This window comes from methanotrophic endosymbiont of Bathymodiolus puteoserpentis (Logatchev), assembly GCF_900128525.1.
Classification (GTDB): Bacteria; Pseudomonadota; Gammaproteobacteria; order Methylococcales; family Methylomonadaceae; genus Methyloprofundus.
This window is the reverse complement of record NZ_FQTQ01000061.1, coordinates 1-57,671: the sequence shown is the minus strand read 5'-3', so window position 1 is coordinate 57,671 and position 57,671 is coordinate 1. Positions and strand designations below refer to the sequence as shown.

46 protein-coding genes, 4 tRNA genes and 1 pseudogene (1 of these 51 running past the window's edge) are annotated in these 57,671 nt (G+C 38.8%); 15 read left to right on the top strand and 36 right to left on the bottom strand.

The window, feature by feature from the left end:
- On the top strand, positions 1 to 417 hold the 3' portion of the coding sequence (locus BQ7314_RS04115) for an ABC-type transport auxiliary lipoprotein family protein (RefSeq protein WP_174482437.1). It extends 144 nt beyond the left edge of the window; the window shows 417 of its 561 coding nt (coding positions 145-561); the start codon falls outside the window, past its left edge; the stop codon is at positions 415 to 417.
- 77 nt (positions 418 to 494) lie between these two features.
- A complete protein-coding gene (locus tag BQ7314_RS04110) occupies positions 495 to 1,238 on the top strand; it encodes a DUF547 domain-containing protein (RefSeq protein ID WP_174482436.1) in 744 nt (247 codons plus the stop codon).
- Between the two features lie 308 nt (positions 1,239 to 1,546).
- Here BQ7314_RS04110 and cysZ read toward each other — a convergent pair whose 3' ends face one another.
- Both cysZ and mtnA read right to left on the bottom strand, forming a co-directional pair.
- Entirely contained in the window at positions 1,547 to 2,275 is a 729-nt protein-coding gene (gene cysZ / locus BQ7314_RS04105; protein WP_174482435.1) for a sulfate transporter CysZ, read from the bottom strand.
- Positions 2,268 to 3,302: an S-methyl-5-thioribose-1-phosphate isomerase gene (mtnA, locus tag BQ7314_RS04100; protein WP_174482434.1), complete on the bottom strand. Its 1,035-nt coding sequence runs from the start codon at positions 3,300 to 3,302 to the stop codon at positions 2,268 to 2,270. The genes cysZ and mtnA overlap by 8 nt, the downstream gene beginning before the upstream one ends.
- Positions 3,303 to 3,350: 48 nt before the next feature.
- On the opposite strand from mtnA, the gene BQ7314_RS04095 reads away from it, so the two are divergent.
- A complete protein-coding gene (locus BQ7314_RS04095; RefSeq protein WP_174482433.1) occupies positions 3,351 to 4,661 on the top strand; it encodes a TRZ/ATZ family hydrolase in 1,311 nt (436 codons plus the stop codon).
- Positions 4,662 to 4,683: 22 nt separating this feature from the next.
- Here the strand turns inward: BQ7314_RS04095 and BQ7314_RS04090 are convergent, their stop codons facing one another.
- Complete coding sequence (locus tag BQ7314_RS04090; protein ID WP_217423825.1) at positions 4,684 to 4,866, bottom strand: hypothetical protein; 183 nt, start codon at positions 4,864 to 4,866, stop codon at positions 4,684 to 4,686.
- Positions 4,867 to 5,009: 143 nt separating this feature from the next.
- On the opposite strand from BQ7314_RS04090, the gene BQ7314_RS04085 reads away from it, so the two are divergent.
- Complete coding sequence (locus BQ7314_RS04085; protein ID WP_174482431.1) at positions 5,010 to 5,303, top strand: DUF6399 domain-containing protein; 294 nt, start codon at positions 5,010 to 5,012, stop codon at positions 5,301 to 5,303.
- Positions 5,304 to 5,652: 349 nt separating this feature from the next.
- A complete protein-coding gene (locus BQ7314_RS04080; RefSeq protein ID WP_174482430.1) occupies positions 5,653 to 6,387 on the top strand; it encodes a hypothetical protein in 735 nt (244 codons plus the stop codon).
- A gap of 350 nt (positions 6,388 to 6,737) precedes the next feature.
- On the opposite strand, the gene BQ7314_RS04075 is transcribed toward BQ7314_RS04080, so the two are convergent.
- Together BQ7314_RS04075 and BQ7314_RS04070 are read right to left on the bottom strand one after the other, a co-directional pair.
- On the bottom strand, positions 6,738 to 7,274 hold the full coding sequence (locus BQ7314_RS04075) for an IS4 family transposase (protein ID WP_280953862.1): 537 nt from the start codon (positions 7,272 to 7,274) through the stop codon (positions 6,738 to 6,740).
- Between the two features lie 7 nt (positions 7,275 to 7,281).
- Entirely contained in the window at positions 7,282 to 8,460 is a 1,179-nt protein-coding gene (locus BQ7314_RS04070; protein WP_174482428.1) for an ISAs1 family transposase, read from the bottom strand.
- 67 nt (positions 8,461 to 8,527) lie between these two features.
- Between BQ7314_RS04070 and BQ7314_RS04065 the strand changes: the two are divergent.
- Positions 8,528 to 9,079: pseudogene (locus BQ7314_RS04065) on the top strand (IS3 family transposase); the annotation flags it as partial.
- Positions 9,080 to 9,101: 22 nt separating this feature from the next.
- Here the strand turns inward: BQ7314_RS04065 and BQ7314_RS15985 are convergent.
- Complete coding sequence (locus BQ7314_RS15985) at positions 9,102 to 9,359, bottom strand: potassium channel family protein (RefSeq protein WP_342590393.1); 258 nt, start codon at positions 9,357 to 9,359, stop codon at positions 9,102 to 9,104.
- A 26-nt stretch (positions 9,360 to 9,385) separates the two neighbouring features.
- The gene (locus BQ7314_RS15980) at positions 9,386 to 9,667 is read right to left on the bottom strand and encodes an ion transporter (protein ID WP_342590392.1); all 282 of its coding nucleotides are present in this window, start codon (positions 9,665 to 9,667) and stop codon (positions 9,386 to 9,388) included.
- Positions 9,668 to 11,105: 1,438 nt separating this feature from the next.
- Here BQ7314_RS15980 and BQ7314_RS04055 point away from each other — a divergent pair.
- Positions 11,106 to 11,181: transfer RNA gene (locus tag BQ7314_RS04055), tRNA-Arg, on the top strand.
- Between the two features lie 213 nt (positions 11,182 to 11,394).
- Here the strand turns inward: BQ7314_RS04055 and BQ7314_RS04050 are convergent.
- The gene (locus BQ7314_RS04050; RefSeq protein ID WP_174482427.1) at positions 11,395 to 13,293 is read right to left on the bottom strand and encodes a B12-binding domain-containing radical SAM protein; all 1,899 of its coding nucleotides are present in this window, start codon (positions 13,291 to 13,293) and stop codon (positions 11,395 to 11,397) included.
- Between the two features lie 16 nt (positions 13,294 to 13,309).
- Positions 13,310 to 18,097, bottom strand: coding sequence for an NAD-glutamate dehydrogenase (locus BQ7314_RS04045; protein WP_174482426.1), 4,788 nt, complete (start codon positions 18,095 to 18,097; stop codon positions 13,310 to 13,312).
- A gap of 150 nt (positions 18,098 to 18,247) precedes the next feature.
- On the opposite strand from BQ7314_RS04045, the gene BQ7314_RS04040 reads away from it, so the two are divergent.
- Positions 18,248 to 18,865, top strand: coding sequence for a hypothetical protein (locus BQ7314_RS04040; RefSeq protein ID WP_174482425.1), 618 nt, complete (start codon positions 18,248 to 18,250; stop codon positions 18,863 to 18,865).
- A gap of 35 nt (positions 18,866 to 18,900) precedes the next feature.
- Here the strand turns inward: BQ7314_RS04040 and yaaA are convergent, their stop codons facing one another.
- From yaaA to BQ7314_RS04000, 8 genes are all read right to left on the bottom strand, one after another.
- On the bottom strand, positions 18,901 to 19,668 hold the full coding sequence (yaaA, locus tag BQ7314_RS04035; protein WP_174482424.1) for a peroxide stress protein YaaA: 768 nt from the start codon (positions 19,666 to 19,668) through the stop codon (positions 18,901 to 18,903).
- Between the two features lie 126 nt (positions 19,669 to 19,794).
- Complete coding sequence (locus BQ7314_RS04030; RefSeq protein ID WP_174482423.1) at positions 19,795 to 22,584, bottom strand: bifunctional diguanylate cyclase/phosphodiesterase; 2,790 nt, start codon at positions 22,582 to 22,584, stop codon at positions 19,795 to 19,797.
- 2 nt (positions 22,585 to 22,586) lie between these two features.
- The gene (locus BQ7314_RS04025; protein WP_174482422.1) at positions 22,587 to 23,864 is read right to left on the bottom strand and encodes a hypothetical protein; all 1,278 of its coding nucleotides are present in this window, start codon (positions 23,862 to 23,864) and stop codon (positions 22,587 to 22,589) included.
- Entirely contained in the window at positions 23,833 to 24,285 is a 453-nt protein-coding gene (locus tag BQ7314_RS04020; RefSeq protein ID WP_174482421.1) for a hypothetical protein, read from the bottom strand. The genes BQ7314_RS04025 and BQ7314_RS04020 overlap by 32 nt, the downstream gene beginning before the upstream one ends.
- Before the next feature lie 71 nt (positions 24,286 to 24,356).
- Positions 24,357 to 25,640: a TonB-dependent receptor gene (locus BQ7314_RS04015; RefSeq protein WP_174482420.1), complete on the bottom strand. Its 1,284-nt coding sequence runs from the start codon at positions 25,638 to 25,640 to the stop codon at positions 24,357 to 24,359.
- Positions 25,609 to 26,067, bottom strand: a complete 459-nt coding sequence (locus tag BQ7314_RS04010; RefSeq protein WP_174482419.1) for a hypothetical protein — start codon at positions 26,065 to 26,067, stop codon at positions 25,609 to 25,611. The genes BQ7314_RS04015 and BQ7314_RS04010 overlap by 32 nt, the downstream gene beginning before the upstream one ends.
- A gap of 270 nt (positions 26,068 to 26,337) precedes the next feature.
- Positions 26,338 to 26,664, bottom strand: a complete 327-nt coding sequence (locus tag BQ7314_RS04005) for a rhodanese-like domain-containing protein (RefSeq protein ID WP_174482418.1) — start codon at positions 26,662 to 26,664, stop codon at positions 26,338 to 26,340.
- An 18-nt stretch (positions 26,665 to 26,682) separates the two neighbouring features.
- A complete protein-coding gene (locus BQ7314_RS04000; RefSeq protein ID WP_174482417.1) occupies positions 26,683 to 27,843 on the bottom strand; it encodes a pyridoxal phosphate-dependent aminotransferase in 1,161 nt (386 codons plus the stop codon).
- Between the two features lie 113 nt (positions 27,844 to 27,956).
- Here BQ7314_RS04000 and dksA point away from each other — a divergent pair, with 113 nt between their 5' ends.
- Positions 27,957 to 28,391 (top strand): RNA polymerase-binding protein DksA, encoded by a 435-nt coding sequence (gene dksA, locus BQ7314_RS03995; protein ID WP_174482416.1) that lies wholly within the window; start codon positions 27,957 to 27,959, stop codon positions 28,389 to 28,391.
- 118 nt (positions 28,392 to 28,509) lie between these two features.
- Positions 28,510 to 29,808, top strand: coding sequence for an adenosylmethionine--8-amino-7-oxononanoate transaminase (gene bioA, locus BQ7314_RS03990; protein ID WP_245394909.1), 1,299 nt, complete (start codon positions 28,510 to 28,512; stop codon positions 29,806 to 29,808).
- Between the two features lie 137 nt (positions 29,809 to 29,945).
- Here the strand turns inward: bioA and BQ7314_RS03985 are convergent, their stop codons facing one another.
- The 4 genes from BQ7314_RS03985 to BQ7314_RS03970 all read right to left on the bottom strand — a co-directional run bounded on the left by BQ7314_RS03985 (position 29,946) and on the right by BQ7314_RS03970 (position 34,827).
- Entirely contained in the window at positions 29,946 to 30,638 is a 693-nt protein-coding gene (locus BQ7314_RS03985) for a pseudouridine synthase (protein ID WP_174482415.1), read from the bottom strand.
- Positions 30,639 to 30,846: 208 nt separating this feature from the next.
- Positions 30,847 to 31,845: a hypothetical protein gene (locus BQ7314_RS03980; RefSeq protein ID WP_174482414.1), complete on the bottom strand. Its 999-nt coding sequence runs from the start codon at positions 31,843 to 31,845 to the stop codon at positions 30,847 to 30,849.
- Between the two features lie 55 nt (positions 31,846 to 31,900).
- Complete coding sequence (locus BQ7314_RS03975; protein WP_174482413.1) at positions 31,901 to 33,499, bottom strand: ABC transporter ATP-binding protein; 1,599 nt, start codon at positions 33,497 to 33,499, stop codon at positions 31,901 to 31,903.
- On the bottom strand, positions 33,496 to 34,827 hold the full coding sequence (locus BQ7314_RS03970; protein WP_174482412.1) for an ABC transporter permease: 1,332 nt from the start codon (positions 34,825 to 34,827) through the stop codon (positions 33,496 to 33,498). The genes BQ7314_RS03975 and BQ7314_RS03970 overlap by 4 nt, the downstream gene beginning before the upstream one ends.
- Before the next feature lie 369 nt (positions 34,828 to 35,196).
- Between BQ7314_RS03970 and BQ7314_RS03965 the strand changes: the two genes are divergently transcribed.
- On the top strand, positions 35,197 to 35,967 hold the full coding sequence (locus tag BQ7314_RS03965; RefSeq protein WP_174482411.1) for a hypothetical protein: 771 nt from the start codon (positions 35,197 to 35,199) through the stop codon (positions 35,965 to 35,967).
- A gap of 105 nt (positions 35,968 to 36,072) precedes the next feature.
- Here BQ7314_RS03965 and ftsH read toward each other — a convergent pair whose 3' ends face one another.
- Positions 36,073 to 37,962, bottom strand: a complete 1,890-nt coding sequence (gene ftsH / locus BQ7314_RS03960; RefSeq protein ID WP_174482410.1) for an ATP-dependent zinc metalloprotease FtsH — start codon at positions 37,960 to 37,962, stop codon at positions 36,073 to 36,075.
- 754 nt (positions 37,963 to 38,716) lie between these two features.
- On the opposite strand from ftsH, the gene BQ7314_RS03955 reads away from it, so the two are divergent.
- The gene (locus tag BQ7314_RS03955) at positions 38,717 to 38,923 is read left to right on the top strand and encodes a hypothetical protein (protein ID WP_174482409.1); all 207 of its coding nucleotides are present in this window, start codon (positions 38,717 to 38,719) and stop codon (positions 38,921 to 38,923) included.
- Positions 38,924 to 39,201: 278 nt separating this feature from the next.
- On the opposite strand, the gene BQ7314_RS16065 is transcribed toward BQ7314_RS03955, so the two are convergent.
- Positions 39,202 to 39,339 (bottom strand): transposase, encoded by a 138-nt coding sequence (locus tag BQ7314_RS16065; RefSeq protein WP_425356632.1) that lies wholly within the window; start codon positions 39,337 to 39,339, stop codon positions 39,202 to 39,204.
- A gap of 257 nt (positions 39,340 to 39,596) precedes the next feature.
- Here BQ7314_RS16065 and BQ7314_RS03945 point away from each other — a divergent pair, with 257 nt between their 5' ends.
- On the top strand, positions 39,597 to 40,943 hold the full coding sequence (locus BQ7314_RS03945; RefSeq protein ID WP_245394908.1) for an NfeD family protein: 1,347 nt from the start codon (positions 39,597 to 39,599) through the stop codon (positions 40,941 to 40,943).
- A gap of 56 nt (positions 40,944 to 40,999) precedes the next feature.
- Entirely contained in the window at positions 41,000 to 41,695 is a 696-nt protein-coding gene (locus tag BQ7314_RS03940) for a slipin family protein (protein WP_280953861.1), read from the top strand.
- 713 nt (positions 41,696 to 42,408) lie between these two features.
- Here the strand turns inward: BQ7314_RS03940 and BQ7314_RS03935 are convergent.
- The 6 genes from BQ7314_RS03935 to BQ7314_RS03910 all read right to left on the bottom strand — a co-directional run bounded on the left by BQ7314_RS03935 (position 42,409) and on the right by BQ7314_RS03910 (position 45,513).
- Positions 42,409 to 42,828, bottom strand: a complete 420-nt coding sequence (locus BQ7314_RS03935) for an OsmC family protein (protein WP_174482408.1) — start codon at positions 42,826 to 42,828, stop codon at positions 42,409 to 42,411.
- Positions 42,829 to 43,239: 411 nt separating this feature from the next.
- Positions 43,240 to 43,315, bottom strand: a tRNA-Glu gene (locus BQ7314_RS03930).
- A 101-nt stretch (positions 43,316 to 43,416) separates the two neighbouring features.
- Positions 43,417 to 43,492 (bottom strand) — tRNA-Glu (locus BQ7314_RS03925).
- 27 nt (positions 43,493 to 43,519) lie between these two features.
- Positions 43,520 to 43,595, bottom strand: a tRNA-Ala gene (locus BQ7314_RS03920).
- A gap of 41 nt (positions 43,596 to 43,636) precedes the next feature.
- Complete coding sequence (gene gltX, locus BQ7314_RS03915; RefSeq protein WP_174482407.1) at positions 43,637 to 45,046, bottom strand: glutamate--tRNA ligase; 1,410 nt, start codon at positions 45,044 to 45,046, stop codon at positions 43,637 to 43,639.
- A gap of 8 nt (positions 45,047 to 45,054) precedes the next feature.
- A complete protein-coding gene (locus BQ7314_RS03910) occupies positions 45,055 to 45,513 on the bottom strand; it encodes a tetratricopeptide repeat protein (protein WP_245394907.1) in 459 nt (152 codons plus the stop codon).
- Positions 45,514 to 45,642: 129 nt separating this feature from the next.
- On the opposite strand from BQ7314_RS03910, the gene BQ7314_RS03905 reads away from it, so the two are divergent.
- On the top strand, positions 45,643 to 46,827 hold the full coding sequence (locus BQ7314_RS03905; protein ID WP_174482406.1) for an OmpA family protein: 1,185 nt from the start codon (positions 45,643 to 45,645) through the stop codon (positions 46,825 to 46,827).
- 65 nt (positions 46,828 to 46,892) lie between these two features.
- Here the strand turns inward: BQ7314_RS03905 and BQ7314_RS03900 are convergent, their stop codons facing one another.
- The 7 genes from BQ7314_RS03900 to BQ7314_RS03870 form a co-directional block, all read right to left on the bottom strand.
- The gene (locus BQ7314_RS03900; protein WP_174482405.1) at positions 46,893 to 47,186 is read right to left on the bottom strand and encodes a hypothetical protein; all 294 of its coding nucleotides are present in this window, start codon (positions 47,184 to 47,186) and stop codon (positions 46,893 to 46,895) included.
- A gap of 38 nt (positions 47,187 to 47,224) precedes the next feature.
- Complete coding sequence (serS, locus tag BQ7314_RS03895; RefSeq protein ID WP_174482404.1) at positions 47,225 to 48,508, bottom strand: serine--tRNA ligase; 1,284 nt, start codon at positions 48,506 to 48,508, stop codon at positions 47,225 to 47,227.
- 46 nt (positions 48,509 to 48,554) lie between these two features.
- Positions 48,555 to 48,857 (bottom strand): DUF190 domain-containing protein, encoded by a 303-nt coding sequence (locus BQ7314_RS03890; protein WP_174482403.1) that lies wholly within the window; start codon positions 48,855 to 48,857, stop codon positions 48,555 to 48,557.
- Positions 48,854 to 49,561, bottom strand: a complete 708-nt coding sequence (gene crcB / locus BQ7314_RS03885) for a fluoride efflux transporter CrcB (protein ID WP_174482402.1) — start codon at positions 49,559 to 49,561, stop codon at positions 48,854 to 48,856. Before crcB ends, BQ7314_RS03890 begins: the two co-directional genes overlap by 4 nt.
- Before the next feature lie 11 nt (positions 49,562 to 49,572).
- A complete protein-coding gene (orn, locus tag BQ7314_RS03880) occupies positions 49,573 to 50,118 on the bottom strand; it encodes an oligoribonuclease (protein WP_174482401.1) in 546 nt (181 codons plus the stop codon).
- A 205-nt stretch (positions 50,119 to 50,323) separates the two neighbouring features.
- Positions 50,324 to 54,490: a hypothetical protein gene (locus BQ7314_RS03875; RefSeq protein ID WP_174482400.1), complete on the bottom strand. Its 4,167-nt coding sequence runs from the start codon at positions 54,488 to 54,490 to the stop codon at positions 50,324 to 50,326.
- Positions 54,453 to 57,410: a hypothetical protein gene (locus tag BQ7314_RS03870; protein WP_174482399.1), complete on the bottom strand. Its 2,958-nt coding sequence runs from the start codon at positions 57,408 to 57,410 to the stop codon at positions 54,453 to 54,455. The genes BQ7314_RS03875 and BQ7314_RS03870 overlap by 38 nt, the downstream gene beginning before the upstream one ends.
- Between the last annotated feature and the right edge of the window lie 261 nt (positions 57,411 to 57,671).

Sequence of the window (57,671 nt, the reverse complement as noted above, 5' to 3'; positions counted from 1 at the left end):
AATGTGAATGCACCGAGTTGGTTATGGGACGAGCGTATCCGCTATCGCTTGCTATACAGTAACCCTACAGCTATTGCTTATTATAACTTGGATCGCTGGGAAGCACCCGTACCAGCACTGTTAGAACACCGATTAAATATTCCTGCACAAGGCCAACCGGTAAATATAAAGATACAGCTGATGCAATTTGAACAGCAATTCGAATCTACAAATGATGCTCGGGTTATTATGGTATTTAAAGTCAGTGTTTTTTCTGGTGACGGTTCTAGTTTGCTGAGCAAGCGTGTATTCAACTTTTCAAAAAGTACAAAATCACCTGATGCCATAGGAGCAATAGAGAGCTTTGTTGATTTAACTGACTTGGCAAGTAAAGAGCTTTCTAGCTGGGTAGCAAGCTTGCTGGAAACTAATCATTAGCGCTGCATTGTAAGGTTTCTGCACCCCCTTCGACTCATCGTTAGTATTATTTTTTAATTTAGCGAAATAGGTGTTGTATGAAACAGATAGTATTAAAAGTGCTTACCGGATTATTGTTAGCGAATAATGTTGCAGCGCAAGAGCCCGATTGGAAAGATTATGCTGAAGTATTGAAGTCAGTAAAATACGGTATAAAAAATGGTACGCCGCTTGCGTTAGTAGATTATGCGGCTTTAAAGCACAATGGCCTAGTAGAAAAGGTCTACCAGCAGATTTCAGCTTACCCTATTGCATCACTAAAAGGTAAGAATGAAACCTTAGCGTTCTATATTAATACCTATAACATTTTGGCTTTAAAAACAGTGGTAGATCATTGGCCTTTAGAAAGTATTAAAGATGTTGGGAGCTTCTTTAAGCCCGTTTGGGGTAAAGAGGCAGGAACGATAGGCGGAAATAGGGTTTCTTTGGATGATATTGAGAATCATATCATTCGTCCAATGGGCGAGCCGCGCATACACCTCGCAATTGTTTGCGCCTCTGTCAGTTGCCCTGATTTGAGAAGCGAGCCTTATACAGCGGCAATATTGAATAAACAGTTAGATGAACAGGCAAATGCTTTTTTAGGTAATGATAAAAAAGGCTTATATATGACTGAAAATGAAATTACCGTGTCTAAAATATTTAAATGGTTTAAGAAAGATTTTGACAAAGCCGGCGGGGTAGACCTGTTTATTCGATCTTACCGTACTGATTTACCAATAGAGTATGAAATTAATGCGGATATTGATTATGATTGGTCCGTTAATGGTATGGTTAAGTAAAAATCGGCTACCAGTTTAAGACGGGATATTAGTTATACTTGTAGGGCGTGGCTTCAGCCCGCCTTTAGAGTAGGGCATGGCATTAGCGGGCTAAAGCCATGCCCTACAGTTTTTAATACATCCCATCTTAAAGTGCTAGCCCTAAAACGTGTTACTCCTATCATTAAGAAAGTGGTTTTGATTGCCTCCTAAAAGTGTGTAATAACTAACCCCTTTAGACGGCTAGTCCATTGCCACCTAGCCTTAATTTAGAGCGCTAAGCCCAGTTCTATTTTCTCTTGAAACTTTACATATTTACGTACTCACACTTATTTCACCGCTAACTTATCTCTATAAATTGTGGCACTAATTACTGCAATCGGTGGCATCACTATATTTAATACAGGAATTGTTAAAACCAATAAAACAATGCCACCAAAACTCAGCGCACCAATACGTACTGTCTTTAATGCTTCGCGCTGTTCTTTAAATAATAAACCCTGATTTTCTAGTGGATAAGCAAAATACTCCATACTCATACCCCATGCGCCAAACAAACCCCACAATATCGGCGCAATCAAGTTCAAACCGGGAATAACCGAAATAATAGCAATAGGAATAGCACGACTTAATAAATAAACGATGCGTTTTAACTCAGAAAATAACACCTTGGATAATGCTTGCTCCTGAATTGGCACCGTATCACCACGTATAATTTGCTGTGTTTTCGCTGATAACCCACCATAAAAAGGCGAGGCAATTAAATTCGCCAATAAAGTAAAAGTAAAAAAACCTGCAACAAAAAAACTGATAAAAAATACCGGATAAATAAGCCAACTTAACCACTGCAACCAATCCGGTATAAATTGCAACATTAATGCACCAATATAAACATAGCCTAAATACAGCATAGCCGAATACAACAGAAAATTAATCAGCATAGGAATTAAGACAAATTTTCTTAATTCCTTACGCATCACCATAGACATACCTTGTAATAAGCTTTGTACGGCTAATAAAGGATTTAAACCTGCTTTTTTATCAAATTCACTATTCATTATTTAGTTCTCCAACACCCTTATCAATAGGATTAAATACTGCACCACGCTCAGTCACAATAACACTAACTAATTCCGCAGGTGTTACATCAAATACGGGGTTCCAAGCATCAATTAAGCTATCAGCTTGGGCATAACATTGTGGCAAAAATTCATTAGCAGCACGTTGCTCTATTTCAATATCATCACCTGATTGCATGGCAAAATCTATCGTTGAGGTCGGCGCGACAACCATCAATTTAACACCATGGTATTTAGCCAAAACCGCCAAAGAATATGTGCCAATTTTATTAGCCACATCGCCATTCGCAGCAATGCGATCCGCACCGACAATAATCCAATCCACCTGCCCGCTTTTCATTAACATAGCTGCCGCTGAATCCGCAATTAAAGTTGATGGAATATCATCTTCTGCCAATTCCCACACCGTTAACCGCGCGCCTTGCAACCAAGGCCGCGTTTCACCCGCATAAATATGTCGCGCTTGGCGTTGATAAGCACTACGAATCACACCCAATGCTGTACCATAACCACCCGTCGCTAATGCCCCTGCATTACAATGGGTTAACAAGCCTTGTGCATCGCGTAAAATATCCGCACCCAATGCACCCATTTTCAGGTTGGCCGCTATATCTTGCTGATGAATGTCTTGCGCTAATTGAATGACCGCCTCAACTGGCGAGCCTTCTACTTGTGTCAATTTTTTTTGCATAAGCTCTAAAGCCCAAAACAAATTCACTGCCGTAGGTCGAGAAGCGGCTAATAACTTGATTTCTGCTGCAACTTGTTGTCGCCATACACTATTATCCGGCTGATAATGTTGCTGTACAGACAACGCCACTGCATAAGCTGCTGCAATACCAATAGCAGGCGCACCACGCACTTGCATAGTTTTTATTGCTTGCGCAACATCAGGCGCAGTAACATACAGCTCATAGTGTACAATCTCAGGAAGTTGCCTTTGATCTAACACTGCTAACTGTTGACCTTGCCATACTAACGCATGGACATTGAATTTTTGTTCCATTAACACCTATACTCTCTAATCTGTTTCATTTTAATAAACCTTTTAATTATGCAAGTTGATACGCTTATTCAAGCACGCTGGATTATACCTGTAGAACCTCATAATGTAATTCTTGAAGATCATGCCTTAATCACACATGAAGGCCGTATTCTGGATATTTTACCTGTACAACAAGCCCATGAGAAATACCAAGCTAAGCAATTGGAAATTTTAGCCGACCATGCTTTGATCCCCGGTTTAATTAATACGCATACGCATTTAGCCATGACTTTATTTCGCGGCATTTCTGCAGATTTGCATTTAATGGATTGGTTAGAAAATCATATCTGGCCGCTAGAAAAAAAATGGGTTAACGAAGCATTCGTACGCGATGGCACAGATTTAGCGATAGCAGAAATGTTACGCGGCGGCACAACCTGCTTTAATGATATGTATTTCTTTCCGGAAATTACCGCACACCAAGCCATACACCATGGCATACGCGCAAATGTCGGATTAATTCTAATTGATTTCCCGACTGCTTGGGCAGATGGTCCAGAGCACTATATAGAAAAAGGACTCGCTCTACACGAAGAGTTACGCCATGAGCCTTTAGTACGTACCCCTTTTGCACCGCATGCACCTTATACGGTTTCAGATGAGCCTTTAAAAAAAATCAGTGCTTTGGCAGAAGAGCTTAATCTACCTATTCATATGCACGTGCATGAAACTCAACATGAAGTAACCCAAGACGGCCAACGTCCCTTGCAGCGCTTACATAAATTAGGTTTAATCACACCCTCGTTTATTGCCGTGCATATGACGCAATTAACCGATGCAGAAATTAAAAAATTCGCGCAAGCAGGCGCACATATTGTGCATTGCCCTGAATCTAATTTAAAACTCGCCAGTGGTTTTTGTCCAGTACAAAAATGTTTAGATGCAGGCATTAATGTTGCATTAGGCACAGATGGTGCTGCGAGTAATAATGATTTGGATATGTTCGGTGAAATGCGTACCGCCGCCCTCTTAGCCAAAGGCGTAGCAAAAGATGCCAGTGCCGTTTCTGCGGCCACGGCATTACGCATGGCGACTTTAAATGGCGCCAAAGCTCTAGGCATAGATCATATAACAGGATCACTGACCATCGGCAAAGCTGCCGATATCTGCGCTATCGATTTATCCGACATAGAAACCCAACCCATTTATAATGCCATTACACATCTAGTTTATTCCGCATCACGTCACCAAGTCAGCGATGTTTGGGTGGCTGGTAAACATTGTTTAAAAAATAAACAACTCACGACACTTAATATAGAAGATTTAAAAATAAAAGTAGCACAATGGCAGAGTGATTTGCAACAGCCTGTTGTTAAGTAACGTATAAACAAAAACTTACTCACTACAAGCAAGTACCACCTATAGAGTGGGCGGTTAATTGCATTTGACAAAGGCTAAATTGAATAAAGGCATAGCGCTCCTCCTTTTTACCTAGCAGGCTAAAGGCAACCGCTTGTGATCCATTCAAAAACGACTGTAATTCTTCCGTATTTTTTAGTGCGTTAAGATTCATGATGGCTTTCATTCCCTCATCATGAACAGATTATCTGGTTTTGTCAGTTTAGACTCATTCTATATTAGAATGCGAGGCCCTTTTCAGACTAATTCCGTATTGGAGAAAGCTTGGATTTGCTACTATAATCAACATATGATATTATAATTTATAATATGTTAAATAACATTATCGAGCAGGATCATATAGAGATTGAATCTCACCCTTTTAGCAGTCAATTATCAGTCATCGATATGGAACGTTGGCTTACATGGGCAGAAAATATGGAGAGACAGTTTCACCGTAGCGGGTCGAAGGTCGTAACGGCTGTTTATCGAAGATGTATCATAATAGCCGTGGTTTATAAGCGAAAAACGATTAAAGGCATAACGGTGAGCTATAATTATTGCATCAAACGAAAAGATGGCACGACAGCCGCTACACGCTTATTTGATATTCAGTTTCCCTGATTTTCATACACTGAAAATCAGGGAAACTGAGCGACAGGGAAATTCGCCAATCCGAAGTGCAGTGCGCGAGGGAGGCTAGAATTTTATCCCGACGCAGGGCGTACTGGGACTTATCCAATTCGCTCCGTATGTGAATGAATATTTGGCGACAGGAGTCCCAAGTGTTTCATGAGGTAGGATGGAGCTCCAATCAAGCAACGATTGCGGGAATTTAAGCAGCACATATAATTAAAAAGGGGCAGTTGTCCGAGAAAAACATTTCTTCCTATAAGCCGTTTATGGCTTTAGCAGAAAAGTTATTCTTGGAGACAAGACGTTCTTCGTTTTCAATAATAAATAGGTGAATGAAATGAAAAAATTATTAGGGGCATTAATATTATTAGCACTGTGTTCGACTTCTGTCGTCTACGCAGATTTCTCAGATGACCTCAGAAAAAAAATGAGGGAGGAAGCCATAAAATCAGCTAAAGAATATACCCGTAAAATTTTGGCCGCAATTCCCAAAGAAGAAGATCTATCCACATATGGATGGGTAACTACTCAGAAATCGGTCAATTATAGGATGCCTTGTAAGGCTAAAGATACTCCTTACTCCGCTATTTTTGCCCATGGGGCGAATCGTATGGATTTGCTGGAAGAGGATGATGACGGAAATCTCGTTTATAGTCGCGATGCAAGCATTGCCATTGATCGTATGGAGGAATTTTGTATTGCGATTGGCATACCCAAAAGCGGTTTGTCTACAACAGAACACGACGGGGTTCAGAAATGGCGGACGTGGTGGATGACCGAGGGCGTTGAAGATGGAAATTTGATCCCTGTGAGGAATGAGAAAGAAGAAATACAGCAGACTATAAAGATTTTAAAGATGGCTAAAAGTTCCCTTAAAAAACCGACTTATTTGGTTATTGGTAATGATCTGGGAGAACTTTCTGTAAAGGTGGTTCAACAACTGGGCAAGACCGGGGAAATAGAGACTATCGCAGGGATTATTTACGTGGATCGTGATACGGGCGAGTTCACTCGTTACGAACGCAACGGGGATACGTGGAAATCAAAAGATAACACACCCCCCTCACAATAATTAAAGATTGTTGCGGGGAGTCCCACTTTTGCGAAATATCATTTTGGGCATTCATTGCCCAAGTTCGCGGAAAAATCTTTAGGGTTAATTATCTCAGAATTGACGCATAAATGCGACAGGAGCCCCACAATTAATCTATGCTTGCGACAGAACCGTATTCTTTTTGTCGCGACAGCTCCCGCTCTCAGCAGGTTTAACATGATATGTTTCATTTTCATTTACCTCAGTTTTCTCCATAATACTCTGTTTTAAATGAAGTTGTAGTAATGCTAATGTCATCATGACATAAAACTGAATGGTCGTGCCTGCCCTGTCATGACGCACTAAATGAATCCCGCCCATAGTGCGCTTTAAGAAGCGAAAAAAAGTTCAATTTGCCATCTGTAGGCATAGAGCATGATAACTTGAAATGCCGTCAGGTCTTGTCGATTGGTCAGAATAAAAAAACTTTCCTGGTTGACAGTAAAACGCACCAAACGATAAATAGCCTTTGATTTATCATTGGTATAGCGAATCAATTCATCACTCACACTATCAAAGAAACGATTTGTTGATTCTGGCATTGAAAGCGCTAGCGTTTCAGTGACTGTAAAAAGCAGGTTTTCTTTGACACGAAAAACAAAAAAAGCGTGTTTCTCAACTAAGTCCCTGCACAACTGAAAGGACATGTACCCTCGATCTGCAATATAGGTCACCCCGGCAGCAGCCATTTTTAATAAGGCCTCTCGCTCACTGGAATTCCCATTACCTAGCTGAAAATCCACTGGAATCATGCGATTAAGTTCGAAGCACAAATGAAGCTTCAGTGCTTGATGGTCTTTCGTATACTCAGCCCAGAGCATTGAGTGTATCACTGGAAATAATGAACCATCTACGCAGCATAGCACGGCTTTCTCATAAAAAATTAACTTGCCTAAGTGTAGAAATTAAGGTCTCTGGAGAGTCTATAAATCTTTCAATACAGGATTGAAAGTTTTGTATTTTAGGCGTGGACTCCCGTAATAAATTCATAGCAAAACAGCGTAGTTTACCCATTATTTGAGCCTGATTCCCCTGCTTAACTCGAACACGATCTTCGTTAAACGTAACATCTAACTGCCAGTTATTAGACTCTACACTCCAGTGGTTACGAATGGTATTAACCAAGATCTCAACAGTCTTTTGTTCAGTCTTTTCTTGATAATTACTCAAATAAAAAGAAAATTCATCGCTACTTTTTTTAGTTGATTTTTCAAAAGATGTACGTCTTATTACGATCAATGTTTTTAAACCACTTTCATTCCATCGTTTATCAATTTCCGATACTGGGAAGTCATATAATACGGCTTGACGCGTAGTGATTCGCCCGTGAGCTAACTCGGTACCTATGGTTTCAGCAAGTGGCTTTAATTTCACTAAATCACGGCATTTCTGTAATAGTTTAGGTTGATTTTCTTTTACCTGAATTAAATAAAAACCGCCTTTTTGGTCAACTTGAGTCATCGTTTCAGGATTACAATGATGAGCATCTAAGCTGACTTTTTTCGCGTCCAAGCCCGTATCTTTTAGTAAACCACGCACGACTGGGATTTCACTGGATTTGTCGCCAACTTGTTGAGCTTGCGCTACATCCCTACGGCTTTCATGTGAAACAGCATGAATAATTGCTTGTTTATCCCCAGGATTAAGCGTTCCTCTCATTACTTTACCATCAATTGCAATCCATTCACCTTCAATAATTTGTGCGGTTTTATCGCTAAAACACTGATTAATCACCTCATTCAAATCCTGCCAATCTAATTTAGCCAGCATTCTTGGCAAATGAGAACGAGAAATAACGGGAGCATCCTCAAGTCCTGTGACTTCACGTAACCAATCAATTTTATTCGTCATATAACGATGAATACTGGAGACTGTTGAACGACCTAGCAAGATAGAAAAAACAACAGTAACAATTAAAAACACTAATGAATGTCGTTTGCCACGGTTGTCACGTGTATCAGGTAGTGTTTTAAGTACATTGATGAACTTAACCACCTCTGTCTCTAGATTTATTTCAAGGTCGTTATCATTCGTTGAGTGTGTAATTGGCATCTGTTTGTCGATTAAAATAATGATATTTTATCGCATATGTCAATATATTTTTTTATGAGAAAGCCGTGGGGTTGCACCTGGGCCGGATACCAGTAAGCCGCACCCAGAGAATAAGATTTACCCCTACTTGTTGCGTGGCCTGTTAATTGATAAAGTAAATCAGGTCTGGAGCACTGATATTACTTACATTCCAATGGCTAAGGGATTTATGTATTTGGTTGCAGTGATTGATTGGCATAGCCGCTATGTCTTGTCGTGGGAATTGTCTAACACGGTGGATACAGCGTTCTGTATTGATGCGTTAGAGAAAGCGCTTGATATAAGCACCCCAGAAATTTTCAATACAGATCAAGGTGCTCAATTTACTAGCCTTTCATTCACAAAAGTCTTGCTGGATAAGGAAATTAAGATCAGTATGGATGGGCGTGGCCGGGCTTTAGATAATATTTTTGTAGAGCGCTTATGGCGAACAGTAAAATATGAGAATATTTATATGAATGAGTATCAGACAGTGCCTGAATTACGATCTGGATTAAAGCGTTATTTTGAGTTTTATAACCAAGAACGGCTGCATCAAAGTTTGGGTTATAAAACACCACGTGAAGTACATTTTGTATGAGAATGTTAGATATTTCTCCTTATTATTGGGAGAAAATGGTCTTGACAATGGGGTCCACTTTAGAAACCAACCCAGTCGGTACAGCAACAATATTAAGGCCAATCATTAATACAAAAAATGTAAAGACCTTACCACCAATGGTAATAGGATACACTTCACCATAACCAACAGTAGTTAAAGTAGCAATGGCCCACCACAGGCTATGAAAAATAAATTGAAAAGCATCAGGCTGTGCCGCACTCTCAAAATAATAAATCCCAACAGCAGATAAGTAAAGCATGGTAGCGGCAACACAACTAAACAAAATCAATTAATCATCAGTGCTTGATGAAATCTATTTATTGCTTGGTTATAGCGTAGCAATTTAAACAACCTAAATAATCTTAATAACCTAAATACTCTGATAGAACGTAAGTCTAATCCAACTGATAAATAAAACGGCAGAATAGCCAACAAATCAATCAACCCGAAAAAACTAAAAACAAATCCAATTTTTTTATCAGCAACGTAAAGTCTCAATAAGTATTCAACACTAAAGATACCAATCAACACTGCTTCAGAAATATTTAATAATGACTTCGTAGTCATGACTGTTATCAGGTAATGTCTCAATAGAAAATGTTATCAATAAAACTAAAATAAGAGACTGTATAAAGAAAGCAAATAATCTACCATAACTGGTATGAATATCTTCAAGCATTGATTTAAAAAAACTTTCATAATCTATGACAAGTTTAAAGCGACAGCACAAAACCAACCACCCCACACAAAAAGCACTCTCCTCTCGCTAAAAATCAGGGAAACGGAGCGATAGCGAAGTGATGATTTTTAGTCCACAGTAGGCGACAGGGTTGTCGCCAATCCGAAGTGCACTGCGATAGCAGTGCGCGAGGGAGGCTAGTAGTTATCCCGACAGCCGTCAAGCCATTTGAGGTAGCTTTAACGTAGCGGCTTTTGCGCGTTGTGAAGCGGACGCAGGGCGTACTGGGGCTTATCTAATTCGCTCCGTATGTGAATGAATATTTGGCGACAGGAGTCCTAAGTATTTCATGAGATAGGATGGCGCGCCTAACTCCTGCGGTATTTTTGCATAAAAAAATAATTGAAACTAGATGGTTTGCAGCTGAAAATTGTTGCCGTGCCTAGTTTATTGGTGATCTATAGAGTTTATGTTCAATTATTTATGTTCATAAATTGAAAAAAAATGGCTGTAGTTGAATTTATTAACATCCAATTAACAGCCATTTTTATAGTAAATTATTTTAAATTCCTTTAAAATCAATAAGTTATTTGGTGGAGACGGGGGGAATTGAACCCCCGTTATGCCAGTGCTGTAACCCATTGAAATTAAAAATAATTATGTATTCGACATTTGTTTTTTTCGTTTCGAGTGGCTCACTCAATTGTACTAAGGAAATTCATGATAACGTATCTAACAAAATAATGAAAAAATATTTGAAAAAAAGAAATTAAACAACGAGCCTATTCATCATTTATACAGCTAGAGGAGAATGAGAGTATACTGATACTAGTTTTCAATGGATGATTAATTTACAGTGTTTACATGCTTATATATCTTGACACATGTTGCTTACAAAGACCTCTTGATGATAGAACTCAACCGCGAATCAATGTTGAAGCCGAAGCAATCGCTGAAAATCAGGGAAACGGAGCGATAGCGAAGTGAAGATTTTTAGTCCGTACATTTTGTATGAGAATGTTAGATATTTCTCCTTATTGTTGGGAGAAAATGGTCTTGACAATGGGGTCCACTTTATACAACCCTCACTTACGGTGCAATAAATAAAATCAATGATTGTTGGTCTCCACTCGGATAAATAACGTTAAAGTCTTGTTGTCCGTCTTCGTTGATATCACCAACCGACAAATCAAAACTAACCTGTTCCGCACTTAAATTGCTTGGTTATTAGGTTTTACTAACGCCCTTGCCACTATATTATCTAAAACAGTAAAATTCAAATAACCACTGTACATTTATTTGCTATAATAAGCAGCTCAAAACAACGTCCCTATTGCATAACTGGATAATGCAGTCCCCTCCTAAGGGATAGCTCCTGGTTCGAGTCCGGGTGGGGACGCCATCTTAATGTAGTTGATTTTATTGAGTATTAACCGAAATCGCCTGTGAATTGATAAGATAAGCAAAAAAGGTTTGGCAACCACACGTTAACTCGTATCTTTTATTTCAGCTACCTTCAATTTCCCCCCTATTTCTTCGCATTCATTGCCTAGGTATCATTTCTGCATCCATTTCTTATGCTGGATGCTCTAATATTAAATCTAATTTAGAAATTTCAATACAAGCATCGAGCGATATAATCTTCCTCTATTCTGGTTTCACTTACCTGCTCATCAAACCAAAATGATACGGGATATTCAAAGCCCATATTGTGCATATAGTTATATAAGGCTTTTTTTAATCCGATACCAAGCAAATCATGATCCGTTTGCACAGAATCTATATAATCCACATCATTTTCTGCAAATAAAACATTTTTATTCGCAATAAGCTCTATTCCATACTGTTCAGGGTTTAAACCCACCGGACTATGTATAGTTGCAGCAAAGCGGTGCCAATAAGCTGAATGTATACAGCCATTAAACATTAGCTGGCGCACATACTCCAAAGCATCCACCGTTTCTTGTTCAGTTTGGCTGGGAAAACCATACATCAGATACGCATGAACTAACACCCCTGCATCAGTAAATGCTTTGGTGATTTTAGCCACTTGAGCAACGCTGACACCTTTTTGCATTAAGGTAAGCAGTCTATCTGAGGCAACTTCTAAACCGCCGCTCACGGCAATACAGCCTGAATCTGCTAGTAACTGACATTTTTCTGCTGTAAAGGTTTTTTCAAAGCGAATATTGCCCCACCAGGTAATGACTATATCTTGCTCGATTAGTTTTTTCGCTAATGCAAATAAAGCTTTAGGCGGTGCGGCTTCATCAACAAAATGAAAACCGGTTTGCCCTGTTTCGGCAATTAAAGTTTGAATACGTTGTACGGTAATATCCGCACCTGCATCATCGTATTTGCCAATATAGTCTAAGCTAATATCACAAAAGCTGCATTTCGCCCAATAACAACCATGGGCAATTGTGATTTTATTCCAACGCCCATCACTCCAAATCCGATGCATAGGGTTAAGCACTTCGCACAAAGACAAGTACTTACCGATAGGTAGGCCTTCATAATTAGGTGTACCTACTTCTTTTTGGGCAATATCATGCAAAGTTGACTGAGCATTAAAAACAACTTGTCCTGCTTGTAAATAATAAGTTCTAAGCAACTCTTCACGCTGCCGATCACCTTTAAAATATTCTAACAAGGTTAATAAAGGCCGCTCACCATCATCAAGGCAAATATAATCAATAGTCTCAAAAATACGTGGCTCTTTTAGTGCACGTAACTCGGTATTGATAAAACCACCCCCTAAGACGACTTTTATGTCCGGAGCATATTGCTTACAATACTTAGCCGCTTGTAATGCACCCAACATATTACCTGGAAAAGGTACGCTAATACCTAATACTGTCGGTGCTTCCTGATCTATATATTGTTGTAATAATTGTTCAATAAGGAGTTCTGTATAACTAGGTTCTGGCGCATGTAATGTATTATATAAATCATCAAAGCTAGGGTTAGAGGCGGCAAGCCTCTCTGCATAACGCGACACTTCAAAATTAGGATCTATGCCTTCAGTGATGACTGTGGCAATATCATTAATAAATAAAGTCGCTAAATATTTGGCTTTATCTTGTACACCTAACAGCCCAAAAGCTTGCTCCAAGACTTCGATATTCATCTCTTCCATTTGCGCCAGAGATTCAAATTGCGGGCCTTCTGGTAAAAAACTGCGCTTCGCTATGCGCAAAGCTAAGCTTGGATCTTTACCTTGTAGAAAGTGGATAACCCCATCAATACATTGATAATATTGCGCATAATTAGCTAAAAAGTTATACACGCTGTCTGGCAAATCTTCGTCATCAATACTTGCAAAATTAGTTTCTAGTTGATCCAATAATTTTTCTAAACCTTGACGTGAGAAGATATCTAATAATAGGTCAATCGCCAAATCACGCTGTGTCACCGTATAGCCTTGCTGCTTTAAAAACCCTGTTAAATATGCGGTAGCTGGATACGGTGTATTTAACTGAGTCATCGGCGGAGTAATCAATAAAACTTTCATTGCGCGACTCTAAAAATTAATTTCCATAAACCGTTAAATTCCAACTAGTCCCTAAAATCACCACAATTTTTTCTAATTGCACATTTTCATCCGCTTCAGCCGAATTAATCATGGCAATATAGCGCTCAAATGCAATCGTATTTTTCTCACGCCAAGTTTCTAATTTATGTGTAATCCCCTTACCTTCCTCTGCTAATATACTCTGTAGCAATACACAGCAAACTTGATGGTATTCATCAATCATGGCTCGCCTTGATTGGGCCTCCCAGCTGGATTCTTGAGGCAGCAAGATAATTTGATTACGTAACCAAGCAAGATTCAAAACCTCATCCAAATAAAACAAGCCTTTAGTGACTTCTTGTAAAGTGCAATGACTTTTCTTTTGTACTTTTACGGCATTTAAGCAAGAAAATAAAATATCTAGTTGCGCAATTTTTAAGGCAAGTTCCGCATTGACACCTTCTTTAATAAAGTTATCTACTGTTTCATCAATATGATGTTGCTCTTTCTCCGTTACCAGACTTTGTAAGTTATCAGCTAACTCTGCGATGCACTGTATATAATGCTCATCCATATCTCCTTGAGGTTCATTACGCACACACCAATACATAGCTCTTTCAACTAACTTTCTAAGCCGAAACTTAATATTATCCAGTACTGATTTATTCACTGAACCATCTAGTTCACTTTGCATTTTCCAGATTAAATCGATTTCAAAAATACGACATACCCAACTATAAGTATTAACCAACCCCGAAGCTGAGCAACTTAATTCCTCCATAAATTGATGCGGAAAGACGATTCCTAAGCGGTTAATTAAATAATTAATTAAATGATTAACAACGATTTCTTTGCCCAATCGGTGCTCTTGAATTTCATTAGCATAAGTAGACTGTAAAGGTTCTGGAAAATAAGTGAGCAGTTCATGTTGGTACAATGCCAAATTGATATTCTCTGACTCTGATAATAATTTTGTTTTAAAAAGCAGTTTCGTATAAGAAAATAACACTGAAATTTCTGGACGTGTCAAGCCTTTCCCAGAAATCTTACGCGTTTGCATTTCCTTATCATCAGGTATTTTTTCCAGCTCACAATTTAAGTGTGCTTTTGTTTCTAAACACCTAATTAAACGCTTTACCCCTGCTAGCTGCTGTACTGACTCATCCTGAATCATAGTAATTGCATGATTTTGCTGATAATTATTGAGTAATACCAATTCAGCAACTTGGTCAGTCATACTTTCTAACAATATATCCCGTTGCTTATGGGTCATATCACCTTGCAGTAACAAGCCATTCAACAAAATCTTTATATTTACCTCATGGTCTGAGCAATCTACACCTGCAGAATTGTCTATTGAATCAGTATTAATACACCCTTTATTTAATGCGTATTCAATGCGCCCCAGCTGAGTAAATCCTAAATTCCCTCCCTCACCTACAACTTTGCAACGCAATTGCTCACCATTAATACGTAAAGCATCATTAGCTCTATCACCAACATTACTATTAACCTCAGAACTGGCTTTAACATAAGTACCTATACCACCATTCCAAAGTAAATCTACCTTAGCCATCAATATCGCTCTAATCAATTCATTTGGTGATAGCTTGGATGCTTCGATGGCCAATACCTTTCTTGCACCATCACTTAATGCGATGACTTTATCTTGACGCGAGTAAACGCCTCCCCCCTCAGAAATGAGACTCGTATCATAATCACCCCAGCCTGACTTTTCTAAGTTAAACAGGCGCTGTCTCTCTTGAAAGCTAATCTCAGTATTTGGGTTTGGGTCAATAAAAATAGATTCATGATTAAAAGCAGCCAGTAATTTAATTTTATTAGATAACAGCATACCATTCCCAAAAACATCCCCGGCCATGTCGCCTATACCAACGACAGTAAAAGGGGTTTTCTGTATATCAATACCTAAACCATCAAAATGATGCTGTACAGAAACCCAAGCTCCACGTGCAGTAATCCCCATTTGTTTATGGTCATAACCAGCAGACCCCCCCGATGCAAAAGCATCATCTAACCAAAAACGATAGCTTTTAGATAATTCATTCGCATAGTCCGAAAAGCTCGCCGTCCCTTTATCCGCTGCAACCACTAAATAAGGATCATCGCCATCATAACAAGTCACATGTTTAGGCTTTATGACTTGATTGTCTAGATAATTATCCGTTATATCTAATAGCCCTCGAATAAGAATACGATAACAAGCAACACCTTCGGCAAAAAAATCTGATTTAGCACAAACTGTTTTAACGACAAACCCGCCTTTAGCTCCCGTCGGTACAATTACTGCATTTTTAGTCATCTGTGCTTTCATTAAGCCCAGTACTTCGGTCCTAAAATCTTCACGCCGATCAGACCAGCGCAAGCCTCCGCGCGCCACAGCACCACCTCGCAAATGCACCCCTTCCATTCGCGGTGAATAAACAAATATCTCAAAATAAGGAATGGGCGATGGAATTTCGTCAATTTTTGCTGAGTTAAACTTAATAGAAAAATAAGGAGCCCCTTTCTCATCAACCGTTTGATTGAAAAAATTAGTTCGTTCAGCAGCTAAAATTAAATTCAAATAACGTCTGAGTATACGATCCTCATCTAAAGACTGAACTTGCTCAATCAAACTCGAAATATCCGCTAAAAGTGGGGCTGTATCCGTTTTATTTTCAGAAAAATTAAAGCGCACAGTAAAGAGTTGCACCAATAATTGCACAACATTGGCATTATGACTCAAAGTTTTTTCAACATAGCTTTGGCTAAAGGTAATGCCAATTTGTCTTAAATAAAAATATAAGGCTCTTAAAATATTCACTTCTCGCCAATTTAAAGCAGCATTAATCACAAGGGCATTAAAACCATCATTCTCCACATGTCCAGCCCAACATTTTTCAAAAGCCTCTTGAAAACGAGGCTTTAATGATTCTAAATCTAAACCTGCAACATTCTCATAACCTAGGCCAAAATCGTGAATCCAAAAATGTTTATCTTGACCTTTTTTGATGATTTCATAAGGATGTTCACTGAGTACTTTAACCCCCATATTCTCTAACATAGGCAAACTACGTGATAATGAGGCCTGCTCCCCCCAACAATACAATTTAAAATATAATTGCTTTTGCTCAGTAGCAGTCAACGGACTATACACAACACCTAATACAGCTAATTTAGCTTGTATCATTTTCTCAAAACGCTTTAAATCTAATAAAGCATTACGTGCTGAAACAGACTCTTTATAAGCCTCTGAAAAGCCATGACGATAAGCTTGTAAATAATCATTTGCTTCCGCTTCACCGTAAGAAAAATGGAGTTCTTCTGCTAACTCATCATGCCAATTCGATAAAGCTGCAACAATTCGCTGTTCAATGTCTTTGACATCATACTGAATGCAACAATCAGCCTTACTATGAATAATAAAATGTACTCTAGCTAATATGGATTCTGTTAATTTGACCCCAAAGTCTGTATCACTCCCTTTGAACACATCGACTAAAATTGCTTCAATTTTTTTCCGTGACTGAGTGTTATAACGCTCTCTAGGAACAAAAACTAATAAGGAAATAAAATGCCCGTAAACTTCATGACGCACAAAAACACGCACACGCTGCTGTTCTTGTACTTGTAATACGCCAATAGCACAATGATAAAGTGTATTTTCATCGGCCTGAAATAACTCATCTCTTGGTAATGAATTGATAACATAGAGTAAAGACCGAGTATTATGAGTACTATTACCTTTTTTAAAGCGCTCGGCTAAAGCACTGACTTTACTACGTACAATAGGAATATTTTTAAGCTCGCAAGTATAAGCAGAAGAAGCATATAAACCTAAAAATCTTTTTTCACCGACTACCTGCCCTGTCTCGTTATACTGTTTGATACCTATATAATCCATAAAAACAGGACGGTGCACGCTTGCCTTGCTCGTTGCCTTAGTAATCAGTAAAGGTTCGGGGGTATTTAACAGCTGATAAGCATCTTTACTAATGGGCATAAAATTCTGCTTAGGAATCTTAGCAATAGAATCACGCAAAACACCCAGTCCACTGTTAGCGACTACACTAAAACCTATTTTCTCATCTTGCTTAATAAGCCGATACTCCCTATAGGCCAAGAAAACAAAATGATTATTTTGTAACCACTGTAAAAAATCAATGGACTCTTGTAATTGAGGGTTATTCTGTTCTTTTAGTACCTTAATTTCAGCTTGCACTTTAGCCAGACAGGGATGCCAATCTTCAGTGACTACACGCACATCCTGTAAAACACCTAATAAGCTATTTTTTAGTTGAGTAATAAATTCAATATTACTTTGCCGGTTAATTTCGATATGCACAACACTTTCTAATTGTGCACCTTCTTGCTCAGTGATAGATACATTTAATAATTTTCCCTGTTTATCTCTAGTGACCCAATATAAAGGATGCAATACCAGCTGGTTAACTAATCCATAACGATTAATTTCCATCGTGACTGATTCTAAGATAAAAGGTCTATCAGGCAATACAATTTCAATGACCGTATGCGTACTTTGCCAACCAAACTCTTCAACAGTGGGGTTATAAATATTAATTTGTTCTTTTTGCGTCGGCGCAACTAAAAATAAGTTCCAATGAGATAAAACTGCACCATATAAATCATCTAAAGTTCTATCAGCAATATCATCAAAGGCATTCTCACTAAAATAATGCCGAGCAAACAAAATTAAAGGTTCAACTGACTGACCCGGCATTTTGTCTCGAATCAATTGTACTAATGCATCCAACAAAACTTTATTATTTTTATATTCCATATTCTTACTCCCAAAATTTATGCAATCGCTTTATATAGATAGGCGATGCAGCAGATTAGATCATAATATAACTATTTTCTGCTCGCTTCATAAAATAATACGTCATATTATAGACACCTACCCTGACTACTCGCATTTAAAGGATGTCTAATGGCTTTAACAGAACAACAAAAACAAAAAAAAGCACAACAAAAAAAACAGAAACGAAAATCGGCTACATCAGAAAACTCATCACAGCGATTACAAGAAAAACTAGCTCCCTATATTGAGTATCCTTTTTACGAATGCCTAATACCCCATAATTTATTTGCAGCCGGTATCGGTAATATGCTCGTAAGCAGAGTTTCACCTCAAGGTGAAGTGGCTGTATGCTCGTTTATTATTGATGTTTACTGTCTAGGGGTAAAGCAGGCCCGGTTAAAAACAATGCCGATTCCAGAATATGAAAAGGTTTTTAAGCCAGGTATTGTCGAATCACATGGTGGCTATGCCTTTACAAAAATCAAGCCCGCCTGTGCGAAAAAACTACTTGATGGCGCGGCACAGTATGCCAAAGATTTAGGTTTTCATAGCCCCTCAAGTTATCACGCTCTAAAAAACATCTTTGGTGAAGAAAAACTTGGTTTTTGTTGGTCTCGCTACCGTTATGGTAAAGATAAAATGCCTTCTTATATTCGGGGGCCGAATGAATCTACAGCCGATGCAAATAAGATTATTGCCACTTTAGAGAGGTCTTGTGGACTAGGAAATTTCCATTTTCATTTATAGGTAAAAAATAGGGCGGACTTCAATCCGCCCTAGCGTTAATTATCTCGAATAAAAAGCCACTGCTTATCATCAGATAACTCTTCTGCAAAATGATAGCCTGCACTATCAAATTCCTTTAATTGCTCTGCTTGGGTAATTTTATTTCTTAATGCATAAGCAACCATCAATCCGCGTGCTTTTTTCGCATAAAAACTAATAATTTTGTATTGGCCATTTTTAAAATCTTTAAAAACGGGAGTAATCACTTTATTCTCAATCAATTTAGGCTTTACTGCTTTAAAGTACTCATTTGAGGCTAAATTGACTAATTCTGGTGCTTCATCAGGAGGCATATCCGCTTTAATTAAAGCTGAAATCTTATCACCCCAGAAAGTATATAAGTTCGCGCCACGCTTATTAACAAATTTCGTTCCCATTTCTAAGCGATAGGCTTGCATTAAATCCAAAGGACGCAATAAACCATAAAGACCTGATAAAATTCGTAAATGCCGCTGTGCGAATTCAAGCTCATCCATAGTTAATAAATTAGCCTCTAAGCCTTGATAAACATCCCCCTGAAATGCAAACAAAGCAGGACATTGAGCAGTTGCATCAGATTGTACCCAAGCTTGAAAACGCTGGTAATTTAATTCGGATAACTTTTCACTAATACCCATTAGTTGCTGTATTTGTTTTGGGTTCAGCTCTTGTAATTGATTAATCAACTGCTGACTATCGTCTAAAAATCTTGGCTTTGTAGGGGTAATTTTAGGAACTGAAGCCTGCATATCGAGTGATTTAGCAGGTGAAATAAGCATTAACATAATTTAATTTTTTAATTATTAAGTTGTAGAGAGGCTTCCCCAGACAACTAAGTAAAGCAGCTGTATTATAGGATTTACATAGAACAGCCTGTATCAATCTTACCTATCACGCGTTATTAAGCCCTTCTATTCTAGGCCTTTAACATGACTTAAATCCAAAGGGTCAGAAATGGGTTTGCTAATATAATAGCCCTGTGCATAATCAACGCCTTGCTGCTCTAGTAATGATAAAATTTCCTTATTCTCTACAAATTCAGCAATAATTTGCTTACCAAAAGCCTGTGAAACTTCCGTTAGTACTTTAACAAAAATTCTATCTTCTTCGCTGACATCCATTTGCTTCACAAAAGAACCATCAATTTTTACATAATCAACCGGTAAGGATTTCAAATAGTAGAAAGAAGAAAAACCCACGCCAAAATCATCCAATGCAAATCGGCAACCCAGTGCTTTTAAACGCTTAATCATTGACTTAGCAGACATAAAATTAGAAACGGCTGAGGTTTCGGTAATTTCAAAAATAATGAGTTCAGGTTTAACGCCGGATTGGCTTAATAAGTTTTCAATATAAGGCAGAATATCCATATCATTCATTGAGCGCCCTGATAAATTAATTGCTAAACGCGAATTATTACCTATTGCTTGAAAAGCTAAATGCTGCTCTATTGCCTTTCTTAAAACCAAATGATCAATTTGGTCAATAATGCCAATTTGCTCAGCTTGAATGATAAAATCTCCAGGCATTAATAAGGTGCCATCTTGCTGCACAATTCTTAGTAAACACTCATAGTGACTAATTTTCTTGTGCTTAATATCTAGTATAGGCTGGTAATACAAAACAAACTCATCCTGTTTTATTGCATGTTCAATAATATGTTTCCAGCGCAACTGTTCAGTTAATACGGCTTGATATTCAAACTCAGGAGAGAAAATATGATAGCGAGCGCGACCTGATTTTTTAGCGTGATACATGGCCAAATCAGCGTTTGTCAACAATTCTTGTTGAGTTTCCCCATGCTGTGGATAAATAGCAACACCAATACTAAAGCTAATAGGGTGAATCTGCTCATTAATAATATATTTAATTTGCGTTAATGCATATAACAACTTATTTGCTAATATTTCCACACCCTCCAGCGTTGTAGCAGAAATAACTAGCGTAAACTCATCCCCACCTATACGGCACAGTAAATCAGTGTCTCTTATTTCTTTTTTAAGAACACTGGCAATAACTTGCAATAATTCATCACCAGCCTGATGCCCATGGGTATCATTGATAACTTTAAACTGATCTAAATCTAAATAAAACAGAGCGAGTTGCTCTTTATATCGCTTCGCGAGAGCAAGCCTAGCCTCTAGTTCATGCTGAAAATTGCGTCGATTACCTAAGCCAGTCAATTGGTCATGACTCGCTAGCCAAATCAATTGCTCATCTGCGACATGGCGCTCAGAAACATCAACACCTAAGCTTAAAACCACAGGTTCTTGACTATTATTCTTAGCGCGCAAGATAGTATGTATCCATGAAAGATACATAGGCTCTTCTGTTAGCAATGCCAACCGATCATCAAAAGTTATTTCTTTAGACTCTTTATTTAGCCTTAAGTGTTCAAGTTTTTGTAAATGATCTTTATCAGAAATAAGCTTGGCAAAAGGCATACCGATGATTTCAGCAGCCTTCAGTTTCATATCCATTAAGCCCTCTTTATTAACCGTAAGTATGTCACCTTGCATATTTTGCGTAATAATAAAAATAGGCGCTGTATCAATTAATTGGGCAACAAAATCCCGTTCTTCTTCTAATTCCTGACTTTTTTTGACTAATAACTCAGTATTTTTTTCAATATCATCACTTAAGATTTCCAAGTCTTTAGCCACATAAGCAGCAGTTTCTGCTAATTGACTCACTTCATCATTAAAAATGGTACTGCTTTGACTTTTTAATTTCTTCCTAAAGCTTTGATATTGATGCTGTACCAATAAAGGCAAGGCTTGTGACAATTGCGCCACCCTTGCTAAAATAAAATGGATATTAATCAGTAGGATAAAAATAACCAGAAAAAGCCCAACTAAACCAATAATACCTAATTGCAGTAATTTATTTTGTAGATTTTTATAATCTTCTGTTATATCGTTAATAATAACGAAATACGGGGCGCTGCTTGAATTTTTACTAATCGGAAAAACACGCAATTCATAACGCCGCCTATCTTTTATAAAAACAACCCCCTTCCCTAGAAAATCCTCTAAAACATAATTTTCTCTTGCTTTCTGCCATAAGGGAATATTCTTCTTCGCATGAGTAATAGCGGATAGCGCCTGACTATTGTCACTGATAAGCACACCTAAATCATTTCGCATGGTTTGCTGATACTGTAACAAAGTATCTGAAAGTGCTACCGATACACTTAAAACGCCAAGCACTTCTGAATTGAATAAAACTGGAGTCAATATTTGCTGAAAACACCCTTTAGCACAAATAAGTTGGTGTTGCGGTACTTCTTGCGTAAAAGCACGTAAAATAATTTCGGAATCAGACGGAATATCTTTCCCCCAGCGTTTAACCTCTATACTCTGCCGGTTATAAAAAGCTGCATTTTCTAAACCCCAAATAACTTGCCAATGCTGCCAATGCTCATCAAATAGCTGCTGCAATTGCGCCCCCGTTTTTGTCTCATCACTCTGTATCAATAGGATAGACTCGACAAAGCGATCTAAAACAAAAAAAGACTCTTCTGTTAAAGCTTGGGCAATATTTATCTGGTTAGTTTGGGCTGTAACACGACTGTTAGAAAAATTATCGACTGCCTGATAATAAATATAGTAAGCGTATGCACTATAAAGAGTAATTAATAGGCCACCTAAGCCAAAAGCAAACTTCCACTTTAAGCTTAAAAAGTGCTTATTTTTCTGCATAATTAAAATCTAAAGGCAACTTGTAAGGCATAAATATTCCAATTTTTTACTATCTTTGAAAAGTCAGGATTATCCAATAAATTAATAGTAGTCGCACCATGAACACGATGATATTCAGCTCGAATCATCCAAACTGGTGTAATATCCCAGCGTAAACCAAAAGTAATATCATGAGTAAACGTCAATTGAGCCGGTAACCCCGTTTTTTCATGAAATACTTGACCTGATTTATCATTAATATTTTGTACTGCAGAGTCATAGCGAAGTGTCGCTTGAAAATCATCTACAAACCGATAACCTGCTTGTACATACCAATACTCACTGACAGGAGAGGTATCCGCCACACCTAGTCTAATATCTGTAAATTCACTCCACCTAAGACTATACTCACCCACAAAACTAAACGTTTCACCATTATACTGTCCCGAAACCATAAAAGCTTCAATATTTGCTTTCATCTGCGCGTAAGGGTCACCAGAATTCTTAGCTTGGTAACTCATACTTAAGTCGGCATAACTCAATGCAAAAATATATGTGCCCCCCATCATTTCATAATTTAATTGTGTAGCAAAACTCGGTTTCGACTTTAAATGACCCGATGCTGTCGGGTCATAAGTAATAGCAGTTAATATATTCTTATCATCTGCATTTACCCAACCATAATTAAATTTAAAGGATAAATTCCCCAATGACGTATTGTAATCCGCATACAACTGCCCTCCATTGGTAGCTAACATTAATGTTCTAGAGCGTTCAAAATAAGTCAGAGGTAAAATAATAGTTGGGTGGGTAAATGCAACATCCCGAGTTTCATTATATAAGCCCCAAGGATTTTTTATTCGTCCCCCACGTACCCCTATGCGACCTTCTTGTAAATTTAAAAGATTCAAATCCACAAAACCGAAGTCTAATGTCACTTCGCCTGCATCACCTGTAGTAGCCCCTGCTCGCCGATATAGACCTTGCGCTGCAAAACTTAAATTCTTAAGCGCTCGATAGGAAATATTAAGACCTATTTCGGTTAAACCCGCTGACACGCTATTTTTACTTTTACCATAAACATTATTACCTGAAGTAGAAAATAAACCTTGGCTTAAAAAGCCATGAAACTGTATATCATCCCGCCAAGCTTTTTTAGCACCTTCCCAAAGTTTATTATCTTCTTGAGTAGACGCGCCTATAACTGATTCAGTGTCTATTTCTTGGGCACAAACAGAACAAGAAAGCAAACACACAAAATATAAGATATTACGGAGCATTAAAGTATTGAATCGATTCACCTTCAACCCTCCTGTCTATATAGCCAATGGCATTATTCGTATGTTGAATTTTGTCTAGCATTTCCTCTATAGAATCCACTGTTATAGGCGGTTGACCTGTCCCTGTATAAGTCATTCGGTTCCATGTTCTACGCAGTTGATGGGGAAACATCCCTAGTTTTTCCTTAACAAATTTTTTATGCACTGCATTATTATCAGGCAAAACAAAAACCTTAATTTTCTCACCATTAGGCCAATATAAAGTACGCAGACTAAAGATCGCCTGTAGTTTATGAGAATTTTTTAACTGTCCCACTGCATTAGCACTAACAATCACTTCTGTAGCATCAACAGCCTGTGCATTTAAGCATAGAGAAATACAGAGCAAAAGTGACTTCAATCGCTTTTGTTTTATATACCTATTAATAAAAAATAATCTCATTTATTCTATTTATATAGATTAACTCTTTTGGCTACATAGATAACACATTTAAACTTACAGGTAAAAAATAATTAAAACCTAAAGGCAACCTGTAAAGCATAGATATTCCAATTCTTTACTATCTTTGAAAAGTCAGGGTTCTCCAATAAACTAATAGTAGTCGCGCCATGCATACGATGGTATTCAGCTCGAATCATCCAAGCTGGTGTAATGTCCCAACGTAAACCAAAAACAATATCCTGAGCATACATCAAATGACCAGGAACCATTCCGCCTGTGGCTGCTTCAACGCCCTTTCCATAACGATCATTTTTATCTTGCACCGTAGAATCATAACGAAGCGTAGCCTGTAAATTATCTAAAAGCCGGTAACCTGCTTGTACATACCAATGCTCACTGACAGGCGAGTTATCAGGCACTCCAAATCTAATATCTGTAAATTCATTCCATTGCAAACTATATTCGCCTGTAAAACTAATTTTTTCACCATTATACTGAGCTGAAATAATAAAACTTTTAATATCTGCGTCTAGTTGCGCATAGGGATCCCCTATATTCTTAGCTTGGTACCTCATATTCAATTCAGCATAACTCAAAGCGAAAACATATTCTCCGCCCAAAATTTCATAACTTAATTGCGTGACAAAGCTAGGGTCAGACTCTAAATAACCCGATGCTGTCGGATCATTGATAATAGCGGTTAACAACTCCTTATCATCAGCATTTGCCCAGCCATAATTAAATTTGAATGAGAAATCTCCCATTGAGGTATTGTAATCGGCATACAACTGCCCACCATCTAAAGCTAAAAACAAGGTTCTAGAGCGTTCAAAATAGGCCAACGGCAACAAAATAGTCGGATGGGTAAAAGCAACATCTCGGGTTTCATTATACAAACCCCAAGGGTTTTTAATTCGTCCACCACGCACCCCTATGCGGCCGTCTGATAAATTTAAAAGATTCAAGTCCACAAAACCAAAGTCTAATGTCACCTCGCCAGCATCACCAGTATTAGCTCCTGCACGTCGATACAAACCTTGTACCGCAAAGCTTAAGTTATTAAACGCTTGATAAGAAACATTTAAACCTATTTCAGTCGAGTCAGCAGACACGCTGTCTTTACTTTGACCATAGATATTATTACCTGACGAAGAAAATAAACCTTGGCTTAAAAAGCCATGAAACTGTATATCATCTCTCCAAGTCTTTTTAACACCCTCCCAAAGTTTATTACCTTCTTGAGTAGGCGCGCCTATAACTGATTCAGCGTTTATTTCTTGGGCACAAACAGAACCAGAAAGCAGACATACAAAATACAAGATATTACGGGGCATTAAAGTAATGAATCGATTCATCCTCAACCCTCCTGTCTATATAACCGATCGCATTATCCGTATGTTGAATTTTATCTAGCATTTCCGCTACTGAATCAACCGTAATAGGCGGTTGGCCTGTCCCTGTATAAGTCATTCGATTCCATGTTCTACGTAGTTGATGAGGAAACATCCCTAGTTTTTCCTTAACAAATTCTTTATGCACTGCACTATTATCAGGCAAAACAAAAACCTTAATTTTCTCACCATTAGGCCAATATAAAGTACGCAGACTAAAGATTGCCTGCAATTTATGAGTATCTTTTAACTGTCCCACTACATTAGCACTAACAATCACTTCTGCAGCATTCAGAACCCCCGCATTTAGTAACAAAACAATACAAAGCAAAATCATACTTTTGCGCTGCTGCTTTTGAGCTGTATTTTTATTAATAAAATGCACTATCATTTTTCCTACTCATATAACTCCACTCTAGTACTCGTTTTTTCTTGACTAAATATATTGCACACTACCGGCTTACTGCCTACTCAATAACACATCGACACTCCAAATAAGTATAGCTAATTTTTTAAACATTTCTGTGAACAAAAAAACTACTGTAAATTAAATGATATATTGTGCGACTTCTATCACAAAAATAGATGAACATTACTTTGAATCAATTCCTATCGAAACACTTGAATAAGCCTAATATTACGCAAAACTACCCCTAAGCCATTAATATAATGCCATCTCTCTATCACAAGCATTAGCCCAAGCATGAATACCACCGCTTAAATTAAAAATGCTTTCAAACCCCTGCTGTACTAAATAATAAGCGACTTGCTCACTGCGTACCCCATGATGACAGATAACAACTATAGGCTGGTTTTTATCTAACTCCTGTAAACGCTCAGATATTTGATTCATAGGTATTAATACACTGTTTTGCAAACTCGCTATTTGGTATTCAAAAGGCTCGCGCACATCTAATAAAAAATATGCCTCTGGATTTTCTAATAATTCATATTGTAAAAAAATCGGGGTTATTTGTTGTATTGCCATGTTAATCGAACTCTCCAGCTATAAATGATTAATAAAACGCTCTAAACGCTCTATTCCTTCGGCTATTGTAGCCATTGAACCGGTATAAGAAAAACGTAAATAATGCTGACTTTCATTTTGTCCAAAATCCTTACCTGGCGTAATGGCAACGCCAGCAACTTCAAGTAACTGCTCAGCAAATGCCTGACTATTATCAGTAAACTGGCTAACATCCGCATAAATATAAAAAGCGCCAGCCGGTTTGACAGGGATCTTAAAACCTAAGCGAAGTAAATGCTTATATAAAAAATCACGTTTTTTAGCAAACCCCTCACGTCTTAACTCTAGCTCTTGCAAAGTGGCTGGTTCAAAAGCCGCTAGAGCGGCATATTGCGCATGACTTGACGTGGAAATAAAGATATTTTGCGCTAATTTTTCTGTTGCTTGGACAAAGTTTTCAGGAACAATAAGCCAACCGATACGCCAACCAGTCATGCCAAAGTATTTAGAGAAACTATTAATAACAAACACTTGGTCACTAAATTTTAAGGCGCTCGCTACACCTTGCTCGTAGACTAGACCATGGTAAATTTCATCGGAAAAGAACAAGCCTTGCTTAACGTTAACAAACTCAATGGCTTTAGCTAATTCATTCGCTTGAATAATAGTACCTGTTGGATTTGAAGGCGAGGCAATTAAAACACCACGCGTTTGCGCTTGCCAATGTTGCCGCAACAAATCGACTGATAACTGATAAGCCGTATCCGCATATACGGGCACTTTTTTTACATGATCAGAAAATAAACGAATAAAATTTTGATTACAAGGATAGCATGGGTCAGATAAGATAATCTCATCACCTTGATTAATGCTTACGCCCATAGCAAGCAAAAAAGCCCCCGAAGCGCCTGGCGTAATAAAAATACGCTCTATCGGCACGGTTACTTGGTATTTTTGTTTATAAAAATCACTAATTTTCTGCCTTAGCTCTGGCAGTCCAGCAGCAGGCGTATAGTTAACATAGCCCTTCTTTAAATAATCGATTCCCGCCTGAGTAATTAATTCAGGCGTGGCAAAATTAGGCTCGCCAATTTCCATATGAATAATGTCACGCCCCTGCGCTTCTAACTGTTTTGCACGGCGCAGTAACTCCATGACATAGAAAGGAGTAATTGCCTCCATTCGCTTTGCTACTTGCATAAACTACCCTTTATAAAGTGAGAAAAAATTGCAAATAATAGTAATTTCTCTTGCTTAATTGTCAATATCCTGATAAAAATGCGCAGTTTTTTAAAATAATCAGGAGTTAATGGATGACTAGCAGCACTTCAGCTGAAAGTACCCCTTTCAATTTTACGCCATATCAAGAAAAGAAAGGCGAAGAATATATGAACCCAGCGCAAAAAGAACATTTTAGAGGTATTTTAACGAATTGGAAAAATGACTTAATGCGCGAAGTGGATCGCACTGTTGTTCATATGCGCGACGATGCTGCAAACTACCCAGACCCTAACGATCGCGCATCGCAGGAGTCTGAATTCAACCTCGAACTAAGAACACGTGACCGAGAAAGAAAGCTACTTAAAAAAATTGGTGAATCACTCGCACTTATCGACACAGATGACTATGGTTACTGTGAGTCATGCGGTATAGAGATTGGTGTTCGTCGCTTAGAGGCACGCCCTACCGCAGAACTTTGTATCGATTGTAAAACACTCGATGAAATTCGCGAAAAACAAATGAGCTAATTGTTAACTCTACGCTTAAGCCACAAAGACTGCACAGTACCGACATTAAACTCGTTAATTCACTGTCTCCTTTGTGGCTACTCATTTTCGCAGTTGAATTATTTAACCTTTTATCTCTGTGACTTGTAAATCTGTGCAAACTATCAACACCCTCTTAGAGCAAGATAAACAACACGTCTGGCACCCTTATAGCATTACCCAGTCAGATACCTCCATTTACCCCGTTAAGTCCGCTCAAGGTGTCACTATTACCCTAATGGATGGCACTACGCTTATTGATGGCATGTCTTCGTGGTGGAGCGCAGTACACGGTTATAATCATCCAATACTAAATCAAGCCATTGAACAGCAATTACATAAGATGGCGCATATTATGTTTGGCGGCCTTACCCATCAACCTGCAATTGAATTAGCTCAAAAACTAGTCGACATTACCCCTGAGCCTTTGCAAACCGTATTCTTTTCCGACTCAGGCTCAGTAGCCGTTGAAGTTGCTATGAAAATGGCTATTCAATACTGGCATACAAAAAATCAAACACAAAAAAAACGTTTGCTTACCATACGCCATGGTTATCATGGCGATACTTTTGGCGCAATGTCTGTCAGTGACCCTGATAATGGTATGCATAGTTTATTTAATAACACACTGATTAAACAGCTCTTTGCTGAGGCTCCAAATTGCGGATTTTATGAGGTCTGTACAGCAGAAGATATTGCACCTTTAGCCAGCCAACTAAAAACCCATCACCAAGAAATTGCCGCTATTATTTTAGAGCCGATTGTCCAAGGCGCTGGAGGAATGCGCTTTTATTCACCCATGTATTTATACCAAGTACGAGAATTATGCAACAAATACAATGTTCTGTTAATTTTAGATGAAATAGCAACAGGGTTTGGCCGTACAGGTAAATTATTCGCCTGTGAGCACGCCAATATTGCACCCGATATACTGTGCCTAGGCAAAGCATTAACGGGTGGCTATATGACCTTAGCGGCAACTTTAGCGACCAATGAAATTGCCAACAGTATCCGCCACGGTGAGCCAGGGATTTTTATGCATGGACCCACCTTTATGGCTAACCCACTAGCTTGTGCAACAGCATTAGCCAGTGTCAAGCTACTACTAGAGTCGCCTTGGCAAGGCCGAGTAAAAAACATAGCAAGCTTATTACAACAGGGCCTAAGCCCCTGTCAGCAATATAAGCATGTAAAAGAGGTAAGAGTGTTGGGTGCAATTGGTGTTATAGAATTACATCAAGTGATAAACCTAAAAAGTTTACAGCCTAAATTTGTGGCAGCAGGAGTCTGGGTACGCCCCTTTAACAAATTAATCTACCTGATGCCACCGTTTATTATTACCGACCAAGAGCTTGACCGGCTGATAAGAGCCGTTGTGAAGATTGTTAATGAAATGTAGTAGCGAATTGTATGGCTACAAACTTAATTTTTAATCCTTATATTTTAATTCATTACAAATAATATCTCCTGAATTCATATCCACAGGCAATTATTTAAAAATTGATAAATAAGTATATTACACAGCAAGTTACCGCTTCAATCATACTTTCGCCTAACTCGAGCTGTCCTACTGGTTGATTGAGCATCACTCTGTCTTTTCTTTTTTGTTCTCCCCTCGGGCATATATTTCCCTATTTTTCTATTGCAATGCTTAGGACGGCTTAGCTTATGTACCAGATCTTTTGCGGGCGGTGCAAGCACTTCTTGCCATTGTCCAGATTCAAGTGAATCTAGTGTCCAAGCACCTATCGCATAACGAATTAAACGTAAGGTCGGGTGTCCAATGGCAGCAGTCATGCGCCGAACTTGCCTATTTTTACCTTCTGTTATTTTAAGTTCAATCCACTGAGTTGGAATCGTTTTACGCTCACGTATGGGCGGAATACGCTCCCAGACGCTAGGTGCTTCTATCAACTTTGCTTTTGCAGGACGCGTAAGACCGTCTTTAAGTTGTACGCCATTACGCAAATAATTTAATGATTTTTCACTGGGGATATTCTCAACTTGAACCCAATAAGTCTTTTCAAGTTTATATTTGGGGTCACTGATTTGATGTTGCAACGCCCCCGAATCAGTCAGCAAAACAAGTCCTTCACTATCACGATCTAAACGCCCAGCAGGATATATGCCTGTTATATTGATATAGTCTTTTAATGTCTGTCTTCCTGCGCCATCAGTAAACTGAGTCAGTACATCAAAAGGTTTATTAAGAATAATTAATTTTGCCATTTAGATTTGATAATAATGAATGTAACAAGAAATAAGATATTACGTTTATAGTGAGCCATTTTGCAATTAGATAAATGATCTTTGGTATGGTAAGCGTTCAGATCCCTATCTATTTTAACGGCCTCTCCCTGCGTGAAGGGAATAAATTCTTACCTTTGATGTTTTAGCTAGCTCTTTTTAAAAGTGAAGTGATTAGTAATATCAATTATTAATAAAACACAAGATCCGATAACGCAGAACTAAATGTACCAACTAACATTGGTGCTATTACAGTCAGGATTTGTGGCAGTGAAGCAATAGGTGAAAACATCATATGATTCTCAATAAGCCATTTAGCAGGGTCTTGTCTTTGCTCTCTATCCCCCCCTTGCTGAAGAGCCAATTTTGCTTGATTACTTAAATAACTAGCAGCAGGAATGTATAAGGCCGCAATGATCAAGGAATAACTTACCCCCCAATATTGACATATTAATACTGTGATAGATTTCAACTGCGTTATTTTTTCTGTTCCATCAAGAAATGCGAGTGGCCAATTTAGCCATAACTGCATATGAATAACACCAATCACCATAACTGCAGAGCCAGCGGTAATTAATTTCTTTAACTGTTCTGAACGGCCTAAAAAAAACTCTGCGTCTTTATGTAAGGTTAACGGAATTTTATGCATAATGCAGCAGCCTGCCACTAAGCCAAATGGTACAACTAAAAAGCTTATCAGATTAATAATATCTAAAGTGGTATGTACAATAAATAACTGATTTAAAGTAAAGTACCCTGAACCTGATAAAGTGTCGAAAGTAAAATTAAAAATACTGGCTATGGGGCTTACTGTAGATTCCACACTAAGTAAATAACTTGTTTCCACAACAGAAATGACGATTGCTATGACGGTAAAAAACAATAATGTTAATTTTGTTTCTGAACTCCTTAATAAATCCCATATAAAGGCACCAAACCCTATCGTAATAAAAAAATATACCATGACACTGGTAGCCCATAATAAACGTGCTTTAATTTCATTTATCTTAACGGCACTAGATATATCACGGGCTTGAGAAATGTACTGATTAACAACTTGGCTTAAATCAAGAAAGTTGAAGGCCAACAATTCAAATAGAGTTTTTGCCAAAATAAAAGTTAAAAATGGAGCAAGAAAAAAACGCAGTGCGAAAAAAATATGCTCTGGAATAAGTCGGGGGAAGTTCATAATTAATTAGCCATATTGTCAAGTATAGTTCTAATAATAGCACTTCCACTTAAACCTACTTCACCAAAATGGGCACAGCACTTAACAGTTTTTGTGTATACGGATGTTGAGCCTGGCTTAATATTTGCTCTACACTGCCCTGCTCAACAATTTTCCCCTGATACATAACAGCCACCTCATCGGCTATTTCAGCGACAACCGCGAGATCATGTGTAATAAACAAATAACTGATATTTTGTGTTTTTTGTAAAGACTTTAATAACTCAATAATTTGCTTTTGTACCGAGACATCTAGCGCAGAAGTTGGCTCATCACAGACAATTAATTTAGGCTTAACGGCTAAAGCCCGAGCAATGCATATTCTCTGTCTTTGACCTCCTGAAAATTCATGCGGAAAACGGTACAAAGCTGTTGCATCTAGCCCTACTTGATTTAATATTTTTGTCACCTGTCTAACTATCTCTTCCTTATTTGTCGTTGGATGCAAAGTCCGTATACCTTCAGCAACAATATCTAAAATAAACATACGTGGATTCATTGCTGAAAAAGGGTCTTGAAAGATAATCTGCATCGCAGCTCGCTGCACTCGTAACTGTTCTCGTGATAATGTAGCTAAGTCAACGCCGTGAAAATCTACGCGTCCTGAAGTATTAGGAATTAAACTTAACAAGCCCTTTCCCAATGTTGTTTTGCCACAACCAGATTCACCTACTAATGCCAGTGTTTTACCTGCATCTAAAGTAAAGCTGACGCCATCAACGGCTTTTACATAATCCACTACACGCTTAAGCAGCCCTTTTCTAATCGGGTAATGTACCTTAAAATCAGTTAGCTTTAAAAGAGCGACAGAATCAGACTTTTGTTGTTTTTCTCGGTAGTTTATATTTGGTAACGCTTGTAATAATTTTTGCGTGTATATATGCTGCGGGTGACTGAAAATTGCCTTATTATCCGCTGTTTCGACTATATTTCCCGACTGCATAACAGCCACTCGGTCAGCTATATTAGAAACCAAGGCCAAATCATGACTAATAAGCCATAAAGCCATGCCATTTTGTTGTTGTATGTTTTTTAATAAGTCTAGTATTTGCGCTTGAATCGTAACATCTAAGGCTGTAGTTGGCTCATCGGCAATTAATAAATCCGGCTCACCGGCTAAGGCAATAGCAATCATTACTCGTTGGCGTTGCCCCCCCGATAATTGATGCGGATATTCATTCATACGGCGCAGCGCATCAGGAATCCCAACTTGTTGCAATAAAACTAAAACTTTTTCAATACGTTGTTTTTTAGCCATTGAAAAATGCAATTGTATGGTTTCTGCAACTTGCTGACCAATCGTCATAACCGGATTCAAGGAACTCATGGGGTCTTGAAAAATCATAGCAACACGTTGTCCGCGCACCTGACACAGTTCAGATTCTGGCGTGCGTAAAATATCAATATCAGCCAACTGTATCGTATCAGCCTGTAAATAAGCCTGTGTTGGATGTAAGCGTAAAACTGATAAAGCCGCTAAAGATTTCCCTGAGCCTGACTCGCCAACTAAAGCAAAGGTTTCACCTTTATTAATTTGAAAACTGATGCCGTTAATAACCGGCTGACCGGCAAAACTCAGATGTAAATTTTCTACCGTTAATAAAGTCTCAGTCATGATTCAGCTCGTCTAGGGTCAAAAGCATCGCGTACCGTATCTGCAAACAAATTAGCGGCTAATACCAAACTAAACATAAACACAAAGGAAGCCGCTAATGACCACCAAACAATAGGCTCTCTAGCCATTTCTAAGCGCGCGCCATTAATCATATTACCCCAACTATAAGTGGTCGGATCTACTCCAATATTCACATAAGAAAGTACCGCTTCAGCCAATACTAAGGAGCTAAAATCCAACACCACAGAAATCAATACAATATGCATGACATTAGGCAAAATATGCCGATATAAAATAAGATAACGGGGCACACCTAGAGCTTGAGCAGCTTGCACATATTCCATTTCGCGTAATTTCAACGTTTCCGCACGTAATAACCGGCATAAGCCCGTCCAACTGGTAACCCCTAAAATCAAACAAAGAAATAATAAGCGCATATCTGCACGCGCCACTAAACTAGTAAATTCCTCCTGATGATTAGCCATATAGACTTGTACCATTAAAATAGAGGCCGCAATTAACAACACTCCTGGAATAGAGTTTAAGGTCGTATAAATATACTGAATAACATCATCTACCCAGCCACGAAAAAATCCCGCTAAAATACCGAAGATAATCGCCATCGGCAACATAATTAATGTGGTTAATGAGCCTATAACCAGCCCTGTACGAATACTTTTAATCGCCTGATACAAAACATCTTCTCCGACCTTATCAGTACCTAGCACATGGTAATAAGAAGATAAATCGACTAGCATATAGCTGATTGTATTGATCAAAAAGAGCGTCGCAAAAACCGTATTAACGGCTTTACTGCTAAAAAATACTAGCTTTGTTAAATAATGATAAGCGAAAAAAATAAGTAGTGTAATACCCGCACCTTTGCAAAGCCCTAGTATTGCTTTACTCAGAATATCACTCATCTTTTCGGCTTCAATATCACTTAAATGACTCGCTCCATACTCTAACCTTGGATAGCCCCAAGAACGTATTTGGTTCTCGGTTATAATTAATTCTTTACTATATAAATAGGCAGAAAATGGCGCAGAATAACTTTTCTCTTGAGTTAAACGTAGTGGGTTCGCCCAATAATCTAAGATACTAATAATTTCATTTTGTTTGCTATCACTCGGTTTAAAATGTACGGAATCCAATAGGCCAATAAACATAAAACACAGTAGAATAACCAAAGAAACCATCGCCGTACGGCTATGAGTCACTTTTTTCCACGGGCGAATAAATTGTTCTTTTTTGCGCAAGCTAAAAACGGTGAGAATAAGCACCAAAATTAAAAAAAATATCAGTGCATCGGTCCATAAAATAATCATATTTATGTGATCAGTATTAATTATCAGTTAGATTTCTTTGATTATGTCATTTTAAAATAATAACTAAGAAAATAAATAGGTTGCGCTACGGAACAAAGCACATCTTTCTTATGTTTGCTTTAGATAGATAGTACCTATACAGAGGCTTAGGTGAAAAAATAAGAATATGCATTTCATTTCTAACAAAATTAAATTATATCAGCTATTCTCATGATTTTAATTCCCAAAATATCGTCAAAATTAAAAAAACATTTATGATCATGTCTTTTTTATACTCACCATCGCTCATTCTTTCTTGATAATAAAGTTTTACTTAAATTGGACGATGTACTAAGTTAAGTAAACAAATTTAGTTAAATGGAGAGCCAAATGCCGAATGACGCAAAAAATATTAACACAACAAGTATTGAAGACTTAGTTAATTCAAGCCTTGATATCGCAGCCGAAGAGGTATTAATGGAATCTTCTGCAGCTCCAGAAAAAACAAAAGAAACACCTGAACCAGAACTTGCTGATGAGCATCTTTTGGAGAAGCCTTCTTCAGATATACTAGATATTGAGCCAAAGCCAGAAGCCGAACCTGATATACAGAAAGAGATATTAGTAGAAGCGATTACTACTACAGAAGAAACACTTAAACCACGCACTGAAACCGTGATAGAGTCTGAAGAGCAAGTTAATGTCGCTGAACTAGAAAAAGCAGAACTTAATATTCAAGAAGCACAACTTTCAGAGCCAAGTGACAACATAGAACCAGAAGATACTGATCTAAACAGTGCCTCAACAGAAACAACAGAGCAAAATACTCCAGTTGAAGAGTTAGCACAACTGGAGTCTATTGAAGCACTAGAAAGTGAAGTCTCTGAGCTTGAATCTGAAATTCAACTGCAAATGGATAAGCTAGTCATTAAATCTGACCATTTAAAGGCCAATATTCAAAGCGAACTCAAACGAGTTAGCGCAGACAACGAACAATTACAACAGCAGATAACGACACTTACGCAACAATTATCAGAAGCAGAAGAAAAAATACAATCCTTAGCCGAAGTTCAAGATAGACAACAAGCCACAATCCAGAAGCTTATTAAAATATTAAAAGGCGTTAATACTAAAATAATGCATTTGTATGATGAAAAATAGCAATAAGCAGTCTATTTAAAATAGTTAATGTCATCAAATTTTGATGACATTAAAGTGATTTAGGAAGTCAAAAATCGATAATATTCTCAAGTACAGCCAACCTTTTTAGGTGTCTTTTTTGATAAGGGCAGCGACTTCTTCTCCACTCAATACCTCTTTCTGCTCCAGTGCTGCTGCCAATTTATTAAGCAATTTACGTTTCTCGGTTAGGATCTGAGTGGCACGTTGGTATCCTTCATCAATGAGTATTTTGACTTCACTATCAATAAGGCGAGAAGTTTCTTCACTGTAATTTTTCTCTTCTATTCCCTGAGTGCCCAAATACGTTAATTGTTGCCTTTTACCATAGGTTAATGCTCCAAGCTTCTTACTCATTCCCAATTGTGTCACCATGCCGCGAGCAATTTCTGATGCGCGCTCCAGATCATTAGAAGCACCGCTTGAAACGTCTGTAAAAACAAGTTCTTCAGACACGCGCCCTCCCATCAAAATGGCAATCTGGTCTTTCAGCTCTTGCTCAGTAGACAAAAATCTCTCCTGAGTTGGTAATTGCAAGGTATAACCCAGAGCAGCAACACCACGAGGAATGATAGACACTTTATGAACAGGTTCACCCGTCGGAACCGTTTCTGCAACTAAAGTATGCCCTGCTTCATGGAAGGCGACACGATTCTTTTCTACCGAGCCTAATAAACGGCTTTTTCTTTTGGGGCCTGCAATAACACGATCAATAGCCGCTTCAAAATCTAGCATATTAATTTCTTCATGACGGTTACGTACCGCAAGTATAGCGGCTTCATTAGCAATATTGGCTAAATCTGCGCCCACAAAACCTGGAGTACGTTGAGCGACCACTTTGAGATCAACATCTTTAGCTATCTCCATATTTTGAGTATGTAGAGTAAGTATGGCTATACGCGCCTCAAGGTCGGGTTTATCAACAACTATTTGTCGATCAAAACGGCCGGCACGCAGCAAGGCTTTGTCTAGTACTTCAGGTCGATTAGTGGCAGCCATAACAATAACCCCTGACGAAGGGTCAAAACCATCCATTTCCGTTAGTAATTGATTTAAGGTTTGTTCTCGTTCATCATGCCCGCCCATAACCGTTCCAATACCGCGCGCGCCACCGATAGCATCCAATTCGTCAATAAAAATAATGCACGGTGATTTTTGCCGTGCCTGATCAAACATATCACGGACACGTGAAGCACCCACGCCGACAAACATTTCAATAAATTCTGAGCCACTAATATTAAAAAATGGTACGCTAGCTTCACCTGCAACAGCACGCGCTAGTAAGGTTTTACCCGTTCCTGGCGGACCAACTAATAAAATACCTTTTGGCATATGACCTCCGAGGTGCTGAATCAATGTAGGATCTTTAAGAAAGTCAATACATTCTCCTAACTCCTGCTTAGCATCTTCAACACCTGCAACATCTTTAAAGGTGGTTTTATTGTTTCCTTCAGGATGGATACGCGCTCGATTTCCTCCGATATTCAAAAAGCTTTGTGCGCCTCCGCTCATACGTTGAGCCATCCAGTTCCACAACAGAAATATCAGCCCAAAGGGCAGTACCCAGCTAAATAAAAATGTACTCAGCCAATTATCGCCATGACGAACTGTATATTTCACGCCATTTTTTGCTAGCTCGTTCGCTAGTTCGTTATTGAATAAAGGAACAGTAATAAAGTATTGCGTTTTTTTTTCGTCAAAAGTGGCATTAGTTGATCTGAACTTTCCTGAAATAACTTTATCGGTAACTACTGCTTCTTCAATATCTCCTGCCTGCATTTTTTGCAGAAACTCACTATATGGGATTTCCTTCTGTTGATATTGCTTGAACCCTTGCCATAAATAAAGTGACAGCATCATAAAAGCAAGGTAAAACCAAAAGCTAAGCTCTTGTTTTCGCCATGAATTATGTTCTTCAGGTTTATTTATTTCTATTTTTGGATCTTCATTTTTTATATTAAAATTAGATTTTTTCATAGATAGAGTCCTTTTTATTTGTTTAAAATTCAAGGCATTATTTTTTTATAAAAAAATTTTATAACACTCAATGCTTAGATCTAGCATTAAGTGACTATCGCCCTCTACGTCACTCATGCAGTATTTTCCAGTCAGTCAATAAAAATAAATAAGTCTAAATAAAGCATTTAGTCTACCTCTAAAGTCAGAATTTTTCTGTTCATTTATTTAAATAATCACCTTTTATAGTATACCTTTCAGCGAATCTTAACTCCGATCCAATTATTTCAGTTTTTCATAAAGTGTCATCATTTTATCATAGTGATATTATTTTCTTTCTTTTCCCTTACCTCCGGTAAGGGTCACTGGAAAATAACAAGGATAGTGAGAGTTGAGCAAAGGTTTTGTAAGTATTCAGACACCCCTTGAAAATTTCACCAATTTTTCATCCCCGAAACGAACTATCAATAGCTTGGAATAGTTTTTGGTCTGAAATCTCAATTTTTTGGTGGGGTACCTGAATACTTACAAGGTTTTAGGTGTTCTTGATTAAAGTTATCAAGCTTATCTGCCCAGAGCTATTCTATACCTATACAGATATAACCTGGTCTCCCTATTTAGACCCTTATTCTTGCAATGGGATCACTGATAAATATCTTACCCAAAACATTAACGAGACCTAATAATTTAAGCTATAATTAAACAGTTTATTACTCTGTCATTGAATACTCTGAGTGGCAGATGATTTTATTTTGTAGAGCATGGAGATTATATAATGAAGAAAATTATCGCGGGTTTAGCACTGTCATTAATCACTTCCGTTTCATATGCTAAAGCTTTTAGCTGTACTGCTTATATTGATGGCAAAACAACAGGGGAAGTACAAAAAGTTAACGCCAGTAAAGGGGCGGTTGCTGAATCTAAAGCTGCTTCTCGCCTAAAAAAAGCGGGCATTAAATTTGATTATGTTGATTGCAAATAAACATAAGTTAGTCAACTACCTCCGGCAGAGCCGGAGGCTTGTAAAACGTGAACCACTCGAAGCAGGTTAATTTATTTACCACCTATAAAGATGGCGATGCTTTAAAATAAGCATCCAGTTTCGCTTATCTTCCTCTTCTTAGCGCTTAATATACAACTCACGATCTCCTCATCTCTACCCACTATTGAAGCATAATATCCTCTGGCTCAAAATTCTGCCCCATACAATTCTTTCTTCGCTCTACGTCAGTTCGAGCTATAGATATGGCGCTTTTTCCGTTAAGAAACCCCCACAGCCTGTGCTACTGAGTATTTTAGAGGGAGCGAGATTAGAATATGCACATAATCCGACATCAAATACCCTTCTTCAATTTTATATTCTTTCTGACAAGCTAGCCCCTTGAGAGTAGCGCCCAGATACTACCCCGAACCCTTATACAGGTTTTTCTTTCTATATTTGGGTATCCAGACTATATGACACGTACATTCCCATTCAGTATAATTTAAGCTATTTTCTGTATTCATCGTTTGTCTCCTTATCTTTTGAACTTTCGGCGGCTCACAGATAGAGGTTTACTTATTAGTAAATTAATTATGCCTCGCTACTTATTGATTGCTACTTACTTTCTTCAGGAGTAAACTGAAAAAACCTACAAAACAATAGGTAAAGCGTTATGTTTATAGTACAGAGTATGCGGTTTATTTTTCTGGTTTTGTTAACGGTTATAAGCGCGGCTTATGCAGAGGACAAAGTTAAGCCCCCCAACCCATCGTTAGTAATACAACTAGAAATTAACGGTATTATAAGTCCTGCAACAGCAGACTATATAGTCCGCAACCTGAAAAAAGCCATTGACCAACAGGCTATGGCTGTCCTGATTCTCATAGACACGCCTGGAGGACTAGATATTTCCATGCGCCAGATTATTCAACAAATCATTGCCGCCCCTATCCCAGTCATCAGTTATGTATCACCCAGTGGTGCACGGGCCGCGAGCGCGGGAACTTATATACTCTATGCTAGCCATATTGCAGCAATGGCCCCAGCCACTAACCTAGGTGCAGCGACTCCTGTGCAAATGGGAGGTTTCGGAAAACTCGGTAACGATAAAACTAAGGATAAACAAAATAAACCAGTCTCCGACCCTATGACTCATAAAATGGTTAATGATGCCTCTGCTTATATTCGTGGCTTGGCAAAAATGCATGGCAGAAATGCACAATGGGCTGAACAGGCGGTACGCAATGCATCCAGCCTTTCTGCAACTGAGGCTTTAAAACTCAATGTCATTGATCTTGTGGCAACTGATGTAAACAATTTATTTCAACAATTACAGGGTAGAAAAATTAATGTTTCCGGCAAGGAACTGATATTAAATACCGAAAATATTGAATTACAACGCATCAAGCCAGACTGGCGCAGTCAATTTTTAGCGGTCATTACCAATCCAAGCATGGCTTATATTTTATTAATGATAGGGATTTATGGCTTGGTATTAGAGTTCTCCCATCCAGGTAGCGTTGTTCCCGGCACAGTCGGTGGAATTTGCTTTTTATTGGCTTTATATGCCTTGCAGCTATTGCCGGTAAATTATGCAGGTATGGGTCTTATTCTGTTTGGCGTTACCCTGATGATAGTTGAAGCCTTTATGCCGACCTTCGGAATACTTGGCCTTGGAGGTGTCATTGCCTTTGTGATCGGCTCGGTGATTTTAATGGACACAGATATGCCTGGGTTTGGTATAGATTTAGGGCTGATTGCCGGTTTTGCTTTGAGCAGTGCGGTTTTTTTCATTATCGCACTGGGTTTAATTTTAAAAGCAAGGCATAACCCAGTTGTTAGCGGTAAAGAACAAATGCTAGATAGCATCGGAGTCGTACTGGATGATTTTACCGGAAAAGGGATGATTCATATTCATGGTGAAAACTGGCAGGCCATATGTGATCAACCTTTGCATAAAAATGAAAAAGTAATAGTAACCGCAATTGAAGGTCTACTTTTACAAGTTATACCTCATTAAAATAATGGGATTCTTATTATACACTTTTAGTTAAATTAATTTTTCATGAGTACTTAGTGCTATTGCTGATTAGTGCGTTCAGAATTCTTCGAGAATATGAGCGTGGTGTTATTTTTATGCTGGGACGTTTTTACAAAGTAAAAGGGCCTGGGTTCATTCTTGTTATTCCCTTGATTCAGCAAATGGTACGGGTTGATTTACGTACCATTGTGATGGATGTGCCGACACAGGATGTTATTTCTCGAGATAATGTTTCAATTAAAGTTAATGCCGTTGTCTATTTTCGAGTGATAGACCCAGAAAAGGCTATTATACAAGTAGAAAATTTTTATGATGCCACCAGCCAATTGGCACAGACAACCTTACGCTCAGTATTAGGCCAGCATGAATTAGATGAAATGCTGGCAGAACGTGAGCGCCTGAATATTGATATTCAGACCAGTCTGGATGAGCAGACTGATGCTTGGGGAATTAAGGTAGCAAACGTTGAAATCAAACACGTGGATTTAGATGAGCGTATGGTCAAAGCCATTGCCAAACAAGCCGAAGCAGAGAGAACTCGACGCGCTAAAGTCATTCACGCCGAAGGTGAATTACAGGCTGCCGAAAAGCTGATGCAAGCAGCAAAAGTATTAGCGGAGCAGCCGGGGGCAATTCAACTGAGATATATGCAAACCTTAACTGATATTGCGGGTGATAAATCTTCTACTATCGTCTTTCCAATAGATCTATTAAAAGGGTTTAAAGAATAAGAATAAAATAACTTAATGATCATGGGGATAACAACCCCTTATGTCTGAATAGTCGTTTCGCTGTAATGGCCTAATAAAGAAAAACACTTCTAGTGCTTGTAATTGACTTGTTTTCACGGCAAGTGATTAGTAATCATAGTGTGCCTCACTTTGTGTTACTGGCTTTCTCGTACAACAAGCCAAAACCTGAATACAGCGCATCATTCGGCTCGAGGTAGACAATATGTAAGCAAAGAATATTGTAACCACATAGGTATTATAAATATTATGCAAAGTATAAGCCGAAAAGGTACAAACCGGGATAACAAGACCCGACAGATCGATTTTTCGTAGCCTCAAAAGCATGCAATTGAATTACGAACTGTCAGCACAAAAGAAGCGACTATTAATGACATTATTGATGTCTAGTTTTTATAATGGTAAGCGGACACACTCTAAATTGGGCTATAAATAACCCCTAGAATTTGAGCGCAGGTTCCATAAGAAATAGATCAAAGAAAGTGTCCTGCTTTACTTGACCATTTTAGTTTTGTAAAAAACGTTAAGTTGCAGGACCTAGATATCCAAAGGATTGGCCGTTCTTAATTCACTACCGCTCACAAATCGAAATGATCGCACCACTTGTATTTCTTTGCGTAATAAAACACCGTTTATTTTACACCAATTTGAAGAAGGTAAGCTTAAAGCACTGCTAAATTCCATTTAGAAAGCCATTAATCAACAGCTAAAATTTCAAAATCATGCGTAATTTCTACCGCTTTCTGCAGCATCAAAGAAGCAGAACAATATTTCTCAGCTGACAACTTAATCGCACGCTCTACAGTCGCCTCTTTTAAGCCTTTCCCTGTCACGATGAAATGCACATGAATCTTAGTAAATACCTTTGGAATAGAATCCGCGCGTTCAGCGGTAATATCAGCAATACAATCCGTCACATTATTGCGACCTTTCTGCAAAATTTGCATCACATCAATAGAAGTGCAGCCCCCCATGCCCAGCAACAACATTTCCATAGGTCGTACCCCCATATTATTACCGCCTAACTCAGGCGGACCATCCATCACTACTGCATGACCACTTTCAGATTCACCCAAAAACATCATCCCATCAACCCATTTAACACGCACTTGCATCAAAACACCCTTTATCGATAAAAATAAGCTAGATTAGCATACATTGATGTTAAAAACTTTTTTTGCACTGCCTTTCTCTTATTTTTCTATCGCTGTCAGCTCTAGCAGGGCTGATAGTCCGCGGAAACATTGGATTGTGACACTTATTTTACTAAGCCATAAGCTCGCAGGCAAGAGGTAAAAACGACTCTTACCACAGTATTTTCCAAAGGTAATGTAGCTTATATTGATGTCACTATAAATACTTAGGCTACAAAACACCTTATGGAGTTTTTGAAGAGCTAACGGGATAGATATTAAAAATTTATTGGATTATGCACTTATAATTTTAATCTAGGCACTTTAAGTTTTTAACTTTTAGCAGAAACAAAAAAGGGCTATCTAAATAAATAGATAACCCTTTCTTTTGTATGGCGTCCCCAGGGGGGTTCGAACCCCCGTTACCGCCGTGAAAGGGCGGTGTCCTAGGCCTCTAGACGATGGGGACTAAGACTATTAATGTAAATGATATTACTATCACTTTCCAAAGTAACATAAAACAGCTTGTTAACTTCAAGCTGAAAAACTCAATTCCTATGAGTTTTAAATTGGCGTCCCCAGGGGGGTTCGAACCCCCGTTACCGCCGTGAAAGGGCGGTGTCCTAGGCCTCTAGACGATGGGGACCTTGAACTTTTTCAAACTAATTAAACTTGGTGGAGCCAGGCGGGATCGAACCGCCGACCTCAACACTGCCAGTGTTGCGCTCTCCCAATTGAGCTATGGCCCCTTAGTTGAGTCCGATTATTATATACCAATAATTAATCGTGTCTAGCTGTTTTTTTCTTTTATATAATTTATTGCTCGCTCAAGACGCTTTAAAGTCTTTTCTCTGCCTAATAAAGATAAAGTGACATCAATAGAGGGTGACATTCCAGTACCACATACCGCAACACGTAAAGGCTGAGCAACTTTACCTAGTTTAAGCTCTAAAGTTTCAGCTGTTTGTAACACTATTTCATGCAGTGCTTCACCTTGCCATTCGTCAACGCCATTAAATGCATCTAATAAGGCTTGCAAAGGCTCGATAGCAGCTAGCTTAAAGTTTTTCTTAGCTGCTTTTTCATCATATTCAGTAAAATCTTGATAAAAATACAGGCTGGCATCAGACATCTCGACTAATGTTTTACTGCGCTCGCGCTGTGCTTTAACTAAATCTACTAGTGCAGGTCCTTGCGTTGCCACATCTATACCGCGCTGCTGCATATGCCATTCAAGGTGTTTAGCGACTAATTCTGGATCACTATTCATAATATACTGGTGATTAAGCCATAATAATTTTTCAGTATTAAATGTCGAGGCTGCAACATTCACCTGACTTAGATCAAATAGCTCAATCATTTCTTCTCGACTAAATATTTCTTGATCGCCGTGCGACCAACCTAATCGGACTAAATAATTTAATAAAGCTTCAGGTAAATAGCCATCATCACGATATTGCATCACACTCACTGCACCATGCCGCTTGGATAATCTAGCGCCATCATCACCTAAGATCATTGGTAAATGTGCATAATGCGGTAATTCGGCTCCTAGCGCTTTTAAAATATTTATTTGTCTTGGTGTATTATTCACATGATCATCGCCGCGCACAACATGTGTGATCCCCATATCCATATCATCAACGACTACCGTTAGGTTATAAGTTGGCGTTCCATCCGTACGGGCAATAATTAAGTCATCTAGTTCTTTATTGGCAACAATAATTTTACCTTTAACAAGGTCATCAATAACCACCTTACCTTCTTCAGGATTGCGAAAACGAATAACGCGATTTAATTCAGCCTTATCTTCAGGGTTTTCACGACATTTACCGTTATAACGTGGCTTTTCTTTATCTGCCATTTGTTGTTCACGTAAAGCTTCTAACTCTTCTTTAGAACAATAGCAATAATAAGCATCACCTTGATCTAATAGTTGCTGAATAATCTCTTTATAGCGATCGAAGCGCTGCGTTTGATAAAAAGGCCCTTCGTCATAGCCTAAATCTAGCCACGCCATACCCTCTAAAATCGCATCAACTGACTCTTGTGTTGAACGTTCTAAATCAGTATCTTCGATACGCAAAACAAAGCTCCCGTTATTTTTTTTGGCATATAACCAAGAAAATAAAGCCGTACGTGCACCGCCTACGTGCAAATAGCCCGTTGGGCTAGGGGCAAATCGTGTTTTTACACTCATATTTCTATTTATTTCTGTCTTAAAAATCGTTTGGAATATTCTACAGGAATTTGTTTCGAAGCTCTTAGGCGCATACTTTTATAATCAAACGCTATACTGCCCTTTGCCACTTCATTCCTGCCTAAGATAGCCAAAGCCGTCCCATGCTTTTGTTTTGCTGCTTTTTCATACCATTTGGTTGCTTTATTATAATCTTGTTTAACACCTAAACCTCGATCATAGAGCGCTGCCATAAACACCTGAGCTTCCACCATGTTTTGGTCAGCTGCTTTGCGCATCCAGCGCGCTGACTCTTGTGCGTCTTTATCTACACCGTTTCGACCTAGTTGGTACATGGCACCTATTTTAGCTTGCGCCAACGCATCGCCGCTCTCTGCTTGCTGTTTTACATCAGAAAAAACACCTGCAAAATTATTCATACTGATAACTAATAAACTACTAGCTATTATTATTTGTACAATCTTCATTACTCTTCTCCTACCCTAATTAATCTATAAGTCATTATTTCATGCTTAACATACTTTTATTAATGTTACTTTCAAAAAAAAATAAAACTGTTAGAATCGAGACTTATTCTAACGTTTCTAGGAAGATATATGTTTAAGAAAATAATAATCCCTGCTGTATCCATTACAGGTCTAGCTTTATTATCAGGTTGTGCGACGCAACAAGCAACTTCATACCCAAGCTTTACTGCCACTCCCGCCGGGCAAAACAACTCAACGGCAGACTTTAAACAAAAAGTCGATACTTTATTTGTTGTCTTAGATGCATCTTCTTCTACAAATGCAGTTTATGACGGCAATTCTTCTGGTGATACAAAATTTGACGTAGAAAAACAAATTTTACATAATATTAATAAAACCATTCCAAAAAATATTAAACTTTCTTCAGGTTTACGTACTTTTGGTTTTGGCGCTTGTTCAAATGGCCTTGTGCAAGATATTAGCAATTATTCAGTCAACGCACTCCAAGCTAGCCTTGACCAAGCACAGTGTGCTAGTGGTGGCTCGCCAATGGAAAATGCGCTCTCTGCAGCAGCAACTGACCTTGACAAAGCGCCTGGTAATATTGCCCTATTAGTTATCAGTGATGGCCATCACATATCTTCAAGAGCCTTAACTGCAACACAAGCTTTAGAAGATAAATTTGGCGATCGTTTATGTGTCTACTCTGTTTGGGTCGGCAACCAAGGCGATCAAGATGGCAAAGCCCTACTACAAGGCTTATCGGCTATTTCTGGCTGCGGAACTGGCATAACAGCTACGGAATTAAACTCTAGCCCAGCAGTCGCTTCATTTGTTGAAGGTATGTTATTTAATAAAACTGTTCTGACACCTGTCGTTGCAACTATTAACAATGATACTGATGGTGATGGCGTTATTAATAGCAGAGATAAATGCCCCGGTACCTCTAAAGGCGCACGTGTTAATTCACAAGGTTGCTGGTCATTTAATGAGCTTGAGTTTGGCTTTGATAGCACTAAAATTCCCGCCCAATACTCTAATTTATTTGACAATGCAGTACATATATTAAAAGTAAACCCAAGCATGACTGTGCAACTTGAAGGTCATACCGATAGCCGAGGACCTGCAAGCTACAACCAAGCTTTATCTGTACGCAGAGCACAGGCCGTTAAAGATCTTTTAGTTAGCAAAGGTATTGATGCGAACCGTATCACTGTCAAAGGTTTTGGTGAATCAAATCCTATTGCGACCAATGATACAGCTGCTGGACGCGCAGAAAACCGCCGTGTAGGTTTTACTATTACTGGTAGATAAAAACCAATAGCTCCAACAAAAAGCCCCCGTTACTACTAAAAAAGTAACGGGGGCTTTTTTATGCCTTAAATTCCAAGCTTAATACCAATACCCAAGCCATCTGGCGTAAGTTCTCGTTCTTTATTTTCCTTATGCGGTGATTCAAAATGGGCATCTAGCTCCAGATTCAATCTTTCCTCTTTAGGCTCAAAAATCCCCTGAATATCTAATGTATTATCCTTCCTATGCCTCATAATAACAGGCGCATACTTTTCCACTGTCCAATGCAAAGAAAAATCCAAGGCTTTAGCTTCTTTACTCTCTTTTGCATTAACGCCAACCACGAACAAAGCAAGGCTAACCAATAAAACAGCCGACATCTTTATCTTGTATACCCCCTTAAAACATACCCTCTCATTTATTTACCTATATTAATCACCGTTATCCCCCCCATATAAGACTGCAATACCTCGGGAATATTTATATTTCCTTCCGCTGTTTGATTATTTTCCATCACAGCAACTAAAGTACGCCCTGCTGCTAAACCTGAACCATTTAAAGTATGAACTAACTCTGGCTTACCCGTCTCAGGATTACGCCAACGTGCTTTTAAACGGCGCGCTTGAAAGTCTTTAAAGTTACTACAGGAAGAAATTTCTCTAAAGGTATCTTGGCCTGGCAACCAAACTTCTAAGTCGTACGTTTTAGCCGAAGAAAAACCTGTATCACCTGCGCACAATAAAACCTTACGGTACGGTAAATTTAACTTTTGCAAAATAGTCTCTGCATGCGCGGTTAAATCTTCATGTGCTTGTTCAGACTCACTCGCTCTAACCACCTGCACTAATTCAACTTTTTCAAATTGATGCTGACGAATTAAGCCCCGCACATCGCGACCATAAGCTCCCGCTTCACTACGAAAACACGGCGTATGCGCGACCATTCTCATTGGCATATCCGCATTATCAACAATCTCATTGCGCACGATATTAGTCACTGGCACTTCAGCAGTTGGGATTAAATATAAATCTGGATTAGAGCTTACTTTAAATAAATCATCAGCGAACTTAGGTAGTTGCCCTGTTCCGTACAGACTATCTGCATTAACAATATAAGGCACATAAGTTTCTTCATAACCATGTTCAGTCGAATGCGTATCAAGCATAAACTGAACCAATGCTCTTTGCAGACGAGCAATATTACCTTTTAAAGCCACAAATCGAGCGCTAGTAATTTTTGCTGCTACTTCAAAGTCCATACCTTTATGTAATGCGCCCAAATCAACATGATCCCTTACGGCAAAATCAAACTTAGGCGGCTCACCCCAACGGCTTATTTCAATATTATCCTCTTCACTTTTACCTGCCGGCACAGATGCATCAAGAATATTAGGCAATCCCTCCATCATGCCCTGTATTTGTAATTGTACATCAGCCAATTCAATTTCAGCTTGTTTTAATTGCTCACCAAGTCCCTGTACTTGATCAAGTAAAGGTTGCACATCTTCACCTTTAGCTTTCGCTTGACCAATCGCTTTCGAGCGGGAATTACGCTCATTTTGTAATTTTTGTGTTTTAACTTGTATCGCTTTACGTTTATTTTCCAAATCAGTATAAAAATCAGCATTGAAATCAACAGCACGCCTTTTTAATTGTACTTGCACAGATTCAAGCTCTGACCTAAATAGTTGCGGGTCTAACATGTTAATTGTTACCTTTTAGTTTTAATAGTTGGGATTAAAAAATATCTTAAATATGTGCTGTAACGGGCCAGCTGACAATGTGCTTTAGATCTAACTTGTTCTTCAATAGGGTAATAATTTCATCTATCTTTACTGACTCATCATAAAACTCAATAATGACTGGCAGCTCCAATGACAAGGTCAATAGCGATGAGGTATGTAATTCCCCTGCCTCACCAATCCCTTCAATACCTCGAATCACAGTAACTCCAGCCACTTTTTCTTGCTGTAGAATATCTAGCGTTCGTGTCAAATGCTCATGCCCTTCTAGGGTATACACGCGTGCAATGATAATTTGTCTTTGACTCACAATTGTCTCCCGACTAATAAACTACCCCATAAAGAAAATATACAGACTAAGGTATTGATTAAAAAAACACCTAGCATCACATTTAAATGTGTTTTTATCGAAAACCCTCCTTCAATCAGATACAAAATCAAATACAAACCCGATAAGGCAATAAAAACACCGACTAAAACGACAGCAATAGCCACTTTGTACTCTTCAATCATATCAACTTTCTGCATAAGAATAGTTGCAACAAGACCGATCAAAAAAATACCTATCGCATTAACTGCCATCAGAGCGTAAGGCAATGTCCAGCCAACTCCATGCGCAACGCCACCGGAATACATCAGTAAGGTTCTAGCCACTAGCAAACCAATCCAGACAGCAAATAAACATGCACAAATACTGATTAATATATTTAACAACGCCTTAGATATATTGCCTTGTTCAAGCAAATAAATAGTTTCTAATGAGAAAGTAGAAAACGTCGTGAATGCACCTAGAAAACCAATCAAAATAGCCGCTCGATATTCCATGCTAATGGCAATACGCTGTAAAATCAAAGCTTCAGTTAATAGACCGATAAAAAAAGAACCGATAATATTGACTGCCAATGTGCCGTAAGGAAACCCTCGGCCCAACCACTGATAAACACCCGTTGAAACAAGAAAACGTAGAACTGCACCCGCTGCACCACCAAAAGCAACAGCAATTAATGAATTCATACTAAACCCAATTAAATTTTAATAAAATGCTCACGGTAGTGCTTTAATTCTTCAATTGACTCAATAACATCCTGTAATGCCTCATGCGTCTCTTTTTTCTTGAATGACTCTTTTACTTCAGGTGCCCAACGTGCCGCTAACTCTTTAAGCGTGGATACATCTAAATTTCGATAATGAAAAAATTCTTCTAATTTACGCATACGGCGATATAAAAACCGGCGATCTTGACCAATACTATTCCCGCACATAGGCGACGTAGCAGCAGGCACCCATTGCTTTAAAAATTCAATAGTTTGTTGCTCAGCCTGCGCATCATTAACCGGCGAAGCTTTAACGCGTTCAATTAGCCCAGATTTACTATGATGCTCTTGATTCCAATCATCCATAGCTGCCAGCGCTGTATCGCTTTGATGCACAGCCAGTACTGGACCAGTGGCTAACACATTCAAGTATTTATCAGTTACTACTGTTGCTATTTCAATAATTAAATCATTATCGGGGTCCAGGCCCGTCATTTCCAAGTCAATCCAGATAAGATTTTCTGCATTTTGAGTCATTTACTCAGTCCATATTTTAATTTAAAGTTGCGGTAAATTGTAGCATTGGCTAACCTGTATAGCCACTCTAAAGTGTGGGGAAACCCAAGGGGAAGTGGAGGTGGGGCATGCCAACTGGAGTAATACTATTCTAGCAAATCTCCACACTTTTAAGCGCATCTCTCTTGGCCTGAACAATGATAAATGAATCAAAATATGCAGGAGTTTATTTTGACAAATTTAACCAGCCACCTTTTTGACGTTTATTAATTTTTTGTAACTCTAATGCAGCACGCTCGTGACTGACACGTTCGACAATTAAATCTTGGTAAATGACATTCGCTAATTTCCTACGCTTTACTGCATCACCAGCATCAAGAAACGCTTCTAAACTGCTAATAATATAATTCAACCAACTATTACCTGAGACTTGCCCAATATTTTGTTTTTTTAATGCACCTAGTGCATAGTCTAAATTAGCTATAATCAAGGCTAATTCGGCTTGATAGTGTTCGTTTTGCGCAATCATCGACTCTTTAACTGTGGCAACAGTGGAGCGTACAGTTTCCTCAGCAACAATACCGTATTCCTGAAAAGCGGCTAAGGTAGATAGTCCCTTATTAGATTCGGCTACAATGGGGCTCGCTAATTGCTGACAAGCTTTATAGCAAATTTCCCAAGCCTGCCAGCGATATACAAAATCCAACCCCGTCCCTTTAATATTTTGCATACCGATAATACGCGCATAAAACCCTGGCGGCGTTACAGTACCAATGGTCTCAATCACTTGATTTCCAGTGGCATGGTAATCTTCAACCACTACTATTTTTTGGCTAAACCACTGCCACAGCAAAACCTTAAAATCAGACTGCAATTCTTTATGCGTCTTACTAGATAAAGACTGTGCAAAAACTTGATAACTAGCGAGCAATTGTAAATCTGCAGCTAAAAAGCTAACAATGTCTTTATCATTTAAAATTTTTTGTTTAGCTAACTCCAAAGCCAATGCTTCCGGTTGGTTCAGTAATTGAAGAAACATTTGCAAATCAATGTCTGTCGTTTGCCCAGCCAACATATATTGCAAACGCATTTTTACTAAATCTTCGTTATAAGGAATACGAAACCAACGTGCCACCCTTAATAAAATAGCATCTGGCGCTTCTTTATCGTTAAACAAATCAATGCCTGCAATCCATTCCGCCCACGCCTCTTTAATATAGCTTTGCATACCAGCTAGATTATTACCAATCAGAACACAGCGATCAAAACTAATATCTTGCGCTAGAATACTAGCAAATACCCGAGAGCGCGCCACGCGGTCTGCACGGTTATTAACTACCGAAACCACCCACGTATCTGGCTGCTCTTCAATACTTAATTTATCCAAGCCCATGCGCTGCCAGTTACCCAAACAACCAAAACGCTCATTGGCTGACATACCATTAATAAATTCTAAACGCCGACTACGCCACAGCGCGCATGGGTAAGTTTTTAATACGCCAATATCTGCGATCACGCGATCCGCCATTTCCTTTAAAGCGAAATCATACTCCACACCGATTTCTTCAGACATGGCCAGCACTAAAGCAATATTATAAGGATGCTCATCATAAGGAAAGCGCGCTAAAACATCATCGCTCAACAATCCGGCTTGCAACCAATCCACTGAACGAAACTTACTGCCACATTCTTGCGCAGCGTGCTCTAAGATCGGCCGCATTTGCTCTTCAGTGGTTAATATAATTGAATTTTTAGGGATAAATTTAGCCATCACCTGAGGAATATTAATTCCCGCAGGCCCTTGTAGGTCTTCATGATCTGGATAAGTATTGGTAATAGTGGAAATATCATCACGCATCCATTGCCGCTGTAATATCTCAATATAAGATGGTGTTAAGCCCATGCATTCCCATAAAAACACTTCAGTTTTAAACTGATCTGCCAAACACACTAGATTATGTTGCTCCCAAATCGTTGCTTTATCATAAGGACGAAATAAAAACATTTCCCGCAATTCACCAAAGGGGTGCGAATGTATAAACATCGCTTCACAACCTGTGGTTTTGGAAATGATACTGTGCCCTAAAGCATTAATCACCGCTGCTTTAATACGTTCCGTACCCGATTTCCCCCGTGTTCCCCAGCCACCAATCACCAAAGGTAGACGATTTCTTGCAACTTTTATCTTGTGATACAAATAAAGATGTCGGCCCACAAAATAAGTACAGGCGAGCCCTGTATAAACCGCTAATTCATACAGTGAGTTTTCATAAACAGAAATAAAATAATCTTTAAATTCATCCCATAAATGACTGCCTTCTAAAGGTAAAAAGGCTGGGAAAAAACGTAATACAGCTGGGTCTTCTGAGGTTTCTTGCCAATGCTCTGTGTTATGTCCCTGATAAGACACTTGTATACCTAGTTTAGCCAAAGCTTGAAAATAACTGGTTGATGCTTGCTGGTCCTGCTCCTGCCAATTTCTTAAATGCGCATACTCAGAGAAACGGAAGGTAATCAGCCAGCGCGCACGCCAGCGCTTAAACCAAGGTTTCGGCGGCTGAATAAGGGTCAACCCTTCGCTGTGATAAATTCTGGTTTCTTGAACACCAATGCTAAGCGCAGATAACACTTCATCTAGCAACGGTAAATATTCTCGCCAGCCATCCTCGGTGCTGATAAATAAAGGCTCTCCCGGAACTTTGGTTTCAGCTAATTCGGATAAAATTGCAGAAGGAATATGTAGCTGCCCCCAGAACAAACGACCTACAGTATGTGAAAATCCTTGGCGTTTATCAGGCGATGGGTGGCGAAACTCATATAAAAAACGCCAACAGCGAAAACCAAAAGAATGGCCTCGACTGAGAAAATAACCAAAGGCATTTTTCTCAATATCAAAACCAAAGTCTTGCTGTGCAATCAGGGCCAAAACACGCCCTAACTCAGTTTCATCTTTAATGATTAAATGCTTGGGTAAACGCTTACTTTTGCCAGGTGTAATGGTTTTAACGAATTGACTTAAAGCAATAAAACTGGCATGCGTTTTTGTTTGACTAATACATAATAAATATTCGCGTGTTTGTGCGGCCCAACGCCTAACTGATAAAGAATCGGCTTGCTGATGTAGCCGCTCTATAGCTGGCAACAAGGTGTGTAAATAAACATCAATTTTATCTTGCTGCTGATGTTCCAGTAGTTGATCTAAGCCCTGCCTACAAAGCAACAATGCAGTACGTAAAGGGAATTTTTGTTGCTCTTTTGCCAAAAAATCAGCTAGGAGGCTCAGGCCTACACTAAAACAGTCTACGCGCGCTAATAAAGGTAATAAACCTAATAAGGCAGAAGCGCGCACAGGTTCAGATTCATCTGCTAACAAAATTGGGCTATATAATTGAATTAAGTCCAATGATAATTCAGGCAAGATTTCTGGGATCTTCTGTCGTACAGCGGGACTGATATCTTTGCTCGCTAAATCCAATAAAGGAATGAACGCATTATCATGAATAATTTGTTTGCCAATAATTTCCACTGCTTTACGACGTACAAATAAATCATCATTGCTCTTCGCTTGGGTAAAACGCTTATTAAGAATGGTTAACAATTGTTCCGGCTTAGCATGCAACACTAACAATAAAGCCTCACACTGAATCCAAACTGACTGCGTATTTTTTAATGCTGCTTGATAGATAAAGCGTAAACTACCTTCTTTTAAACTACTGTTTTTTAGCTCAGTAGGCAATGCCTGTATAGCCAGCGATAACGCCTTAAAGGCAGAAATGACAACCCGCTCATCACCACGATACTGTAGCAAGGGTTGCAATACGCGCTCTAACTCTAGGCGCTGCCACAGTTTATTAAAACCCACTGCCTCACCATTAGTATGTAATACGAGCGCTGCTAACCTCCCTAGGCAGTCCAAAATAAAGCTCAAATAGCGTTCATTCTCTAAGTGCTGCCGTCTATAGCGATCGCTAACAGCATCATGTCCAAACCAACGCTTAAAGGCTCTTTTATCTTGGCGCAAAGCACGTGATGTAGAGCCTAATTCGCGTGCATACTCTAAGATATAGGCTTGCTTTTCATCTTCATTGACCGCCTTTACATAGCGCTGACTATAAAGGCTATAACGCTCACTTAAGCGAGTTAATTGAGCTTGAGTTTGTGTTGCTTCATGCAATAAAAACTCTACAATACGCTGCGTTTTCTGTCCATCGACTAATTGTCGTTGCTCTGATTCAAGCGTCGGAAGCAAAGGCCAGTCCTTAAAACCAGCTAATATACGCTTAAGTAATGAAGCATTGAGTTGCAACCAAAATGGTGGACGATTATGGCTAATCAGTTGACTAACTTCAGCTAGACTAATTGTAATGTTTTTCGATTTGATTATTCTGTTCATTCGGTATACGTTGTTGCATCAAAGGCAGAAAATCCAATTCACTTGGACTAAAGTCACGATAGCCGCGTCCTTCACCGAAATGAAATATAAATGATAGCCCCGGCAAATGCTCGCTACGTTCAATATCATAGAGATATTTTAGCGTAAGCTCTATTCGATTTTGGTTCACAAACCAATGATTCCAACTTACTTTAAATTTCGCTAAGCTACGAGTACTCGCAAAAATGCGATTATCATCTTGCTGATAAAAGCTGACTCTATATCCAGCATCTACTTGAAAATCATCCAAATACTGTTTCCATTGAGCCTGCAAAGCAATATGATCTGGGCTAAAAAGATTAAAGTCCTCGTTAGATGCAGTAGCTACTTTTGCCTCCCATAAAGTATCTAGCCATGGTCTATGACGTAGAGTTAACGCAGCATTCATGCCATATCTATGGTCTGCTTTATAGGGCGTATAGACATCTTGATCTATTTGTTGCTGGAACTTTATATTTTGAACTCTACTATCATTTTGTAAACTTAAATAACGCGCAAAAAAAGACAATTCAGGTTTAATCGTTGTTTTGGGCATTAAGCGAAAACTTTTACCCAACACCAAACTAAGCTGACCTAGCCACTCCGTGCCCTCCTCTAAAGCTTGCACAAATATATGCGCTTTAAATTTAGTATTGACTGGCCATGCTTTGGGTTGCCAATCAAAGGCTCCCTTCAGGCCAAAAGTTGGGCCTCCTCGCTCTCTATATCGAGCAAGACCTTGCGAAAACCAATAACCTTGTAAGGATTTATCAAAATAACGATGCTCCACTCTAAACTGAACAAACTGTTCAGGCGCGATCAACCTGCTGTCCTCTTGAACATTATTTCGCCTTTGAAAATCTAACCCAGTGCTCCAAGTGCCATCTTCTTGTGCACCTAATTTATATTCATCAACTAAGGTAATGCTTGCCAATGCTCGAGTCAATTCAGGACTCAGCTTACTTTCAGGCACGGAAACAAGGTCACGCTCGACTATTCGGTTAGTTATTTTTTTGCTGCCTGTCGTCAGTATGCGCTGCTTCACTCGCAATAGACTTTCTTGTTGGCCCTGTGTGGGTGCAAAACTTACTGTTTGCCAGCCAACTTCAGTGATCGCTTGATAAGAGTTATAACTTGCACCTTGCCGCCATTCGTCTATGCGTAACATCGTAGGACTTCGTACATAAACCTGCAATGGTTGTTGCACCGTACTCAAAAAATAAGCGCGCTCTTGCTGTAGTGACAAATCATGAGCATGATCATTAAAGCGCAAGGCGACAAATTGATTACCTATAGATTCAGCAATATAGAGCCTAATCTGATGATCTCCCACAGGAATTTTAAGTGTTAGCTGTTTACCATTATTATTCCGAGATAAATGCACCTTATGCAATTCTCCATCATCAACTTGATAGATAAGGTCGGCATCTTGCTCCGGTAAAAAAGGTACGTCTAATAAACGTACACTGGTATGCAAGCTAATTGGCGCAGTGTTGTACATAGAAAACACCAATACTTTATCAGAGAATAATATATGTTCATCAGGCTGCACCGGCTCCAATAAATTTTTCCGCGCTTCTAAAGCCGTACTCTCAGGCGCCCAACCTTTTATCGGTACAAACTGTACACCAGCAGGGTTAATGATATTACCTAATTTCTGCCATTGCGTATGGCGCGACAGACGTTGCCACAGCGTACCAATCTTGGGATCATTTGGATATTGCAAAGTTAACTGTTCTGCCGCGACAAGAATTTCTTTATTTGTAAGTAAATCTGGCAATGATTCAATCTGCCATACATAACTTATCATTGCTAATTGTGCCTGCTGCAAACTGTTAGGCACTAAGTTAAGAGTAATCGAATCAAAAGGGACAGCTTGTGCACTGGATAACGTTAATGGTAATTGTTCTGGCTGTAGAATCGAGAATGACTCCGGTTGTATAATTTTCTTTGGACTACTACTCACCGCAGTCGACACGATGGTTTGAGATTTAACCAAAATGGTATCGTCTGGTCGCTGAGCTGAATTTAACGGGTCATGTAAAGCATTAAAAATATCTAACGTTAATTCAGGTAATACCATTATTGGAAAGGCTGGTTTTTGCTGTTTAACTTGAATAGATAGAGGGGCTTGCCGTGAAAATAATTCTATATTATGTACGCCTTCACCAACTTGATACTCTAGCGTTAACTTGCGGCCTAATTGATAGCTCGATTCACCAATTAAATTTAACCCTTGCACTGGCGTATTATTTGTAAAAGGCGTAACCAGATATTGTTGTTCATCGTTGATTTCAATCCAGCCATCTAGTACCAAATCATTATGACTTGCAGGATGCAAGACTCTAAAGTGTAACTGTAGTTTGGTAGGGCCAACAATGCTTAACCGTACAGGCTGCTCAGCCGTTGCTCTAAAAGCCGTACCATAAAGGTCGCGTTCTATACTGTAATACGTATCACTGCCAGCATATTCCTGCACAATGGATGCGACATCACGCCAAATTTTCTCACCTGGGTATTCCTGTTGCCACTTTGACCAAGCTTGATAACGCGGTAAAAGATCGTTCAACTCATTACTTTCAGTCACACTGGATAATAATGCACTTAACGCTAAACCTTGCTGTAAATAGTCTTGCCATAACTTATTATTATCCGTATTCCATGCCTTTAAAGCCCCCTGAAAATCCCTATGATATTGATAACGCAAGCCTTGCCAAAAAGCTTGCTGTTCAGGCGCTAATTGATCAAGAAAATAATCAAATGTTTCCCACCACTGCAATTGGTAGGCAAGCTGCATTAATTCAGCTACTGGCACTTCTGAAAGAAAATTAAAACCCAATAATAAAGCAGAGTGATATTGCTGGTTAGCAACACAGGCGCGCCATCCTACCTCATGAAACACTTGGGACTCCTGTCGCCAAATATTCATTCACATACGGAGCGAATTGGATAAGCCCCAGTACGCCCTGCGTCCGCTTCAACTTCGCACAAAAGCCGCTACGTTAAAGCTACCTCAAATGGCTTGACGGCTGTCGGGATTAAATTCTAGCCTCCCTCGCGCACTGCTACCGCAGTGCACTTCGGATTGGCGAATTTCCCTGTCGCCTACTGCGGACTAAAAATCATCACTTCGCTATCGCTCCGTTTCCCTGATTTTCAGCGA

Excerpts from the sequence above, each read along its gene's own strand:
- BQ7314_RS04110 (WP_174482436.1), top strand. The coding sequence starts at position 495 with ATGAAACAGATAGTATTAAAAGTGCTTACCGGATTATTGTTAGCGAAT.
- cysZ (WP_174482435.1), bottom strand. The coding sequence starts at position 2,275 with ATGAATAGTGAATTTGATAAAAAAGCAGGTTTAAATCCTTTATTAGCC.
- mtnA (WP_174482434.1), bottom strand. The coding sequence starts at position 3,302 with ATGGAACAAAAATTCAATGTCCATGCGTTAGTATGGCAAGGTCAACAG.
- BQ7314_RS04095 (WP_174482433.1), top strand. The coding sequence starts at position 3,351 with ATGCAAGTTGATACGCTTATTCAAGCACGCTGGATTATACCTGTAGAA.
- BQ7314_RS04090 (WP_217423825.1), bottom strand. The coding sequence starts at position 4,866 with ATGAAAGCCATCATGAATCTTAACGCACTAAAAAATACGGAAGAATTA.
- BQ7314_RS04085 (WP_174482431.1), top strand. The coding sequence starts at position 5,010 with ATGTTAAATAACATTATCGAGCAGGATCATATAGAGATTGAATCTCAC.
- BQ7314_RS04080 (WP_174482430.1), top strand. The coding sequence starts at position 5,653 with ATGAAAAAATTATTAGGGGCATTAATATTATTAGCACTGTGTTCGACT.
- BQ7314_RS04070 (WP_174482428.1), bottom strand. The coding sequence starts at position 8,460 with ATGCCAATTACACACTCAACGAATGATAACGACCTTGAAATAAATCTA.
- BQ7314_RS15985 (WP_342590393.1), bottom strand. The coding sequence starts at position 9,359 with ATGCTTTACTTATCTGCTGTTGGGATTTATTATTTTGAGAGTGCGGCA.
- BQ7314_RS15980 (WP_342590392.1), bottom strand. The coding sequence starts at position 9,667 with ATGACTACGAAGTCATTATTAAATATTTCTGAAGCAGTGTTGATTGGT.
- BQ7314_RS04050 (WP_174482427.1), bottom strand. The coding sequence starts at position 13,293 with ATGAAAGTTTTATTGATTACTCCGCCGATGACTCAGTTAAATACACCG.
- BQ7314_RS04045 (WP_174482426.1), bottom strand. The coding sequence starts at position 18,097 with ATGGAATATAAAAATAATAAAGTTTTGTTGGATGCATTAGTACAATTG.
- BQ7314_RS04040 (WP_174482425.1), top strand. The coding sequence starts at position 18,248 with ATGGCTTTAACAGAACAACAAAAACAAAAAAAAGCACAACAAAAAAAA.
- yaaA (WP_174482424.1), bottom strand. The coding sequence starts at position 19,668 with ATGTTAATGCTTATTTCACCTGCTAAATCACTCGATATGCAGGCTTCA.
- BQ7314_RS04030 (WP_174482423.1), bottom strand. The coding sequence starts at position 22,584 with ATGCAGAAAAATAAGCACTTTTTAAGCTTAAAGTGGAAGTTTGCTTTT.
- BQ7314_RS04020 (WP_174482421.1), bottom strand. The coding sequence starts at position 24,285 with ATGAGATTATTTTTTATTAATAGGTATATAAAACAAAAGCGATTGAAG.
- BQ7314_RS04015 (WP_174482420.1), bottom strand. The coding sequence starts at position 25,640 with ATGAATCGATTCATTACTTTAATGCCCCGTAATATCTTGTATTTTGTA.
- BQ7314_RS04010 (WP_174482419.1), bottom strand. The coding sequence starts at position 26,067 with ATGATAGTGCATTTTATTAATAAAAATACAGCTCAAAAGCAGCAGCGC.
- BQ7314_RS04005 (WP_174482418.1), bottom strand. The coding sequence starts at position 26,664 with ATGGCAATACAACAAATAACCCCGATTTTTTTACAATATGAATTATTA.
- BQ7314_RS04000 (WP_174482417.1), bottom strand. The coding sequence starts at position 27,843 with ATGCAAGTAGCAAAGCGAATGGAGGCAATTACTCCTTTCTATGTCATG.
- dksA (WP_174482416.1), top strand. The coding sequence starts at position 27,957 with ATGACTAGCAGCACTTCAGCTGAAAGTACCCCTTTCAATTTTACGCCA.
- BQ7314_RS03985 (WP_174482415.1), bottom strand. The coding sequence starts at position 30,638 with ATGGCAAAATTAATTATTCTTAATAAACCTTTTGATGTACTGACTCAG.
- BQ7314_RS03980 (WP_174482414.1), bottom strand. The coding sequence starts at position 31,845 with ATGAACTTCCCCCGACTTATTCCAGAGCATATTTTTTTCGCACTGCGT.
- BQ7314_RS03975 (WP_174482413.1), bottom strand. The coding sequence starts at position 33,499 with ATGACTGAGACTTTATTAACGGTAGAAAATTTACATCTGAGTTTTGCC.
- BQ7314_RS03970 (WP_174482412.1), bottom strand. The coding sequence starts at position 34,827 with ATGATTATTTTATGGACCGATGCACTGATATTTTTTTTAATTTTGGTG.
- BQ7314_RS03965 (WP_174482411.1), top strand. The coding sequence starts at position 35,197 with ATGCCGAATGACGCAAAAAATATTAACACAACAAGTATTGAAGACTTA.
- ftsH (WP_174482410.1), bottom strand. The coding sequence starts at position 37,962 with ATGAAAAAATCTAATTTTAATATAAAAAATGAAGATCCAAAAATAGAA.
- BQ7314_RS03955 (WP_174482409.1), top strand. The coding sequence starts at position 38,717 with ATGAAGAAAATTATCGCGGGTTTAGCACTGTCATTAATCACTTCCGTT.
- BQ7314_RS03945 (WP_245394908.1), top strand. The coding sequence starts at position 39,597 with ATGTTTATAGTACAGAGTATGCGGTTTATTTTTCTGGTTTTGTTAACG.
- BQ7314_RS03935 (WP_174482408.1), bottom strand. The coding sequence starts at position 42,828 with ATGCAAGTGCGTGTTAAATGGGTTGATGGGATGATGTTTTTGGGTGAA.
- gltX (WP_174482407.1), bottom strand. The coding sequence starts at position 45,046 with ATGAGTGTAAAAACACGATTTGCCCCTAGCCCAACGGGCTATTTGCAC.
- BQ7314_RS03910 (WP_245394907.1), bottom strand. The coding sequence starts at position 45,513 with ATGAAGATTGTACAAATAATAATAGCTAGTAGTTTATTAGTTATCAGT.
- BQ7314_RS03905 (WP_174482406.1), top strand. The coding sequence starts at position 45,643 with ATGTTTAAGAAAATAATAATCCCTGCTGTATCCATTACAGGTCTAGCT.
- BQ7314_RS03900 (WP_174482405.1), bottom strand. The coding sequence starts at position 47,186 with ATGTCGGCTGTTTTATTGGTTAGCCTTGCTTTGTTCGTGGTTGGCGTT.
- serS (WP_174482404.1), bottom strand. The coding sequence starts at position 48,508 with ATGTTAGACCCGCAACTATTTAGGTCAGAGCTTGAATCTGTGCAAGTA.
- crcB (WP_174482402.1), bottom strand. The coding sequence starts at position 49,561 with ATGAATTCATTAATTGCTGTTGCTTTTGGTGGTGCAGCGGGTGCAGTT.
- orn (WP_174482401.1), bottom strand. The coding sequence starts at position 50,118 with ATGACTCAAAATGCAGAAAATCTTATCTGGATTGACTTGGAAATGACG.
- BQ7314_RS03875 (WP_174482400.1), bottom strand. The coding sequence starts at position 54,490 with ATGAACAGAATAATCAAATCGAAAAACATTACAATTAGTCTAGCTGAA.